Annotated in this window: 54 protein-coding genes, 4 tRNA genes, 1 pseudogene and 1 riboswitch; of the genes and pseudogenes, 30 read left to right on the top strand and 29 right to left on the bottom strand. The window is 63.3% G+C overall.

Translation table 11 applies throughout. From position 1 onward, the window contains the following. The coding region (locus VA602_RS13895; RefSeq protein ID WP_323453472.1) for an energy-coupling factor ABC transporter permease at positions 1–534 on the bottom strand (534 nt) is incomplete at its 3' end. 112 nt (positions 535–646) lie between these two features. On the opposite strand from VA602_RS13895, the gene VA602_RS13890 reads away from it, so the two are divergent. The 3 genes from VA602_RS13890 (at position 647) to VA602_RS13880 (ending at position 2,973) form a co-directional block, all read left to right on the top strand. Next, a complete protein-coding gene (locus VA602_RS13890) occupies positions 647–1,276 on the top strand; it encodes a DUF1780 domain-containing protein (RefSeq protein ID WP_054895238.1) in 630 nt (209 codons plus the stop codon). A 143-nt stretch (positions 1,277–1,419) separates the two neighbouring features. Then, positions 1,420–1,593: a DUF3094 family protein gene (locus VA602_RS13885; RefSeq protein ID WP_054895237.1), complete on the top strand. Its 174-nt coding sequence runs from the start codon at positions 1,420–1,422 to the stop codon at positions 1,591–1,593. 84 nt (positions 1,594–1,677) lie between these two features. Continuing rightward, positions 1,678–2,973, top strand: coding sequence for an NAD(P)/FAD-dependent oxidoreductase (locus tag VA602_RS13880; protein ID WP_054895236.1), 1,296 nt, complete (start codon positions 1,678–1,680; stop codon positions 2,971–2,973). 104 nt (positions 2,974–3,077) lie between these two features. On the opposite strand, the gene phnN is transcribed toward VA602_RS13880, so the two are convergent. Further along, a complete protein-coding gene (gene phnN, locus VA602_RS13875; protein WP_151925822.1) occupies positions 3,078–3,638 on the bottom strand; it encodes a phosphonate metabolism protein/1,5-bisphosphokinase (PRPP-forming) PhnN in 561 nt (186 codons plus the stop codon). Positions 3,639–3,772: 134 nt separating this feature from the next. Here phnN and VA602_RS13870 point away from each other — a divergent pair, with 134 nt between their 5' ends. Continuing rightward, complete coding sequence (locus tag VA602_RS13870) at positions 3,773–3,997, top strand: hypothetical protein (protein ID WP_323453471.1); 225 nt, start codon at positions 3,773–3,775, stop codon at positions 3,995–3,997. On the opposite strand, the gene VA602_RS13865 is transcribed toward VA602_RS13870, so the two are convergent. The 7 genes from VA602_RS13865 to VA602_RS13835 form a co-directional block, all read right to left on the bottom strand. Then, positions 3,983–4,058: transfer RNA gene (locus VA602_RS13865), tRNA-Lys, on the bottom strand. The genes VA602_RS13870 and VA602_RS13865 overlap by 15 nt on opposite strands. A 5-nt stretch (positions 4,059–4,063) precedes the next feature. Next, positions 4,064–4,140, bottom strand: a tRNA-Pro gene (locus VA602_RS13860). A gap of 4 nt (positions 4,141–4,144) precedes the next feature. Next, positions 4,145–4,220: transfer RNA gene (locus VA602_RS13855), tRNA-Asn, on the bottom strand. Between the two features lie 336 nt (positions 4,221–4,556). Then, positions 4,557–7,121, bottom strand: a complete 2,565-nt coding sequence (gene clpB, locus VA602_RS13850; RefSeq protein ID WP_054895234.1) for an ATP-dependent chaperone ClpB — start codon at positions 7,119–7,121, stop codon at positions 4,557–4,559. A 208-nt stretch (positions 7,122–7,329) separates the two neighbouring features. Next, positions 7,330–8,694: a DUF1329 domain-containing protein gene (locus VA602_RS13845; RefSeq protein ID WP_323453470.1), complete on the bottom strand. Its 1,365-nt coding sequence runs from the start codon at positions 8,692–8,694 to the stop codon at positions 7,330–7,332. Positions 8,695–8,718: 24 nt separating this feature from the next. Then, entirely contained in the window at positions 8,719–10,605 is a 1,887-nt protein-coding gene (locus VA602_RS13840) for a DUF1302 domain-containing protein (RefSeq protein ID WP_112897345.1), read from the bottom strand. 324 nt (positions 10,606–10,929) lie between these two features. Next, entirely contained in the window at positions 10,930–12,612 is a 1,683-nt protein-coding gene (locus tag VA602_RS13835; RefSeq protein ID WP_323453469.1) for a fatty acid--CoA ligase, read from the bottom strand. Positions 12,613–12,807: 195 nt separating this feature from the next. On the opposite strand from VA602_RS13835, the gene VA602_RS13830 reads away from it, so the two are divergent. The 3 genes from VA602_RS13830 (at position 12,808) to VA602_RS13820 (ending at position 15,909) form a co-directional block, all read left to right on the top strand. After that, positions 12,808–13,767: a 2-hydroxyacid dehydrogenase gene (locus VA602_RS13830; protein WP_323453468.1), complete on the top strand. Its 960-nt coding sequence runs from the start codon at positions 12,808–12,810 to the stop codon at positions 13,765–13,767. Between the two features lie 304 nt (positions 13,768–14,071). Beyond that, positions 14,072–15,070 carry a class I SAM-dependent methyltransferase gene (locus VA602_RS13825; protein ID WP_323453467.1) on the top strand — a complete coding sequence of 333 codons (999 nt, stop codon included), beginning with the start codon at positions 14,072–14,074 and terminating at the stop codon, positions 15,068–15,070. Between the two features lie 40 nt (positions 15,071–15,110). Next, a riboswitch (yybP-ykoY riboswitch) is annotated at positions 15,111–15,235 on the top strand. An 86-nt stretch (positions 15,236–15,321) separates the two neighbouring features. Next, positions 15,322–15,909 carry a TMEM165/GDT1 family protein gene (locus VA602_RS13820; RefSeq protein WP_323453466.1) on the top strand — a complete coding sequence of 196 codons (588 nt, stop codon included), beginning with the start codon at positions 15,322–15,324 and terminating at the stop codon, positions 15,907–15,909. A 154-nt stretch (positions 15,910–16,063) separates the two neighbouring features. Here VA602_RS13820 and VA602_RS13815 read toward each other — a convergent pair whose 3' ends face one another. Then, positions 16,064–16,879, bottom strand: coding sequence for a M48 family metallopeptidase (locus VA602_RS13815; RefSeq protein WP_054894582.1), 816 nt, complete (start codon positions 16,877–16,879; stop codon positions 16,064–16,066). Positions 16,880–17,034: 155 nt separating this feature from the next. On the opposite strand from VA602_RS13815, the pseudogene VA602_RS26800 reads away from it, so the two are divergent. Both VA602_RS26800 and VA602_RS26795 read left to right on the top strand, forming a co-directional pair. Then, positions 17,035–18,285: pseudogene (locus VA602_RS26800) on the top strand (HAMP domain-containing protein); the annotation flags it as partial. A gap of 12 nt (positions 18,286–18,297) precedes the next feature. Beyond that, positions 18,298–19,140: a methyl-accepting chemotaxis protein gene (locus VA602_RS26795; RefSeq protein WP_371105661.1), complete on the top strand. Its 843-nt coding sequence runs from the start codon at positions 18,298–18,300 to the stop codon at positions 19,138–19,140. A gap of 82 nt (positions 19,141–19,222) precedes the next feature. On the opposite strand, the gene VA602_RS13805 is transcribed toward VA602_RS26795, so the two are convergent. The 3 genes from VA602_RS13805 to VA602_RS13795 are packed head-to-tail and all read right to left on the bottom strand — an operon-like array spanning position 19,223 to position 20,301. Next, positions 19,223–19,843, bottom strand: coding sequence for an SOS response-associated peptidase (locus VA602_RS13805; RefSeq protein ID WP_054894584.1), 621 nt, complete (start codon positions 19,841–19,843; stop codon positions 19,223–19,225). Between the two features lie 12 nt (positions 19,844–19,855). Then, positions 19,856–20,116 carry a putative signal transducing protein gene (locus VA602_RS13800; protein WP_054894585.1) on the bottom strand — a complete coding sequence of 87 codons (261 nt, stop codon included), beginning with the start codon at positions 20,114–20,116 and terminating at the stop codon, positions 19,856–19,858. Then, positions 20,116–20,301, bottom strand: a complete 186-nt coding sequence (locus tag VA602_RS13795; protein ID WP_054894586.1) for a CPXCG motif-containing cysteine-rich protein — start codon at positions 20,299–20,301, stop codon at positions 20,116–20,118. The genes VA602_RS13800 and VA602_RS13795 overlap by 1 nt, the downstream gene beginning before the upstream one ends. Positions 20,302–20,428: 127 nt before the next feature. Here VA602_RS13795 and VA602_RS13790 point away from each other — a divergent pair, with 127 nt between their 5' ends. Next, positions 20,429–21,595, top strand: a complete 1,167-nt coding sequence (locus tag VA602_RS13790; RefSeq protein ID WP_054894587.1) for a 1-acyl-sn-glycerol-3-phosphate acyltransferase — start codon at positions 20,429–20,431, stop codon at positions 21,593–21,595. Between the two features lie 85 nt (positions 21,596–21,680). Here VA602_RS13790 and VA602_RS13785 read toward each other — a convergent pair whose 3' ends face one another. Beyond that, the gene (locus tag VA602_RS13785; RefSeq protein WP_054894588.1) at positions 21,681–21,941 is read right to left on the bottom strand and encodes a hypothetical protein; all 261 of its coding nucleotides are present in this window, start codon (positions 21,939–21,941) and stop codon (positions 21,681–21,683) included. Between the two features lie 157 nt (positions 21,942–22,098). Between VA602_RS13785 and VA602_RS13780 the strand changes: the two genes are divergently transcribed. Continuing rightward, positions 22,099–22,305: a hypothetical protein gene (locus VA602_RS13780; protein WP_323453465.1), complete on the top strand. Its 207-nt coding sequence runs from the start codon at positions 22,099–22,101 to the stop codon at positions 22,303–22,305. Positions 22,306–22,502: 197 nt separating this feature from the next. On the opposite strand, the gene VA602_RS13775 is transcribed toward VA602_RS13780, so the two are convergent. Then, complete coding sequence (locus VA602_RS13775) at positions 22,503–23,087, bottom strand: YajG family lipoprotein (protein WP_054894590.1); 585 nt, start codon at positions 23,085–23,087, stop codon at positions 22,503–22,505. A 144-nt stretch (positions 23,088–23,231) separates the two neighbouring features. Between VA602_RS13775 and VA602_RS13770 the strand changes: the two genes are divergently transcribed. Then, positions 23,232–23,465: a hypothetical protein gene (locus tag VA602_RS13770; protein ID WP_323453464.1), complete on the top strand. Its 234-nt coding sequence runs from the start codon at positions 23,232–23,234 to the stop codon at positions 23,463–23,465. Between the two features lie 605 nt (positions 23,466–24,070). Continuing rightward, the gene (mqo, locus tag VA602_RS13765; RefSeq protein WP_054894592.1) at positions 24,071–25,576 is read left to right on the top strand and encodes a malate dehydrogenase (quinone); all 1,506 of its coding nucleotides are present in this window, start codon (positions 24,071–24,073) and stop codon (positions 25,574–25,576) included. An 86-nt stretch (positions 25,577–25,662) separates the two neighbouring features. On the opposite strand, the gene VA602_RS13760 is transcribed toward mqo, so the two are convergent. The 4 genes from VA602_RS13760 to VA602_RS13745 form a co-directional block, all read right to left on the bottom strand. Next, on the bottom strand, positions 25,663–25,953 hold the full coding sequence (locus VA602_RS13760) for a PA4642 family protein (protein WP_054894593.1): 291 nt from the start codon (positions 25,951–25,953) through the stop codon (positions 25,663–25,665). 69 nt (positions 25,954–26,022) lie between these two features. Continuing rightward, positions 26,023–26,493, bottom strand: coding sequence for a hypothetical protein (locus VA602_RS13755; protein WP_063542933.1), 471 nt, complete (start codon positions 26,491–26,493; stop codon positions 26,023–26,025). Positions 26,494–26,558: 65 nt separating this feature from the next. Beyond that, positions 26,559–27,032 (bottom strand): WbuC family cupin fold metalloprotein, encoded by a 474-nt coding sequence (locus VA602_RS13750; RefSeq protein WP_323453463.1) that lies wholly within the window; start codon positions 27,030–27,032, stop codon positions 26,559–26,561. Positions 27,033–27,034: 2 nt separating this feature from the next. Then, complete coding sequence (locus VA602_RS13745) at positions 27,035–27,592, bottom strand: hypoxanthine-guanine phosphoribosyltransferase (protein WP_054894596.1); 558 nt, start codon at positions 27,590–27,592, stop codon at positions 27,035–27,037. Between the two features lie 165 nt (positions 27,593–27,757). Between VA602_RS13745 and upp the strand changes: the two genes are divergently transcribed. Together upp and VA602_RS13735 are read left to right on the top strand one after the other, a co-directional pair. Continuing rightward, a complete protein-coding gene (gene upp, locus VA602_RS13740) occupies positions 27,758–28,396 on the top strand; it encodes a uracil phosphoribosyltransferase (RefSeq protein WP_063542927.1) in 639 nt (212 codons plus the stop codon). A gap of 2 nt (positions 28,397–28,398) precedes the next feature. Continuing rightward, on the top strand, positions 28,399–29,673 hold the full coding sequence (locus VA602_RS13735) for a uracil-xanthine permease family protein (protein WP_054894598.1): 1,275 nt from the start codon (positions 28,399–28,401) through the stop codon (positions 29,671–29,673). Between the two features lie 60 nt (positions 29,674–29,733). Here VA602_RS13735 and hemH read toward each other — a convergent pair whose 3' ends face one another. Together hemH and VA602_RS13725 are read right to left on the bottom strand one after the other, a co-directional pair. Further along, positions 29,734–30,747, bottom strand: a complete 1,014-nt coding sequence (gene hemH, locus VA602_RS13730; RefSeq protein WP_323453462.1) for a ferrochelatase — start codon at positions 30,745–30,747, stop codon at positions 29,734–29,736. A gap of 13 nt (positions 30,748–30,760) precedes the next feature. Beyond that, positions 30,761–31,666 carry a TIGR01777 family oxidoreductase gene (locus VA602_RS13725; RefSeq protein ID WP_323453461.1) on the bottom strand — a complete coding sequence of 302 codons (906 nt, stop codon included), beginning with the start codon at positions 31,664–31,666 and terminating at the stop codon, positions 30,761–30,763. A 187-nt stretch (positions 31,667–31,853) separates the two neighbouring features. On the opposite strand from VA602_RS13725, the gene VA602_RS13720 reads away from it, so the two are divergent. The 5 genes from VA602_RS13720 to VA602_RS13700 all read left to right on the top strand — a co-directional run bounded on the left by VA602_RS13720 (position 31,854) and on the right by VA602_RS13700 (position 36,926). Beyond that, complete coding sequence (locus VA602_RS13720; protein ID WP_063542920.1) at positions 31,854–32,840, top strand: NAD(P)/FAD-dependent oxidoreductase; 987 nt, start codon at positions 31,854–31,856, stop codon at positions 32,838–32,840. 94 nt (positions 32,841–32,934) lie between these two features. Next, on the top strand, positions 32,935–33,900 hold the full coding sequence (locus VA602_RS13715; RefSeq protein WP_153772578.1) for a YbgA family protein: 966 nt from the start codon (positions 32,935–32,937) through the stop codon (positions 33,898–33,900). Beyond that, the gene (locus tag VA602_RS13710) at positions 33,890–34,759 is read left to right on the top strand and encodes a MerR family transcriptional regulator (RefSeq protein ID WP_323453460.1); all 870 of its coding nucleotides are present in this window, start codon (positions 33,890–33,892) and stop codon (positions 34,757–34,759) included. Before VA602_RS13715 ends, VA602_RS13710 begins: the two co-directional genes overlap by 11 nt. A 23-nt stretch (positions 34,760–34,782) precedes the next feature. Then, positions 34,783–36,210: a deoxyribodipyrimidine photo-lyase gene (phrB, locus tag VA602_RS13705; RefSeq protein ID WP_323453459.1), complete on the top strand. Its 1,428-nt coding sequence runs from the start codon at positions 34,783–34,785 to the stop codon at positions 36,208–36,210. 11 nt (positions 36,211–36,221) lie between these two features. Continuing rightward, positions 36,222–36,926, top strand: a complete 705-nt coding sequence (locus VA602_RS13700; protein WP_323453458.1) for an SDR family NAD(P)-dependent oxidoreductase — start codon at positions 36,222–36,224, stop codon at positions 36,924–36,926. Between the two features lie 37 nt (positions 36,927–36,963). On the opposite strand, the gene VA602_RS13695 is transcribed toward VA602_RS13700, so the two are convergent. The 6 genes from VA602_RS13695 to hemA form a co-directional block, all read right to left on the bottom strand. Next, positions 36,964–37,482, bottom strand: a complete 519-nt coding sequence (locus tag VA602_RS13695) for an acyloxyacyl hydrolase (RefSeq protein ID WP_054894606.1) — start codon at positions 37,480–37,482, stop codon at positions 36,964–36,966. A 117-nt stretch (positions 37,483–37,599) separates the two neighbouring features. Continuing rightward, positions 37,600–38,400: a glutamate racemase gene (gene murI / locus VA602_RS13690; RefSeq protein WP_200602684.1), complete on the bottom strand. Its 801-nt coding sequence runs from the start codon at positions 38,398–38,400 to the stop codon at positions 37,600–37,602. Beyond that, the gene (locus VA602_RS13685) at positions 38,393–39,148 is read right to left on the bottom strand and encodes a molybdopterin-synthase adenylyltransferase MoeB (RefSeq protein WP_323453457.1); all 756 of its coding nucleotides are present in this window, start codon (positions 39,146–39,148) and stop codon (positions 38,393–38,395) included. The genes murI and VA602_RS13685 overlap by 8 nt, the downstream gene beginning before the upstream one ends. After that, complete coding sequence (gene prmC, locus VA602_RS13680; RefSeq protein WP_323453456.1) at positions 39,142–39,972, bottom strand: peptide chain release factor N(5)-glutamine methyltransferase; 831 nt, start codon at positions 39,970–39,972, stop codon at positions 39,142–39,144. Before prmC ends, VA602_RS13685 begins: the two co-directional genes overlap by 7 nt. Beyond that, positions 39,972–41,054, bottom strand: coding sequence for a peptide chain release factor 1 (gene prfA, locus VA602_RS13675; RefSeq protein ID WP_054894610.1), 1,083 nt, complete (start codon positions 41,052–41,054; stop codon positions 39,972–39,974). Before prfA ends, prmC begins: the two co-directional genes overlap by 1 nt. Beyond that, positions 41,051–42,328 (bottom strand): glutamyl-tRNA reductase, encoded by a 1,278-nt coding sequence (hemA, locus tag VA602_RS13670; RefSeq protein WP_063542909.1) that lies wholly within the window; start codon positions 42,326–42,328, stop codon positions 41,051–41,053. The genes prfA and hemA overlap by 4 nt, the downstream gene beginning before the upstream one ends. 271 nt (positions 42,329–42,599) lie before the next feature. Between hemA and VA602_RS13665 the strand changes: the two genes are divergently transcribed. The 9 genes from VA602_RS13665 (at position 42,600) to VA602_RS13625 (ending at position 50,128) form a co-directional block, all read left to right on the top strand. Then, positions 42,600–44,327 (top strand): tetratricopeptide repeat protein, encoded by a 1,728-nt coding sequence (locus tag VA602_RS13665; protein WP_151926537.1) that lies wholly within the window; start codon positions 42,600–42,602, stop codon positions 44,325–44,327. 3 nt (positions 44,328–44,330) lie between these two features. After that, positions 44,331–44,948, top strand: a complete 618-nt coding sequence (lolB, locus tag VA602_RS13660) for a lipoprotein insertase outer membrane protein LolB (protein WP_323453455.1) — start codon at positions 44,331–44,333, stop codon at positions 44,946–44,948. Between the two features lie 4 nt (positions 44,949–44,952). Next, positions 44,953–45,813, top strand: coding sequence for a 4-(cytidine 5'-diphospho)-2-C-methyl-D-erythritol kinase (gene ispE, locus VA602_RS13655; RefSeq protein WP_323453454.1), 861 nt, complete (start codon positions 44,953–44,955; stop codon positions 45,811–45,813). 20 nt (positions 45,814–45,833) lie between these two features. Continuing rightward, a tRNA-Gln gene (locus VA602_RS13650) sits at positions 45,834–45,908 on the top strand. 47 nt (positions 45,909–45,955) lie between these two features. Further along, positions 45,956–46,897: a ribose-phosphate pyrophosphokinase gene (locus VA602_RS13645; protein WP_029614333.1), complete on the top strand. Its 942-nt coding sequence runs from the start codon at positions 45,956–45,958 to the stop codon at positions 46,895–46,897. A gap of 121 nt (positions 46,898–47,018) precedes the next feature. Then, positions 47,019–47,618, top strand: a complete 600-nt coding sequence (locus tag VA602_RS13640; protein ID WP_054894615.1) for a 50S ribosomal protein L25/general stress protein Ctc — start codon at positions 47,019–47,021, stop codon at positions 47,616–47,618. An 80-nt stretch (positions 47,619–47,698) separates the two neighbouring features. Beyond that, positions 47,699–48,283 (top strand): aminoacyl-tRNA hydrolase, encoded by a 585-nt coding sequence (pth, locus tag VA602_RS13635; RefSeq protein ID WP_054894616.1) that lies wholly within the window; start codon positions 47,699–47,701, stop codon positions 48,281–48,283. Between the two features lie 22 nt (positions 48,284–48,305). After that, positions 48,306–49,406 carry a redox-regulated ATPase YchF gene (gene ychF, locus VA602_RS13630; protein ID WP_054894617.1) on the top strand — a complete coding sequence of 367 codons (1,101 nt, stop codon included), beginning with the start codon at positions 48,306–48,308 and terminating at the stop codon, positions 49,404–49,406. Between the two features lie 254 nt (positions 49,407–49,660). Continuing rightward, entirely contained in the window at positions 49,661–50,128 is a 468-nt protein-coding gene (locus VA602_RS13625) for a DoxX family protein (protein ID WP_323453453.1), read from the top strand. A gap of 31 nt (positions 50,129–50,159) precedes the next feature. Here VA602_RS13625 and VA602_RS13620 read toward each other — a convergent pair whose 3' ends face one another. Continuing rightward, positions 50,160–51,176 (bottom strand): 1-aminocyclopropane-1-carboxylate deaminase, encoded by a 1,017-nt coding sequence (locus VA602_RS13620; RefSeq protein WP_323453452.1) that lies wholly within the window; start codon positions 51,174–51,176, stop codon positions 50,160–50,162. 157 nt (positions 51,177–51,333) lie between these two features. Here VA602_RS13620 and VA602_RS13615 point away from each other — a divergent pair, with 157 nt between their 5' ends. Beyond that, positions 51,334–51,843 carry an Lrp/AsnC family transcriptional regulator gene (locus tag VA602_RS13615; RefSeq protein WP_153772589.1) on the top strand — a complete coding sequence of 170 codons (510 nt, stop codon included), beginning with the start codon at positions 51,334–51,336 and terminating at the stop codon, positions 51,841–51,843. A gap of 61 nt (positions 51,844–51,904) precedes the next feature. On the opposite strand, the gene aceE is transcribed toward VA602_RS13615, so the two are convergent. Beyond that, on the bottom strand, positions 51,905–54,181 hold a 2,277-nt coding region (aceE, locus tag VA602_RS13610; protein WP_323453451.1), incomplete at its 5' end, for a pyruvate dehydrogenase (acetyl-transferring), homodimeric type.

The raw sequence follows: 54,181 nt of genomic DNA, 5'->3' as shown, positions 1-54,181 counted from the left end.
ATCGCTGAGCCACTCGGGCATGGCGAACAGCCCGTCCAGCCATAGCACACCCAGCGCGGCCATCAGGCACAACAAGGTCGCCAGGGCGGCAGCGAAGAATCCCGAACAGAAGATATAGACGAACAGGTTACGCGGCTGGGCGCGTTCGACCAGGATCGCGCACACCTCGGTGACCAGCACCGGCAAGCCGATGATCAACAGGCCGTTCACGCCCAGCGCTGCCAGGTCCTGGCGGCCGAGGGCGAGCAGGCCGAGCTGGGCGAGAAAGCCGCCGAGTATGGCCAGCGGCCAATCCAGCAGGAGGGTCACGGCGGTCATGCCGATGAAGTGGTAGGACACGCCGGTGTCGAAATCGCGCCGCACCAGCCACAGCGCGAACAGGCCGAACACGGTGCCGAACAGCAGGTGCTGGCGGCGCGGGTCGCTGAACAGCTCGACCCAGCGGGTGCGGCTGGCCGCCCAGATCAACAGGGGAACGTAGGCCAGCCAGCCAAGTGTGAGGCTGGTGGAGGACAGGACCTGTGCGCTGATCACCGCGACCTCACGTGCATGTCGGATGCTTTCGAGTCTACACCCATTCCCTGATGACGATTCCCACGAACAAACAAGCCCTTATCCTTCACAATTGCAGGCTAAGCTTGTTCCCATGGATGACTCAGACTACCTGCGCCTGCTTACCATCCAGGCCGAACAAGCCAACGCGTTCCTGTCCAATGCCCGCAAATGGGAGCGTGAGCGTTGGGTCTGCCAGCGCCTGCTGCAAGGGTTGAACATTCCCTACCGCAGCGAGGACTTCACCCCGGCCGGGCAGGAGCCGCCCGACGTGCTGTTTCGCGATGCGGCGTTCGAGGTGTTCTTCGTACTCGACGAAGGGCGTCGGCTCAACGACGAATGGCGCGAGGAGCTGCAGCGTCGGCGCAGTGCCTTCTCCCTGGCCCAACTGGTGCGCCGCGAGGCGCGCCCCCGGCGAATCAGCGCGCAGGAGCTGCTCGCGCGCCTGGCCCCGACCCTGCGCAAGAAGGCGCACAACTACCGCGAGCGCGGGCTGGACTTGGGCGAGCTGGACATCATCGCCTTCGCCAGCCTCAAGCGCGAGGTGCTCGACCTCAACAGCCATTTCCCACCGCCCACCGAATACCTGCGCCAGGGCTGGCGCTCGTTGTCGCTGGTGGGGCCGACCTTCGCCCGGGTGCTGTTCGCCCACCCGGACGCGCCGGATTTCCTGCGTGGCAACCTGGGGCGCAGCATTCTGTTCGATGTCGGTATCAGTCTTTGATCGCGTGCCGGGTGTCTTTGCGATGGCGTACACTCGGCGGCGGAGATGAAAGGTATTATCATTTGTTTCACGTGCTTGCGATAACGCTGCAGGAAAGGTTGTAGCGTTCTCGTCATCCCAAGCGTCTACCCACGAGGCCCACCATGACCAGCCGCCTGAATCCGGAAGATCAGCGTCGCGTCGATGAGTATCTGCGAGCCCCCCAGCATCAAGTCGAGCGCAAGCCTTTCAGGCCCTGGCTGCTCCTTGCCCTGGTGGTGATCGTGACCATTGGTCTGGGCCTGTTGAGCCGCTTGCTGAGTGGACTGGTGCTATGAGCTGCCTCGCGCTCGCCCTCCTCTCTCGCACGCAGCGGCCGGACCTTGTGTCCAGGAATTCCGTAAAACTTGTGAGATATCCCCATGACTCATCGCATCGTGATTGTCGGCGGCGGCGCCGGCGGCGTGGAACTGGCGACCCGCCTGGGTAAGAGCCTCGGCAAGCGCAAGCGCGCCGAGATCACTCTGGTCGACGCCAACCTGACGCACATCTGGAAACCGCTGCTGCACGAAGTGGCTGCCGGTTCGCTGAACTCCTCGGAAGACGAGCTGAACTACGTGGCCCAGGCCAAGTGGAACCACTTCAACTTCCAGCTGGGGCGCATGAGCGGCCTGGACCGTGAAGGCAAGCAGATCCAGCTGGCCGCGACCCTCGACGAAGAAGGCCGCGAGCTGCTGCCGGCGCGCACCCTGGGCTACGACACGCTGGTGATCGCCGTAGGCAGCAACACCAACGACTTCGGCACCCTGGGCGCGGCGCAGCACTGCCTGTTCCTCGACAGCCGCAAGCAGGCCGAGCGCTTCCACCAGCAACTGCTCAACCACTACCTGCGCGCCCACGCGGGCGATCAGGCCAGCGAGCAGATCAGCGTGGCCATCGTCGGCGCCGGTGCGACCGGTGTGGAACTGGCGGCGGAGCTGCACAACGCAGCCCACGAGCTGGCGGCCTACGGCCTGGACCGCATCCAGCCCAAGGACATGCACATCACCCTGATCGAGGCTGGCCCGCGCGTGCTGCCAGCGCTGCCGGAGCGCATCAGCGTGCCGGTGCACAAGACCCTGGAGAAACTCGGGGTGACGGTGATGACCAACGCTGCGGTCAGCGAAGTGACCGAGGAAGGCCTGAAAACCGCGACTGGCGAAGTGATCCAGGCGAGCCTGAAGGTGTGGGCGGCAGGTATTCGTGCGCCAGGCTTCCTCAAGGATATCGACGGCCTGGAGACCAACCGGATCAACCAGTTGGTGGTACGTCCTACGCTGCAGACCACGCGGGATGACGACATCTTCGCCTTCGGCGACTGCGCCGCCTGCCCTCAACCAGGCAGCGACCGCAATGTGCCGCCACGGGCGCAGGCGGCGCACCAGCAGGCTTCGATGCTGGCCAAAAGCCTGAAGGCGCGGCTGGAGAACAAGCCGTTGCCAACCTACGCGTACAAGGACTACGGCTCGCTGGTGTCGCTGTCGCGCTTCTCGGCGGTGGGCAACCTGATGGGCAACCTGACCGGCAGCGTGATGCTGGAGGGTTGGCTGGCGCGGATGTTCTATGTGTCGCTGTACCGCATGCACCAGATGGCGCTGTATGGGGTGTTCCGCACGGCGATGTTGATGATCGGCAGCAAGATCGGCCGCGGCACCGAGCCGCGCCTGAAGCTGCACTGATCAGCTGAGATCACGAGGGCCGCTTTGCGGCCCTTTTTGCGAGCACGTCGCCGCGCAGGTGCCGCAAGCTCTGGCGTGATCGGCAGGGCAGAGGCCAGGCAGGGTCAGTTGCATGGCCGCTCAAGGTGCGCGAGCAGACGCGAGACGGTGTCGGCCAGTGGCCCGGAGTTGTCGAGCACCAGCAAGCCGGGGTCGGCCTCGCGCGCTTCGCTGGCAAAGCGGGCATTACGCGCCAGGCGCGCCTCCACTTCCTCCTGCGACTCACGTCCCCGCGCCAGCAGGCGCTGGCGCAGGATGTCCTGTTCGACACTGAGCAGTACCACCTGCAAATTCGGATAACGCTGCCGCGCCGTGTTCAGGTAGCCACGCGAGCCGTTCACCAGCACGTCGTGCCCTTCCCCCAGCCACTGGTCGATGACCCGTGGAATGCCGTAATGCAGGCCATTGGCCTGCCAGTGCAGGGCAAAGGCGCCGTCCCCGCGCATCTGCTCGAACTGTGCGGCGCTCACCGCCAGGGCGGCTTCGCCCATCGCTTCGGCAGACCGGGTGATGACCCGCCGGGCAATGCGACAGCCACGCGCTGTCAGTTGTTCGCGGGCGGCGTCCAGCAGGCTGTCCTTGCCGGATCCGGACGGCCCGATCAGGTAAATCAACCTGCCTGCCATCAGTACACCCTCTTCGCTTCTCGCCATACCTGCCGCACCGACGTGGATATCGCCACGGTCATGCAACCCTCGCAGCACTGACCCTTTGCACGGCACGGGGCAAACCGATGCCGCTGTGCTCGATGGTGCCGAGAATGAACGCGGCAGCAGGCTGGTCGAATGATAATCGCTGGGAGGATATCCAGCAGCCCCTCGCGCGCCAAGTCGGCGCTGCCACAGAGATTGTGGCTGGCCTTCAGCTTTTGCACAGGACAGTTGCTACCCAGGAAAACAGCCGCGAGTTACGAAATGATTTTCTCGAGACAAAAGAAAAAGGGCATCTCATTCGAGATGCCCTTTTTACATGGTGGGTCGTGTAGGATTCGAACCTACGACCAATTGGTTAAAAGCCAACTGCTCTACCAACTGAGCTAACGACCCGGAAATGGTCGGGGTGAGGGGATTCGAACTCCTGACATCCTGCTCCCAAAGCAGGCGCGCTACCGGACTGCGCTACACCCCGAAATTGGCTCCGCGACCTGGACTCGAACCAGGGACCCAATGATTAACAGTCATTTGCTCTACCGACTGAGCTATCGCGGAACTGAACTTCGTACAACTCTTACAGCTTCGAAGCTTGTGTTAGCTTCAATCTCTTTAGCGTTGTCGCTGCTGAGGTCGGCTATTCTACATTCTTCGTTTTGCTTGTCAACCACTTTTTTTTACCCAACTTACTGATTTGTAAGTTGTTTTCAGATCATCTTTACCGCCGGTGATCTGCGTAGTGCCTGACAGCGGGGCGAATATTAGGGGCACTCGTTTTTTTGTGCAAGCATTTTTTTCAAAATTTTCAGCGAGTTAGATCCAACGCCGAAAAATCAGGGGTTTGCGGGATCTGGGCAGGTGCCATCGCGGGGCAAGCCCGCGATGGCAACCCCCTCAGGCAAAGACGATCTCGTCGCCTTCCACCTTCGCCGTGATCGCCGCACCCGGCACGAACTGGCCACCGAGGATAAGTTGCGCCAGCGGGTTCTCGATCCAGCGCTGGATCGCACGCTTGAGCGGCCGTGCGCCATACACCGGGTCGTAGCCAACGGCAATCAGCTTGTCGAGGGCTTCCGGGCTCAGGCTCAGCGACAGCTCGCGCTCGGCCAGACGACCACGCAAGCGGCCCAGCTGGATCTCGGTGATACCGGCGATCTGCTCGCGGCCCAGCGGCTCGAACACCACCACTTCGTCGATCCGGTTGATGAACTCCGGACGGAAGTGCGAACCCACCGCATCCATCACCGCCGCACGTTGCGCCTCACGGTCGCCGACCAGTTCCTGAATCTGCGCCGAACCCAGGTTGGAGGTCATGACGATGACCGTGTTGCGGAAATCAACGGTACGCCCGTGGCTGTCGGTCAGGCGGCCATCCTCCAGTACCTGCAGGAGCACGTTGAACACATCCGGGTGCGCCTTCTCCACCTCGTCGAGCAATACCACCGAGTAGGGCTTGCGACGCACCGCCTCGGTCAGGTAGCCGCCCTCCTCATAACCCACATAGCCTGGCGGTGCACCGATCAGGCGAGCGACGGAGTGCTTCTCCATGAACTCGGACATGTCGATGCGCACCATGGCCTCCTCGGTGTCGAAGAGGAATTCGGCGAGCGCCTTGCACAGCTCGGTCTTGCCCACGCCGGTCGGGCCGAGGAACAGGAACGAGCCGCTCGGGCGATTCGGGTCGGACAACCCGGCACGCGACCGGCGCACGGCGTTGGCCACGGCAGTGACCGCCTCGTCCTGACCGATCACCCGCTCGTGCAGCAGGCCTTCCATCTTCAGCAGCTTCTCGCGCTCGCCTTCGAGCATCTTCGACACCGGGATGCCGGTCCACTTGGAGACGACCTCGGCGATCTCTTCCTCGGTGACCTTGTTGCGCAGCAACTGGTTCTCGGTCTTGCCGTGCTGATCGACCATCTGCAGGCTGCGCTCCAGGTCGGGGATCACCCCGTACTGCAACTCGGCCATGCGACTCAGGTCGCCTTTGCGGCGGGCGGCCTCGAGTTCCTGGCGAGCCTGTTCGATCTTTTGCTGGATCTGCGCCGAGCCCTGTACCTCGGCCTTTTCCGATGCCCAGATTTCCTCGAGATCGGAATATTCGCGCTCAAGGCGCTCGATTTCCTCGGTGAGTTTTTCCAGGCGCTTCTTCGCCGCTTCGTCCTCTTCCTTCTTCAGAGCCTGGGACTCCACCTTCAGTTGGATCAGGCGACGGTCAAGACGGTCGAGCACCTCTGGCTTGGAGTCGATTTCCATGCGGATGCGGCTGGCGGCCTCGTCGATCAGGTCGATGGCCTTGTCCGGCAACTGGCGGTCGGTGATGTAGCGGTGGCTGAGCTTGGCCGCAGCGATGATCGCACCGTCGGTGATGGCCACCTTGTGGTGCACTTCATAACGCTCTTTCAGGCCGCGAAGGATGGCAATGGTGTCTTCCTCGCTCGGCTCCTCGACCAGCACCTTCTGGAAACGCCGCTCGAGCGCTGCGTCCTTCTCGATGAACTGGCGGTACTCGTTGAGCGTGGTGGCGCCAACGCAGTGCAGCTCGCCACGGGCCAGGGCCGGCTTGAGCATGTTGCCGGCGTCCATCGCGCCCTCGCCCTTGCCGGCGCCGACCATGGTGTGCAGCTCGTCGATGAACAGGATGATCTGGCCTTCCTGCTTGGACAGCTCGTTGAGCAGGCCTTTGAGGCGCTCTTCGAACTCGCCGCGATACTTGGCGCCAGCGATCAGCGCACCCATGTCCAGGGCGAGCAGGCGCTTGCCCTTGAGGCCATCGGGCACTTCACCATTGATGATGCGCTGGGCCAGGCCTTCGGCGATGGCGGTCTTGCCGACGCCGGGCTCGCCGATCAGCACGGGGTTGTTCTTGGTGCGGCGCTGCAGTACCTGCACGGTGCGGCGAATTTCGTCGTCACGGCCGATCACCGGGTCGAGCTTGCCTTCTTCGGCACGCTTGGTCAGGTCGACGGTGTACTTGTCCAGCGCCTGGCGCGATTCCTCGGCGTTGGCATCATTGACCGCCTCGCCGCCGCGCAGGTTGTTGATGGCGTTTTCCAGAGCCTTCTTGCTCACGCCCTGGCCAAGCAGCAGCTTGCCAACCTTGCTGTTCTCGTCCATGGCGGCGAGCAGCACCAGCTCGCTGGAAATGAACTGGTCGCCCTTCTGCTGGGCCAGGCGGTCAGCCTGGTTGAGCAGGCGCGCCAGATCCTGGGACATGTTCACATCGCCCGTGGGGTTCTGGATTTTCGGCAGCTGGTCGAGCTCTTTGGTCAGCGCCTTGCGCAGGCTGCTGATGTCGAAGCCTACCTGCATCAGCAGGGGCTTGATCGAACCGCCCTGCTGCTCGATCAGTGCCTGCAGCAGATGCACTGGCTCGATGGCCGGATGGTCCATGCCAACGGCCAGGGATTGGGAATCGGATAATGCCAGTTGCAGCTTGCTTGTCAGTCGGTCTATTCGCATGGGGATACCTTCCTTTAAAGGGCAGGCGGAGCGATGGACAGCACCTGTAATGAAGAACCTGCCTGAGATGACCAATAGATAAGGCTGATTCTGGAAGATTCAAGCTTAGCGGGGTTGACCGAGGTCAGCCTGATGAACCGACCGAAACAGAAACGCCCCGGCAAGCCGGGGCGTTCTGGGAGATGACACGGAGTTGGTTTTTGAACGCTTAACGCACGCCACTCTGACGCAGGGCCGCAGGCTGGAAGTCAGCCTTGTTGGCGCTGAAGCTGAAGTCGTAGGATTTTTTCTCCTCGTTCTTCATGCCCAGTGCCAGGTAACGGCCCGACTGCAGGTCATAGATCGCTTCGAGGGTGTACCAAGGCACCTGGTTGTTGTAGTACGGCTGGGCATGCGCCTCGGACACGCGCCACAGCTGGTTGCGCCCGTCGTACTGGTCGATCACCGCAGCCTGCCAGGTATCTTCGTCGATGTAGAAGTCACGCTTGGCGTAGATGTGGCGCTGGCCTGGCTTCAGGGTCGCGACCACATGCCACACTCGGCGCAGCTCGTAGCGGGCCAGGTCCTGGTTGATGTGGCCGGCCTTGATGATGTCGGCGTACTTGAGCTTCGGATCGTCGAGCTTGTAGGCGTTGGAGGCGATATACATCTCCTTCTTGCCTTCGAGCTTCCAGTCGTAGCGGTCCGGCGCGCCGTTGTACATGTCCAGGTTGTCGGAGGTGCGCAGGCCGTCTGCGGCGGTACCCGGGCCGTCGTAGGAAACCTGCGGCGCCTGGCGCACACGGCGCTGGCCGGCATTGTAGATCCAGGCCTTGCGCGGTTCCTTGACCTGATCGAGGGTCTCGTGCACCAGCAGCACGGTCCCGGCCAGACGCGCCGGCGCAGTCACTTCCTGCTTGAAGTAGAACAGCACGTTGCCCGGGTTGTTCGGGTCGTAGTCCTTCATCTTGTCGCGGAACACGAACTGGTCGTTGAAATACACCAGGCTATAGGAACCGTTCTGCTGCGGCGTGGCCTGGGTGACCAGACGCGACACACTGCCACCGCGATAACGGGTGATGTGGTTCCAGATCACCTCGACACCGCTCTTGGGAATCGGGAACGGGATCGCGCCGCGGAAGTTGTTCAGACCGTTGCCGCCTTCGACCAGGGTGGTCTGGGTGGCGTTGGACTTGATGTCGGCGTACACGGCATCCGGCACGGTGGCGCCGCGGTGGGTCTTGTACACCGGCAGCTTGTAGGTATCCGGATAGCGCTTGAGCATCGCCAGTTGGCCAGGGGCCAGCTTGTCCTTGTACTGGTCGGCGTTCGCGGCGGTGATGGTGAACAGTGGCTTTTCGCTGCCGTACGGGTCGGACAGGAAGCCCCTGGCATCGACACTGCCGGCGGTCTTGGACAGCGGCTCCCAAGGGCCAATCGAGCCATCGGCGTTACCGGCCTTCTCCGCGCCCATCGGCGTGAGCGTGGTACCGAGCTTGGCCGCCTCATCGGCGGAAACCGCAGCCATGACGCTGGTCGCCAGCAGGGATATGCCCAGCACACCGGCTTTCAGCAGACTTGAGGTCATCTTCATCGTTGTCGTCCTGGATCAGAGTTCTTAGAAGTTCACGCCGAAGCTGAGGGCGACGAAGTCGCGGTCATCCACGGTGCTGTACTTGCCATCGAAGAAGTTGGTGTACGACAGGCTCGCCGTGTAGGTGTTCTGGTACTCGGCGTCCAGGCCCAGGCTGATCGCCTTGCGGCCTTCCTCGAAGTTGCCACCAGGGCCTGGCGAGTAGCCGGACACGTCGTGGGACCAGGCCACGTTGGGCTTGAGGTTGACCCCGGCGAAGACGTCGTTGTAGTCCCAGATCACCCGGGCGCGATAACCCCAGGAGGTGCTGGTGGTATAGCCGTCGTTCTCGCACTTGCGGTTGAGGTTGGTGGTCGAGGCGCCTGCACCGGCACCGGCGATGGTGCTGGCATTGAGTGCCTGGCAGGTGTTGGCGCCGCCGGTGGCCGGCAGCGGGCCTGGGCCGAATACCGGGTCACGGCCGTAACGGGTGTCGTGTGCGCTCTCCAGGCCGCCCACATGGGTGACGCCCAGTTCGCCCACCACGGTCATGCGGCTGGCGCCCATCACCTGGTCGAAGAAGTGCGTCAGGGTGGTCTGGAACTGGGTGATTTCCTTGCGGCGATAGCCGTGCAGGTCCTGACCCGGGGTACCGTTGAGCAGCGAAGCGTTGGCCAGGGCGCCGCCCAGTGGACGCACACCGGCGAACAGGATGTCGGTGGTATTCAACTGCACAGGAGCGTTGGGACGGTAGCTGATTTCACCGCTCCACGCCGTGCCGGTGGGCAGGGTGGTGGAGAAGCTCAGGCCGTACAGGCGGATGTCTTCAGGGTACTCGACGAAGTACTGCGAGTTGCCCGCGACGATCAGCGGCGCCAGCGGACGCAGGTTGGCTGGCAGCGACGGAATGCCGGCGAACACCGCAGGCGAGGCGCCGGTGGCGCTGAAGATCGGCGCACGGCTGTGGTAGTTCATGAAGTAGGCACCGAACTCGGTGTCCAGCGGTTCGAACATGTAGCGCAGCGCCACGCCGAACTGGCCGCTGTCACGCGCGTCGCGGTCCGGACCACGGCGCACCATCACGCCCTCTTCGTTGATGTTCACGCCACGGGTGGCGAGGAACTGCTGCGCTGCGCCTGGCACCGTGCGGCTGCTGTTGAGCACGCGCAGGTTGTCGGTGCAGCCGTCGGAGATAATGTCGGGCTGGGAGAAGAAGGTGCCGCAGTTGTCGGTGACGGTCTGGTCCCATTCGAGCTGATAGAAGGCTTCGGCCGACAGGTTGTCGGTCAGGCTCTGGGAGATGTAGAACATGTTGACCGGGATCAGGCCTTCCTTGATCTCGGCGCCTGGGCGGCGGAAGGCAGCGACGTCGATCGGGTTGATCGAGTTGATGCCGCCCCCGATGAAGGTACTTTCACCCCAGCTCACCACCTGCTTGCCGAAGCGCACCGAACCCGGCATGTCGGCGATGGCGTAGTTGTGGTAGATGAACGCGTCGAGCAATTGCGCGCCCGAGGACTTGGCCCCCGACTTGCGCCCCGAGTCGCTGATATCCTTGAACTCGCGGCCTTCGTCCTTGAGCTCGAAGTCGTACCAGTACTTGCCACGGACGAAGACGCCGGTGTCGCCGTACTTGAGTTCGAGATCGTGGATACCCTTGAAGATCTTGGAGAAGGTCTCGCCTTTCTTGAAGTTCAGGTGGCCATCGTCGGAGGTCTGGGACAGGCCCTTGCCACCGTTGTTGACGCCGATCAGGTTCTTGTTGGGATTGGCAGTCGACCAGCTGGCCCCGATGGAGAGCGATGAGTCGAACTGACCTTCGATTTCCCCGATGTTGAAACTCACACCGAATGCGGGACTTGCGAGCGTGGAAGCGAGGCTGACGGCCAAGGGCAGCTTGGCCCGGCGCCAGAACGGGTTTGCAGATGTCATCGACGCTACTCCATGTACTTTTTTGTTATGGCAGTGAGTCCTTTCAGAAACGGCCCCGAGCGCTGCGAGCAGGCTCCTGCCAGAGGCAGCACGGCATGCGCGTGCGCCCTCCCCCATTTCTGAAAATCCCCTGACCCGACTATAGCCAGCGGCCACACGCGCTTGATCCCTCTAAAGTGTGATTTGCGTCTCGCAAGCAGAGGCATCGCAAATGGCCACTTCGATCGCTGGCAGTGCAGAAGCATGGCTCAATTTCGTCGTTTGACAAGGCGCGATACCTCTAACACGCGGGTCACGCCAGGACAGGCGTGACCCGGGCAAGTGTTACAGGGTCGAGAGGAAGGTACTGTTACTGGCCTGCCACTGGGTGACGTCCACGCGGATACGCTTCTTGTCGAGCTTGCCCACGCTGGTCTTGGGAATTTCAGTAACAACGGCGATCTGGCTCGGAATCGCCCACTTGTTGATGTGCCCCAACTCGACGAACGGCTTGAGATGCTCCTTGAGCATCTTGGCGTCCAGCTGCTGGCCTTCGTGCACGACCAGCAGCGCGAATGGCCGCTCGCCCCACTGCGGATCGGGCACGCCGACCACCGCCACCTCGCGCACGGCCCCGTGACGGCTGATCAGGTCTTCAAGATCGAGGGAGGAGATCCATTCGCCGCCGGTCTTGATCACATCCTTGATGCGGTCGCGGATATCGATGTAGCCCATGCCATCGAGGGTGGCGACATCGCCGGTGTGCAACCAGCCGCCAGCCCACAGCTCGTTGCTCTTTTCCGGTTCGTTGAAATAGCCCATGGTCAGCCAGGGGGCGCGCAGCACCAGTTCGCCCTGGGCCTCGCCGTCGGCGGGCAGGAAGTTGCCCTGGTCGTCGACGATGGCCGCCTCCACCAAGGGTACGGGTACGCCGGCCTTGATGCGGTAGCTGACGCGCTCGTCTTCACCACCGGCCAGCAGTTCTTCGTTCAGGTGCGCGCAGGAGATCAGCGGGCAGGTTTCCGACATGCCATAGGCCGCAGTGAGCTGGATGCCCCGCGCCAGGGCAGCCTCGTACAGCGCCCGGTTGAGCGCGCTGCCGCCGATGATCACCTTCCAGCCACCGAAGTCCTGGCCCTTGGCTGAAGGGCAGTTGAGCAGCATCTGCAGGATGGTCGGCACGCAGTGGGAGAAGGTGACCTTTTCCTCGCGCCACAGCTTGATCAGCATGTCCGGCTCATAGCGCCCCGGATACACCTGCTTGACGCCCATCATGGTCGCCGCGTAGGGGATGCCCCAGGCATGAACGTGGAACATCGGCGTGATCGGCATGTAGACGTCGTTGGTGCTCAGCAGGCGCACGCTGTCGAGACTGCCGAGCACCGAGGTTTCGGCCAGGGTGTGCAGCACCAGTTGACGGTGGGTGAAGTACACGCCCTTGGGGTTGCCGGTGGTACCGGTGGTGTAGAAGGTGGTGGCCACCGAGTTCTCGTCGAAGTCGGGGAAGTCGTAATGCGGGCTGGCGGCGGCGAGCAGTTGCTCGTACTCACCGACCAGGTTCGGCAGCTCGGCGGTCTTGTCCGGGCCATCGGTGATCAGCAGGGTATTGTCGACCGTGGTCAGTTGCTCGGCGATGGCCTGGTAGAGGCCGACGAAATCGCTGTTGACCAGCACGAAGCGGTCTTCGGCGTGGTTCATGGTGTAGAGGATCTGCTCGGGAGACAGGCGCACGTTGATGGTGTGCACCACCGCGCCGATCATCGGGATGGCGAACATGCACTCCAGGTAACGATGGCTGTCCCAGTCCATCACCGCCACCGTGTCACCGGCCTTGACCCCAGCTTCGGTGAGCACGTTAGCCAGCCTGGCGATGCGCTCGCCGAGTTCGGGATAGGTCAGCCGCACCTTGTCGCGGTAGACGATTTCACGGGTCTTTTCGTAGCGGCTGCCAGACATCAGCAGGCGTTTGATCAGCAGCGGGTAGGTGTAGGCGCCGTCGGCGGGCTTGAGGAGGCGGGTCTGCAGCATGGGTATCCCTTTTCTGAAAAGCGTGCCGGATATTCAAGGATTTACTGTAGATCGGTGACGCGACGGTCAAATCAGCCGAAGGAATGATTTGGCGTCGCAAAGTATGAGTGGCAATGTGCGAACAGGGCGTTACAGCGCCGCAGAATCCGGAGCCGATGCGCTCCCCACCTCTGGCCTTTGCCGACGGAGCCGCCAATGTCGCGTCATGCAGTTTTTCTCGACCATCACTCCCTTGACCTGGGAGATCTCGACCTTTCTGCGCTCGAACAGCAGTTCGACAGCCTGCAACTGCATGCCGCCAGCGCAGCGGAACAGGTCAGCGAACGCCTGCAGGGCGCCAGCGTGGTGATCAGCAACAAAGTGATGCTCGATGCTGCGGCGCTTGCGGCCAATCCACAAGTGAAACTGATCCTGGTGGCCGCCACCGGCACCAACAACGTCGACCTCGCCGCCGCCCGCGCCCAAGGCATCACCGTGTGCAACTGCCAGGGCTACGGCACACCTTCGGTGGCGCAGCACACCCTGGCGCTGCTGCTGGCCCTGGCCACCCGGCTATGCGACTACCAGCAAGCGGTAAGGGACGGCGCATGGGCCAAGGCTAGCCAGTTCTGCCTGCTGGACTTCCCCATCGTCGAGCTGGAAGGCAAGACCCTGGGCCTGTTGGGGCACGGCGAGCTGGGCGGCGCGGTGGCGCGCCTGGCCGAGGCGTTCGGCATGCGTGTGCTGAGCGGGCAGATCCCTGGACGACCGGCGCGCGCCGATCGCCTGGCGCTGGATGAACTGCTGCCGCAAGTCGATGCCATGACACTGCACTGCCCGCTGAACGAGCAGACCCGCCACATGATCGGCGCCCGTGAACTGGCCTTGCTCAAGCCAGGTGCCCTGGTGGTGAATACCGCCCGCGGCGGCCTGATCGATGAACAGGCGCTGGCCGATGCCTTGCGCAGCGGTCACCTGGGCGGTGCGGCGACCGATGTGCTGAGCGTCGAGCCGCCGGTAAACGGCAACCCGCTGCTGGCGGCAGACATCCCGCGCCTGATCATCACCCCGCACAGCGCCTGGGGTGCGGTGGAGTCGCGCCAGCGTATCGTCGGGCAACTGGCCGAAAACGCCCAGGCGTTCTTCGCCGGTCAGCCACGGCGGGTGGTGGCCTGAAGCGCAAACCCGCTCGGTCGCGCCTAACAACCCGTGCACGGCCCTCAGCGCGGGTGCGGTACCTGTAGGAGCGGGCTTGCCCGCGAAAAAGGCACCGCGTTGCCTGGCACGGGCTACGCCCGTGTTCGCGGGCAAGTCGCAGCGGCGAACCGCCGCTCCCACAGATTTTGAGCAAGACAGTGGCTCCCACGCGGGATTGGGCTGGCCTTTAGATCTTGAACAATGCAGTTGCTCCTGCAGCGACCACGCCGCGTCCCGGTACGCCAAGTGATACACTTCGCGCTTTTTCAGGAGGCGTCCGCCGATGGACCCGCGCAGTGAAGTGTTGCTCCGCCAGGCGGACCTGTTCCAGGGCCCGCTGCTGATCGCCGGCGCCGCCGCCGATGGCCTGCTCGGGCAACTGCCGCACGCGCACGCCTGGACCTGGCACGCCGGTGATCAGGCGCTGCTGGAGCAGCGTTTCACCGGCCGCAGCCACTACGGCGTGGAGGTGCCACAGGTTCCGTTCGACGCGGCGGTACTGTTCCTGCCCAAATCCCGCGACCTTGCCGCCTACCTACTCAACGCCCTGGCCTCGCGCCTGGGCGGGCGCGAGCTGTATCTGGTCGGCGAGAAACGTGGCGGAATCGAAGGCGCGGCCAAGCAACTGCAGGCCTTCGGCAAACCGCGCAAGCTCGACAGCGCCCGCCACTGCCAGCTGTGGCAGGTGACCGTGGACAATGCGCTCGAGGCCAAGCCCCTGGAGAGCCTGGCGGAGCGCTTCGAGCTGGCGCTCGAGGATGGCCCGCTGCAGGTGGTCAGCCTCCCGGGCGTGTTCAGCCACGGCCGCCTGGATCGCGGCACCGCGCTGCTGCTGCAGCATCTGGAGCAACTGCCGGTCGGCCATGTGCTGGACTTTGGCTGTGGCGCGGGCGTACTCGGCGCGACCATCAAGCGACGTTATCCACAAAGCAACGTCACCCTGCTCGATGTCGATGCCTTCGCCGTGGCCGCCAGTCGACTGACCCTGGCTGCAAATGGTCTGCAAGGCGAGGTGATCAGCGGTGATGGCATTGATGCAGCACCCGATAATCTCACCGTTATCCTGAGCAATCCCCCGTTCCATACCGGGGTGCACACCGACTATCAGGCGGCGGAAAACCTGCTGAGAAAAAGCAGCAAAATTCTGCAAAAAGGCGGCGAAATACGCTTGGTTGCCAATAGCTTCCTGCGCTATCAACCCCTGCTCCACGAGGCCTTGGGCAACTGCGAAATCCGCGCCGAAGCAGACGGCTTCCGGATCTACAGGGCAACACGCGGTTAAAAAATTAACGCTTGCCCAAACCGTTTCGGCTAGGCAGAATCCGCTCCGTCCTAGGGGAGTAGTCTCCCGCAAGCACCCTCTGCTTGCCCGGTACGCGTCAACACACTTGGCCCACAGGCCATGGCGCGTGCGACCTCACGGCTCACACAGATGAGCCCGGGGTTTGACAAGACCTATGACACGCACACCTTACCCGGGGCGGGGAGGCTGTACGTGTCATAGCCGTGTCGACCCGCCCCGTAGGAAGCCTGATGCTCGAATCCCTGCTCGTTCCCACCGCCATCGTTGCGCTCGCTGAAATCGGCGACAAGACGCAATTGCTCGCGCTCATTCTCGCAGCGCGCTTTCGCAAGCCGTGGCCTATCATCGCCGGTATCGTCGCCGCCACCCTCGCCAACCATGCGGCCGCCGGCGCCGTGGGGGCCTGGGTCAGCGGGTTCTTCACCGAAAGCGTGCTGCACTGGATCCTGGCTGCAAGCTTCACCGCCACCGCCCTGTGGACCCTGGTCCCGGACAAGATGGACGATGACGAAACCAGCAATGCACGCCGCTTCGGCCCGTTCCTGACCACGTTGATCGCGTTCTTCCTGGCGGAGATCGGTGACAAGACCCAGGTCGCCACGGTGATGCTGGCCGCGCAGTACCCGCACCTGATCATGGTCATCATCGGCACTACGCTGGGCATGTTGATTGCCAACGTACCAGTGGTCCTGGCGGGCAACTTCGCGGCCGACAAACTGCCGCTGACGTTGATCCGTCGACTGGCGGCGGCAGCGTTCTTCGTGCTGGCAGCGGTCGCGGTGTATTCGGCGATGAAGACCAGTGGGTGGATTGGCTAAGGCCTTCAGGACAGGAACCGTGGAAGCCGACCGGCCTTTGGAAGCAAACCGGTTCCTGGGAACAAACCGGCCTGTGGGAGCGGGCTGGTCCCACAGGAATTGCTCCAGCCGCGGGATAGTTGAACCAGACAACTACCCCACAGCGCAGAGCGGGTTACTTCTTCGCCGCCTGGTACAGCGGCATCACCTTCGGAATCGCGGCCTGCAGCGACGCGATGCGGCTGGCCGAAGCCGGGTGAGTGCTCATGAACTCAGGCGGAGCGCCTTCGGACGCCTTGCTCATCTTGTTCCACAGGGTAATCGCCGCATTCGGGTCATAACCGGCACGCGCCGACAGCTCCAGACCGATCAGGTCGGCCTCGTTCTCATTGGCCCGACTGTTGGGCAGGGTCATGGAGTAGTTCACCACGGTGTCGGCCAGCGCCATGCTGTCCTGGCCAAGGCCGAAGATCGCACCGGCGCCCTGGCGCGCCATCTCGATACCGTAGGCCTTGGACATCGCCTCGCGACCATGCTCACGCAGGGCGTGGGCGATTTCATGGCCCATGACCGCAGCCAGCTCAGCGTCGGTGAGCTTGAGCTGATCGATCAGCCCGGTGTAGACGATGATCTTGCCGCCCGGGCCGCAGTTGGCGTTGAGCTCATCGCTCTTGATCACGTTGACCTCCCACTTCCATTGCGCGGCATCCGGCCGGAATTGCGGGGCCTGGGCAATCAGGCGGTCGGCAATGACCTGCACACGCTTGGCATCGGCACTGCTCTTGTCCAGCACGCCCTTGCTCGACGCTTCACCGAGCGTCTGCTGGTACGACTGCGCATACATCTGGTTGACCTCATCGGTCGACAGCATGCTGAACATGTACTGCTTGCGCTCGACGCCAACCGCTCCGCCGCTGGTGGTATTGACCGCCTGGCAACCACCCAGCAGAACGCTGGCGCTCAACAGGCTGATCACGAAAGACTTACGCATGAAAACACTCCCTTTTTACATGCCGCGTATCCTAGGCCCACTCGCCTGACCCTGCCAGAGCCGCAGGGAAGATTTCTCTCATCTTCCCCTCATGCTTTCCCTCGACCACGCCGATAACAAAAGAAAACGACCTCCTTGCGTGGAGCTTTCCAGTAATGAAGTTCAAGTCGATCCAGTTTTCCGTGGCGGCCCTGGCCGGTGCCATTGTATTGAGCATTGTCGCGGCGCTGGTGCTGTACGCCGTGTACTCCGGGGCCCGCACCCAGGACCTGGTACAGCAGCGCACCCAGCAGCAGTTCGAAAGCGTGATCGAACAGCGCCTGTCGGCCCTGGCCCGCACCCAGGTGAGCGAGATCCAGCGCGGCCTGGAAGCGCCGCTGCTGATCAGCCGCAGCCTGGCCACGGTCAACGCCATGCTCGGCATGCAGGACGCCGACGGCAAACCGCTGATGCAGATCGACCGCGCCTACCTGAACAACCTGCTCAAGCGCACCGTGGAGGTCAACCCGACCGTGCTCGGGGCGTACCTGGGCTGGGAACCGAACGCACTGGATCACGCCGACATCAATGGCGAACGCTACCTGCCCTGGTGGTTCCGCAACGCCGACGGCAGTCTCGGCCAGGACCGCCTGGTGGACGTGAACGACCACACCGTGCTGTCGACCGGGGTACGCGCCAGTGAGTATTACCTTTGCCCGAAGGAAACCAAGAAGGCCTGCGTGATCGACCCGGCACCCTACAAGGTTGGCGACAAGATGGTGATGCTCGCGTCGTTCGTCGAGCCGATCATGGTCAACGGTCAGTTCCAGGGCATCGCCGGGGCCGACCTGTCGGTGAACTTCATCCAAGACCTGCTCAACGCCGCCGACCGCCAGCTGTACAACGGCGCCGGCGAACTGGCACTGGTGTCGAGCAACGGTCGTCTGGTCGCCTATACCAAGGACGCCTCCAAGTTCGGCGAAAAAGCCAGCGACGTGCTGGACCCCGCCGAAGCCGCGACCCTGGCCAGTATCAGCGGCGAAGACCTGCACTATAAAGTCGACACCGCCAAGGACCGTATCGAGCTGTTCCTGCCGTTCAAGGTCGCCAGCACCGACGCGCGCTGGGTCCTGCTGCTGGAAATGCCGCTGAGCACGGTCATGGCCGACGTCAACCAGCTACAGAAAGACCTCGGCGAGCAGCGCCGTACCGACATCGCCGGCATGACCCTGGTCGGCCTGGGCATCGCCGCCCTCGGCCTGCTGGTGATCTGGCTGCTGGCCCATGGCATTGCCCGTCCGCTGAAACAGATGGTGGCGATGCTCGACGACATCGCCCAGGGCGAAGGCGACCTCACCCGCCGCCTGCAGAGTGATCGCGCCGACGAGCTGGGCGCCATCGCCAAAGGCTTCAACACCTTCCTGGCCAAGCTGCAGGCGATGATCAGCCAGGTGGTGACCTCGGTGCAGAAAGTCAGCGACTCCTCGGAGCACACTGCCGACATCGCCATCCGCACCAACCAGGGCGTGCACAAGCAGATGGCCGAGATCGACCAGGTAGCCACCGCCGTGCAGGAGATGACCGCCACCGCCCAGGACGTGGCACGCAATGCCACCCACGCCGCGCACGCCGCCAGCAATGCCGACCAGGCTGCCAACCAGGGCATGCAGATCGTGCGCGACACCTCGCAGTCGATCAGCATCCTGGCCAGCGAGATCGGCCGTGCAGTGACCGTGGTGCAGACCCTGGCCCGCGACAGCGAGAACATCAATGCCATCCTGGTGACCATCCGCGCCATCGCCGAACAGACCAACCTGCTGGCGCTCAACGCTGCCATCGAGGCGGCCCGCGCCGGAGAGCAAGGCCGCGGCTTCGCCGTGGTCGCCGACGAGGTGCGCAACCTGGCGCAGAAGACCCAGCAGGCGACCCAGGAAATCCAGCAGATGATCCAGCAGTTGCAGCAGGGCACCCGCGATGTGGTCAAGGTAATGGAAGACAGCCAGGGCAAGACCGACGACAGCGTGCAGCAGGCCAGCCGCGCTGCCGAAGCGCTGGAGAGCATCACCGAGGCCGTGTCGGTGATCAACGACATGAACACCCAGATCGCCAGCGCCGCCGAACAGCAGAGCGCGGTGGCCGAGGACATCAACCGCAACGTCATCAACATCGGCCAGGTGGCCGGCGAAGTGGCCGGCGGGGCTGACGAATCGAGCCAGGCCAGTGCCGAGCTGACCAAGCTGGCCGAGCAGCAGCGGCGGTTGATCAATCAGTTCAGGGTTTGATTCAAATACCGAGTCGCTCTTTTCGCGGGCAAGCCCATCTCTGTGAGGAGTGGGCTTGCCCGCGAAATGCTCGCCATAAATCTCAAGCCGGAGTCAGGCACTCCGGTCCATCGAGCTTCGGATCATTGACCAGATGCGCCAGCGCCCGCTCGCGCAACGCCGCGGGAGGGCTGGCCAGCAACTCGTGCAGGCGCGCCAGCGGTGTGTCGGGATCCAGCCAGGCGGCCTGCCCGGCCTCATCGAGAATCAATGGCCGACGCTGGTTCATCGCCGCCTGAGTGACCACCGCACAACTGAGCCAGACCTGCTCCTGCACCGGATACGCCTCCCACACCGCGGCATAGAATAGCGATGCGCCCTCCCCCGGCGTGACCCAGTACGGGCGCTTGCGCGCCGTGCCGCGCCACTCGTAGAAGCCGTTGGCCGGCATCAGGCAACGGCGCTGGCGAAATGCTTCGCGAAACATCGGCTGCTCGGCGAGGGTCTCGGCGCGGGCATGGGCGGGGGTGCGGGACAGGTCGGTGAGCCAGGCCGGGGTCAGGCCCCAGCGAGCCCTGGCCAGTTGCAACTGGCCGTCGAGCCGGCGTTGAATCAGCACCGACGCCCCAGGCGAGATGTTCCATTGGGCCTGCTGGTCGGCGGGAAATCCGGGCAGGGCGGCAAAAGCCTGGGACCAGCGAAAGAGGGCGTAACGTCCGCACATAAGACAGCAAACCTAGCAGATCAGGGTACCGGGGATACTCTCCGGCTCGTCCCCGGCAAGGGGCTGGGCGGCATTGTACTCATCGATCAGCTGCCGTGCGTACCCGGCCTGTTCATCGGCAACCGCCAGGGCCAGCAAGCCCTGCATCGGCAGATCGCCCATGGCGCCGACCAGATCGCCGCCGATCAGGTGCACCTGGACGCCTTCGCTGGCCAGCATGCCTACCAGCATCTGCGCCTCCATCAGGCTCTCCGGTTCGTAGATGCGGCGCATCAGGCATCGTCCTCGCGGCGGACTTCGAGCATCCATTCGTCACCATGCACCTGCAGGATGAACACGATGGGCTGGCAGCACACCTGGCAGTCCTCGGTGTAGTGCTGGTCGCCACCGGAAATATCGACCGTGGTTTCCACACGCTCACCGCAATAAGGGCAGTCATAAAAGTCGATTTCGAGCATCGGGGGCCTGCGCAGTGACTTATGCGTATAATTGCCGGTCTGTTTACGGGGTCCGTGTGTGTCCGAGCCGTTTTTTTCGGCCCCGCCCCTACTTTATTACTCTAGCCGTTTCCAACAAGAGAGCATGATGGGCGAATTCGATGCCATCCGACCTTACGACGACGCTGAAGTGCCTGCCGTGCTGGCACGCCTGCTCAGCGACCCGGCATTCCTCGATATCCTCACCCACTTCCGTTTCCCGCGTATCGCGGGCGCCTTCGGCTGGCTGCTCAAGCCGCTGATCGCCCGGCGCCTGCGCAAGGAGTTCGCTGGCGTGACCAGCGTCTCGACCCTGCAGGACAAGGTCGAATACTACGTCGACCGCACCATCGACCGAGCCACCGACGGGGTCACCTACACTGGCGTCGAGCAGCTCAAGTCGGGCAGTGCCTACCTGTTCCTGGCCAATCACCGCGACATCGTCATGGACCCGGCGTTCGTCAACTATGCGGTCTATCACGCCGGCCTGCCGACGCCACGCATCGCCATCGGCGACAACCTGCTGCAAAAGCCGTTCGTCAGCGACATGATGCGTCTGAACAAGAGCTTCATCGTGCACCGCTCGATCAGTGGCCGACGCGAGAAGCTCGCGGCTTACCAACTGCTGTCGGCCTACATCAACCATTCGATCCGCAACGACAGCGCCTCGATCTGGATTGCCCAGGCCGAAGGCCGTGCCAAGGATGGTGACGATCGCACCGATTCGGCGATCCTCAAGATGTTCCACATGAGCCGCAAGGACGAGCCGTTCGGCGCAGTGATCCAGAGCCTGAACCTGATCCCGGTGTCGATCAGCTACGAATACGACCCCTGCGACCAGGCCAAGGCGCGCGAACTGTATATCCGCGCCACCACCGGCACCTACAAGAAAGTGCCCGGCGAAGACGACAACAGCATCGCCCAGGGCATCACCGGCTACAAAGGCCGGGTGCACATCAACTTCGCCCCGCCGGTGACCGAGTACCACGAGGACACCAAGCAACTGGCCCTGGCCATCGACCGGCAGATTCTCGGCGGCTACCGGCTGTTCCCGGTCCACTACCTGGCCTATGCGATGTGGGACGGGCAGGACGCGGCGCTGGAAGTACCCGCCGCAGAGAAAGTGTTTGCGGCCGAGGAGCTGGCACGCGCCAAGGAGGAGTGGCAGCGTCGCCTGGAGGCCTGCCCTGCGGAGCACCGGCCATACCTGGTGCAGCAGTATGCGACGCCGGTGCGCAATCAGTACCAGGTCAAGCGCCAGGCCGAGGTGGTTTGAGACGAAGCCGCTCCCGCAGGAACACCGCCGCGTTCATGAACGGCGCCATCCCTGCAGGAGCGGCCTTGTGCCGCAGAAAAGCGGTTCAGATCCAGGTGCTGAACCACGACAACAGCAGCGCCATCGCCAAGCACGAGAAGCCCAGGATGTAGTAGTAGCGCGGTACACGCAGGTCGAACGCATCGACCAGCCCTTCCTCGGCAGCCAGGCTTTCACGCACATCGCTCTGGCGACGCCGCGCACTGTGCAGCAGCAGGCCGCCGGGGCAGGTGATGAACAGCGCCAGGACATTGATCAGCTTGGCGGGATGGGCGGCCAGGAACCCCCAGAGGACTTGCAGGGACATCGCGCAACCTCGAAACGACGATAAGCAAAGCCCGGCATTCTACCCAAGCTCCACCCAACCTCCCGTTTTTTGCGACCAAGTGTCACTAAATTTCATCTGTCACACGCTCGTCATCCAGACAGGCCACCCTGTCGGCCTTTCCAGACCGGAGCTTGTCATGCTGCACGCCGAAAACCAGGACCGTCTCTACCTCGTCTCGCAGAGCGAGGAGCAGCAGGCACTGATCGACGGATTCGCGATCAATGTCCACGACCAGCGCTGGCTGGTGTATTGCGCCCTGGGCGGACACGCGCACCAGGACCTGCCGGAGGTCGATATGGACACCGGGCTGAGTATGCTGGATTTCGGCATCGAGGCGGCCTGACCGCCCACTCGCGACCCAGTGGGAGCGGGCTTGCCCGCGAAAAGTACACCGCGGTGCATGGCACCGGCGAAGCCGGTGTTCGCGGGCAAGCCCGCTCCCACAGGGACCACGTCTACCAAGGGTTGGGCATCGTCCGACCAAAGAAAAACCCGCTGCCTGTCGCCAGGCAGCGGGTTTTGTTCATTCAGGCTACGTGCTTATTCAGCCAGGACCTGACCGATGGTCGGGTCCTTGAACAGCCGGGTCAGCGCATCGCTGAGTACGTCACTGACCAGCTTGGTGTTGGTTTCCTGATTCGGCGCCATGCCGAAGCGCTGGTCAAGCGAGGCGCCGTAACGGCCGCTGTAGCGACGGTTGGCGTTGGACACGTCGGCACGGAAGGTGGCACCGATGGTGGCCTCGGTCACGTACATCTTGTCCTTGGGCGACTGGTACTTCAGCTCGGCCAGGGTCACGGTCAGCTGTGGCGCGCTGCCGGCCCCCGAGGTGGGGGTGAAGCCGAGCAGGCGTACTGCCGCTTCGGCCTGCGCCTGCAGCTTGGGCACGACGTCATTGCCGTTGACGGTAATGGTGCTGGTCTCGGGGTACATGCCACCCCGCGTGCCCAGCGACTGCGAAGCACGGCCGTCGACCACCCGCACGACCACCGGCTGGCCACGACCTACCGGATTGAGCTGAGCGGTGAGCTTGGGTTGCGGGCTGAGTTGCTGCGGGCTGTGTGCACAGCCGACCAGGCTCAGGGTGGCCACCGCCATCAAACCGAACAACAGACGTTGCAGCATGCGCATTTCTCCAGAAAAAGCGGCAAAGGCACACAGTATACCCAGCCTGGAGCAAGCCAGTCATCGGCCCGCAGCTGCTGTCACAATGGTTTCATGGCCCCGGCGTTATCCTTGCCCCAGCCCGATCAAACAGGACTCGCCGCCATGGCCTCGCTCTGGACCTTGCTCTTCCAACGCCCGCGCCACAACACCTACGCCCGCCTGGATGCCGATGGCAAATGCCTGGCCTTCAAGCAGTGCCACCAGGCACCACGCGGCAGTGGCTGGGTCCAGGTCAGCGAAGCGCACCTGGGCTGGCTGGGCCATCCGCTGCCCAACAGTGCCCGGATTTGCGTACCTGCAAGCCGCCGTTGGCAGCAACGCATCCTCCCCGCCTGACAAACGCTGCAATAAAAACCCAAGAAGAACGACCTTTCTGCCCGCGACCTCGTTATAATCTCCCCCCGATTATAAGGACGTCTCCTGATCGGGCCCCGCACTCGCCGCTTGACCCCGGCACCTTCACCGCTTCGCCCACAGAGAGCCTTCCACTCAGGTCTTGCATTGGCTGTCGTGCCTGCTGTCTCTGGCCGTCTGCTGCGCATGAACCTGCGGGTTGCCACCGCGCAGTCCACTTTTGAGGTTCACGACTCCAAAAGAGCGTGAAAAAACGGTTTTTCACAACTTCACGAGAGTGTGGCGAGCAAATGAACAGTCTGGCATGTGCAAAAGCGGCAGATACGTCTCGAACAGCCCTGAACAGACGGCAAAAGCGCTCATCCTGGATGGGAGCCTGAGGCCGGTCCATAACGCACGACGGAACACTTGACCATAAGTCGAATTGCCGCACCCGTGGCAAATGGCGTTCAATTATCGAACACCCAAGACTGATTGGCGGTGTCCGCGGAAGTTGCAAGAACTGCGAAGAGTCGGACATGGCGATCCTGGCCAACCCAGGGGTCCTATGCTGTCAATTAGGTGCTGTAGATTGTGGAGACGCGTTAATGGCGCAGAACGAATCGGTTGATGTGGTACTGGTAGGCGCGGGCATCATGAGTGCCACCCTGGCCGTACTGCTCAAGGAGCTGGACCCTGCGATCAAGCTGGAAGTCGTCGAGGCGATGGACTCCGGGGCCGCGGAAAGCTCCAACCCCTGGAACAACGCCGGGACCGGCCACGCCGGCCTGTGCGAGCTGAACTATACGCCCCAGGCCGCCGATGGCAGCATCGACATCAAGAAGGCCGTGCACATCAATACCCAGTTCGAGGTGTCCCGCCAGTTCTGGGCCTACCTGAGCAAGAAGGGCGGCTTCGGCTCGCCGCGCGACTTCATCAATCCCGTGCCGCACCTGAGCTATGTCGAAGGTGACAAGGGCGTGCAATTCCTCAAGAAGCGCTTCGAGCTGCTCAAGCAGCACCACGCGTTCTCCGAGATGGAATACACCGAAGACAAGGCGCTGATGAACGAGTGGATGCCGCTGATGATGCCTGGCCGCCCGGCCGACCAGCACATCGCGGCCACCCGCGTGCTCAAGGGTACCGACGTCAACTTCGGCGCCCTGACCAACAAGCTGCTCAAGCTGCTGGGCGACAGCCCCAATGCCCAGGTCAAGTACAGCAAGAAGGTCACCGGCCTGCGCCGTAAAGGCGACGGCTGGACCGTGAGCATCAAGGACGTCAACAGCGGCAACAGCCGTGAAGTCGACGCCCGCTTCGTCTTCCTCGGCGCTGGTGGCGCGGCGCTGCCGCTGCTGCAAGCGTCGGGCATCCCGGAGAGCAAGGGGTTCGGCGGTTTCCCGGTCAGCGGCCAGTGGCTGCGCTGCGACAATCCGGAGATCGTCAAGCAGCACCAGGCCAAGGTCTACAGCCAGGCCGCGGTCGGTGCCCCGCCAATGTCGGTGCCACACCTCGACACGCGCGTGGTCGACGGCAAGAAATCCCTGCTGTTCGGGCCTTACGCCGGCTTCACCACCAAGTTCCTCAAGCATGGCTCGTTCATGGACCTGCCGCTGTCGGTGCGCATGGGCAACATCGGCCCGATGCTGGCGGTGGCCCGCGACAACATGGACCTGACCAAGTACCTGGTCAGCGAAGTGATGCAGTCGATGGAGCAGCGCCTGGAATCGCTTCGCCGCTTCTACCCCGAAGCGAAAGCCGAGGACTGGCGCCTGGAAGTGGCCGGTCAGCGCGTGCAGATCATCAAGAAGGATCCGAAGAAAGGCGGCATCCTGCAGTTCGGCACCGAGCTGGTCTCGGCCGCCGACGGCAGCCTGGCTGCGCTGCTTGGCGCCTCGCCGGGCGCGTCGGTGACGGTCTCGATCATGCTCGAGCTGATCGAACGCTGCTTCCCCGAGCAGGCCAAGGGCGCCTGGGCTGCCAAGCTCAAGGAGATCTTCCCGGCTCGCGAGAAGACCCTGGCCACCGATGCCGCGCTGTACCACAAGATCAGCGCCGACAATGACGTGGCCCTGGACCTGGCACAAAACAGCCCGGCCAAGCACTACGCCTGAAACGGCTGAAACGAAAAAACGCCCCGTGGGGCGTTTTTTTGTGCCTGGAATTCCTGCCCACAAAAAGGGCAGGACCGGCTTGAGGATCAGCCGCGGGCGTTAGCGATGATCTCGATGTACTCGGGCGCGTTGCGCTGGTCGGCGATCACCTCGGCGAAGGTCTTGCCGTGCTCGTCCTTGCCATCGACATCGTATCCAGCTTCAACGAAGAAGCCGACGAAACGCTCGAAGTCATCGATGCGCAGGCCACGGTAGGCCTTGATCAGCTTGTGGTGCGACGGCGAGGTCAGGCCATCGGCCGGCTCGAACTGAAGGAACGTCTTGATGTAGTCGTCGCTGATCTCGTCACCGATAACCTGCTTCTTGTCTTTACGCATTGCCGACTCCAACTGGGCCATCACGGGCATTTCAAAGGCGGGCAGTGTACCGCTGGCTGCCCATGCGCCTCAACGCGTACGTACGGTTCCAGTGTGCAGGTCGGCCCAGACATGGCCGTTGGCATAACTGAGGAACTGCACGTACAGCGTCTCGTTGCGCAGCAGGTCCATGATCACCCGGTAATCGGCCTGTGGATAATTCAGCGTCAGGGTGCGGGTCTTGTCATCGTAGGTCGGCCGCTTGAGGCTCTTGCCGCCCTCGCCGTCGAAGGTGACCAGCACCTGCCCGATGGTTGCCCCCTTGCTCATGGGCTTGCCCTTCAGGCGCAAGGTAAGGGACGAGGTGATGGGGATCGGCTGCTGGCTGGACTGACGCTGGGCACCGACCACCACCGCGTAATCGGTGACCTGCAGCAGTTGTTGCGACTCGGGTTCTTCCTGGCGCAGCGAGAGGTCATCAGGCGGGAGGAACTGGCTGTGCAAAGGCGCTGCCGACAGCGGCAGGCTCAGCGCCAGCAGAAGGGGAAAGATCGCGCGCATGAAGGGCTCCTTGGCATAGGGGAGCACTCTAGCACGCCTGATCGATCGCTACTGGCAGCGTACGCTCAATCGAACTGCGCGCGCATCCAGGCCTGGTACTGTGCCACCCCGTCCTCGCCCTCGCGCGGTGCCCAGTAGGCATGCTCGCCCTCGCCTACCGGGCGGTAGGGGCCGGTCTTGCATTCGAACAGGATGCTGTCATCTTCGAGCACCACCAACCCGTGATAGGTGCCAGGCGCCAGGTCGACCCCCAGGCAATCGCCGCCGGCTTCGAGCACGCGCTTGTCGCACACCGCGCCCTGCTCGTCGAAGATCAGCAGCCCCAGACGCCCCTTGAGCACCACCAGCGCCTCGGCCTTGTCATCCTTCAGATGACGGTGCGGCGGAATGTAGGTACTGGTCTGCAAGCCGACTGCCATGCGGTGGCAAGGCTCTTCCATCTCGTGAAAGTTGTGGTGCTGACGACCGCGCGGGTTGACAGCGGCCTTCTCAGCCAACGCCCCGAACAAGGCCTGATCCATGAAAGCCGGCTTGCGCATGATCACATTCCTTTTACGGCGAAGATGCCATTGGCGTTGCGCCAGTAACCCTTGTAGTCCATGCCATAACCGAAGATATAGCGATCGACGCACGGCAGGCCGACGTAGTCAGCCTTCAAGTCCGGGCTGGCCTTGCGGTCGTGGTCCTTGTCGATCAGCACCGCGGTGTACACCGAGCGCGCGCCGGCATGCTTGCAGAAGTCGATGATGGCGCTGAGGGTGTGGCCTTCGTCGAGGATGTCGTCGACGATCAGCACGTCACGGTCGATGAAGGAGATTTCCGGCTTGGCCTTCCAGAACAGCTCACCGCCGCTGGTCTGGTTGCGGTAGCGGGTCGCGTGCAGGTATGAGGCCTCCAGCGGGAACTGCAGGTGGGTCAGCAGTTTGCCGGCGAAGATCAGGCCGCCGTTCATCACGCAGAAGACCACCGGGTTCTTGTCGTGCAGGTCTTTGCAGATCTGCTCGCCGACCTGGGCGATGGCCGCTTCGACCTGGGCTTCGTTGTACAGGCAATCGGCCTCGTTCATCACTTGGCGGATATGCTCGAGATCGGCGGACATGGCGCTCTCCAGGAGGTGCATTTTGGAAAAGCGGGCAAAGGTACGCATCCGCTCGTCCCAGATCAAGCATTTATGGACTAACGTGCTCAATGACTGCACGACAGCAAGGACTGAATAGATTAACCTAGCGCGGTTTTTTTGCCCGCCTCCCGGAGCCCTCCCCCTATGCCCATTCGTGAGATCCGCCATCCGCTGATCCGCCACAAGCTCGGCTTGATGCGCCGCGCCGATATCAGCACCAAGAACTTTCGCGAACTCGCCCAGGAAGTCGGTGCACTCCTGACCTACGAAGCCACCCAGGACCTGCCGCTGGAAACCTACGAGATCGACGGCTGGTGCGGCAAGGTCCAGGTCGAGAAAATCGCCGGCAAGAAGATCACCGTAGTGCCGATCCTGCGGGCCGGCATCGGTATGCTCGATGGCGTGCTCAGCCTGGTCCCGGGCGCCAAGGTCAGCGCCGTGGGCGTGGCGCGCAACGAGGAAACCCTCGAAGCGCACACGTACCTGGAAAAACTCGCGCCGGACATCAACCAGCGCCTGGCACTGATCATCGACCCGATGCTCGCCACTGGCGCCTCGATGGTCGCCACCATCGACCTGCTGAAGAAGGCCGGTTGCCGGGAAATCCGCGCCATGGTCCTGGTCGCGGCGCCCGAAGGTATCGAGGTGGTCGAGAAAGCCCATCCGGACGTACAGATCTACACCGCGTCCATCGATCAGCGCCTGAACGAGCACGGTTACATCGTTCCGGGCCTCGGCGATGCCGGCGACAAGATCTTCGGCACCAAGCAGAAGGACGCCTGACCATGCAGGACGGCTTCAACGACCCGCTGTGGCGCCAGGTCGTCTCGGGCGCGCAGATGCTCTTCGTGGCATTCGGCGCGCTGGTGCTCATGCCGCTTATCACGGGCCTGGACCCTAACGTGGCACTGTTCACCGCCGGTATCGGCACCTTGCTGTTCCAGCTGGTCACGGGCCGTCAGGTGCCGGTGTTCCTGGCATCGAGCTTTGCCTTCATCACCCCGATCATCCTCGCCAAGGGCCAGTTCGGCCTGGCCGCGACCATGGGCGGCGTGATGGCAGCAGGCTTCGTCTACACCTTCATGGGCTTGATGGTGAAGATCAAGGGCACGGGGTTCATCGACCGCATGCTGCCTCCGGTGGTCATTGGCCCGGTGATCATCTCCATCGGCCTGGCCATGGCGCCGATCGCCGCCAACATGGCCATGGGCAAGGGTGGCGACGGCGCCGCGCTGATGCCCTACAAGACCGCCATGCTGATCTCCATGCCAGCGTTGCTGACCACCTTGATCGTCGCCGTGTTCGGCAAGGGCATCTTCCGCCTGGTACCGATCATTGCAGGCGTGCTGGTGGGCTTTGCCCTGTCGTTCGCCTTCGGCGTGGTCGACACCGCGAAAATCGCCGCTGCCCCCTGGCTGGAACTGCCCAACTTCACGGCGCCAGAGTTCAACTGGCAGGCGATCCTGTTCATCGTTCCGGTGGCCCTGGCGCCTGCGATCGAGCATATCGGTGGGGTAATCGCGGTCGGCAGCGTGACCGGCCGCGACTACTTGAAGAAGCCAGGCCTGCACCGCACCCTGTTCGGTGACGGCCTGGCCACCACGGCTGCCGGCCTGTTCGGCGGCCCGCCCAACACCACCTACGCCGAAGTGACGGGTGCGGTGATGCTGACCAAGAACTACAACCCGAAGATCATGACCTGGGCTGCGGTGTTCGCAATCACCCTGGCGTTCATCGGCAAGTTCGGCGCGCTGCTGCAGAGCATTCCGGTGCCGGTGATGGGCGGCATCCTCTGTCTGCTGTTCGGTTCGATCGCGGCAGTGGGCATGAACACCATGATCCGCCACAAGATCGACCTCTCCGAGGCGCGCAACCTGGTGATCGTTTCGGTGACGCTGGTGTTCGGTATCGGTGGCGTGCTGATCGGCAGCGGCGACGGCCCGGACGACTGGGGCCTGAAGGGCATCGCCCTGTGCGCCGTGGTCGCTATTGCCCTGAACCTGATCCTGCCGGGCAACGACGGTTGGAAGAACAAGAAGCTGGATGACCAGTTGCCTTGACCAGGCGTTGAACCGAATCGGCCTCTTCGCGGGTTTACCCGCGAAGAGGCCATCACCCACTCAAGCCCTCTCGCACATCTCTGCCAATACCTGCGCCCACTGCGGGTGATCGTTCAGGCACGGCACCAGCACCAGTTCCTCGCCCCCCGCTTCGATGAACTGCTCCTTGCCACGATCGCCGATCTCCTCCAGCGTCTCGATGCAATCGGCAACGAAGGCCGGGCACATCACCAGCAGTTTCTTCACCCCCGCCTTGGCCAGCTCATCAAGCCGCGTTTCGGTATAGGGCTCGATCCACTTGGCCCGTCCCAGCCGCGACTGGAACGAAGCTGACCACTTGCCATCGGGAATTCCTGCCGCCCTGGCGAACGCAGCAGCACTGGCCAGACACTGCGAGCGGTAGCAGACCTTGCGCACCTGGGCACAGGCCTTTTCGCAGCAGTTCGCGCTCTGGAAACAATGGGAGCCGGTCGGGTCAAGCTTCTTCAGATGGCGCTCGGGCAGGCCGTGGAAGCTCAACAGGATGTGATCGTATTCCTGCTCCAGGTATGGGCGCGCGCTGGTGACCAGGGCATCGATGTAATCGGGCTCGTCGTAGAAAGGCTGCAGCACCCGCATGTCGAACGGCAGTTGGCGGTCGGCGACGGTCTGGCGAGCCAACTCCACCACCGTGGTCACGGTGCTGTCGGCGAACTGCGGGTACAACGGCGCCAGGGTCACCTTGCGCACACCCTGCGCAGCAAGACGCTCCAGCACCTCTGGCAGCGCCGGTTGACCATAGCGCATGGCGATTTCCACCGGACCATGCGGCCAATGCGGGGTGATGGCCGCCTGCAGGCGGCGGGTCAGCACCACCAGTGGCGAACCCTCGTCCCACCAGATCGACGCATAGGCGTGGGCGGACTGCTCCGGGCGCTTGATCAGGATCAGCGACACCAGCAAGCGCCGCACCGGCCAAGGCAGGTCGATCACATACGGGTCCATGAGGAACTGGTTGAGGTAGCGGCGCACATCGGCGACCGAGGTGGATGCCGGTGAACCCAGGTTGACCAGCAGCAGGGCATGATCGGTCATGCAGCGTCCTATATCAGAGGCGGTCGGACAGGTCGTCCAACGCCGATTGCAGATCGTTGAAGCGGAACGTGAAACCTTCGGCCAGCAGGCGCACCGGGCGCGCACGCTGGCCACCCAGCAGCAGGGTCGACAACTCGCCCAGGCCGGCCTTGAGCACCAGCGCCGGCAGCGGCAGCAACGCCGGGCGATGCAGTGCCCGCCCCAGACGCCTGGCGAACTCGCGGTTGCGTACCGGCTCCGGCGCGCAGGCATTATAGGGACCGCTGGCTTGGTTGTGCTGCAAGAGAAAATCAATCAGGCCGATCTGGTCCTCTATATGGACCCACGGCATCCATTGCCGACCGTTGCCGATCGGCCCACCAAGACCCAGCTTGAATGGCAGGCGCAGGCGCGAAAGAAAGCCTCCATCGCTGGCCAGTACCAACCCGGTACGCACCAGCACTACGCGCATGCCGAGGGTTTGCGCACGTTGTGCGGTCTCTTCCCAGGCGATGCACAGCTGGCTGGCGAAATCTTCTTTCACCGGCTGCGAGGCCTCGGTCAACTCACGCTCGCCACCATCGCCATACCAACCCACAGCCGAGCCGGAGATCAGCAGCCCCGGACGCTGCTCGCGGCGCTCCAGCCAGCTCAGCAACTGCTCGGTGAGGGTGACACGACTGGCCCACAACAGTTGCCGGCGTGCCGCCGTCCAGGGGCGATCGGCGATGGGCGCGCCGGCCAGGTTGACCACCGCGTCCAGCGGATCGTCCGCCTCCAGCTCCTCCAGCCGAGCGATGCCGCGTACGCCGCTGCCGCAACGCTTGGACACCTGGCCAGGGTCGCGGCTCCACACCGTCAGGCGATGACCTTGGCTGAGCCAGAGCTGGCACAAGTGTCGGCCGATCAACCCAGTACCGCCTGTCAGCAATATATGCATGGCTGTGTCCTCACAAGCTGCGGCCATGGTCTATTTTTAAGATCAAGGCACTTTTTAAACCGATAGCTCTCGGATAAACATAGGCCAACCTGTCCTATCGAGCGGAATAACCTTATACAAAACTTCTGTATTGTACAGGTTTGTCTGACAGCGTAGTCTGCTTAAAGCAAGGTTCGAAGAGGCCATCATGACAGTACCTATTGCCATTATCGGTGCCGGTATCGCCGGTCTGTCCGCCGCCCAGGCCCTGCAGAAGGCCGGACAGAGCGTTCACTTGTTCGACAAGGGCCACGGCAGTGGCGGGCGCATGGCCAGCAAGCGCAGCGACGCCGGCGCGCTCGACCTCGGTGCCCAGTACTTCACCGCTCGCGACCGACGTTTCGTCGAGCAAGTCCAGCAATGGGTTGCGGCCGGGTGGGTCGCGCAGTGGAAGCCGCGGCTCTACAACTACCGCGACGGTGAACTGACCCCCTCTCCCGACGAACAAACCCGCTGGGTCGGCGTGCCACGCATGAGCGCCATCACCCGCGGCCTGCTCAAGGATGTCACGGTCAACTTCGGGTGCCGTATCGCCGAGGTCTTCCGCGGCAAGCAGTACTGGCATCTGCAGGACACCGAGGGCTGCAGCCATGGCCCGTTCAGCCGGGTGGTGATCGCTGTGCCAGCACCGCAGGCCACGCCCCTGTTGGCGGCCACGCCCAAGCTCGCCGCGGTCGCCGCCGGGGTGCAGATGGAACCCACTTGGGCCATCGCTCTGGGCTTCCAGACACCACTCGACACCCCGATGCAAGGCTGCTTCGTGCAGGACAATCCACTCGACTGGCTGGCACGCAACCGCAGCAAACCCGGCCGCGATGAGCAGCTGGACACTTGGGTGCTGCATGCGACCTCCAGCTGGAGTAGCGAACACCTGGACCTCCCCAGGGAGAAAGTGATCGAGCAGTTGTGGGGCGAGTTCGCCGAACTGGTCGGCTGCGTGGTGCCAGCCCCCACCTTCGCCCTCGCCCACCGCTGGCTCTATGCCCGCCCCGCCGGTAACCATGAATGGGGCACCCTGGCCGACGCCGACCAGGGCCTGTATGCCTGCGGTGACTGGTGCCTTTCGGGACGCGTGGAAGGTGCCTGGCTCAGCGGCCAGGAGGCAGCGCGGCGCTTGCTCGAACACCTCGAGTGAAGTTGTACAAGAAATTTGTCTTGCATAAGTTTTTCGATGTGCTGGAATAGGCCTGTACAACATTTCTGCCTTGTACAGGTCTACGGAGGCCACGATGAACTTTCCCCACTCGACAGGCAAACCCCGCATCGCCATCAGCGCCTGCCTGGCCGGGCAGGACGTGCGCTACAACGGCGGACACAAAGCCTCGGACCTGTGCCAGTCCCTCGATGAGCATTTCGACTGGCTGCCGCTGTGTCCGGAAGTTGCCATCGGCCTGGGCATTCCTCGCGACGCCATTCGCCTGGTCGGCGATCCACAGGCCCCGGAAGTGATCAACCCGCGCGATCCCGGTACCGATCTCGCACCACCCCTGCGTGCCTACGGCCAGCAGATGGCCGATGCACTCGACGACATTTGCGGCTATGTGTTCATGCAGAAGTCGCCGTCCTGCGGGCTCGAGCGGGTCAAGGTCTATCAGGACAATGGCCGTCCCTCCGTGCTGGGCGGGCGCGGCGCCTATGCCCAGGCGTTCTGCGAGCGCCGCCCGGACCTGCCGGTGGAAGAGGAAGGCCGCCTGCACGACCCGGTGCTGCGCGAAAACTTCATCAGCCGCGTCTACGCCTATGCCGACTGGCAGCACCTGCTGGCACAAGGCTTGAGCCGCGGAGCCCTGATTCGTTTCCACTCACGCTATAAATACCTGCTGATGGCCCACAACCCGCAGGCCTACCGCGAACTCGGCCGCCTGCTGGGCAGCATGAGCCGCGACGACGACCCGCTGCAAATTGGCCCGCGCTACTTCAGCCAACTGATGCAGGCGCTGCGTCGCTGCGCCAGCCGCGGCACCCACAGCAACGTTCTGCAGCACCTGTGCGGCTATCTGCGCGATGCCCTGGACAGCAGCGACAAAGCCGAACTGCAGCGCCTGATCAACCAGTACCAGCAGGGTTGCGTGCCGCTGGTGGTCCCGCTGACCCTGCTCAAGCACCACCTGCGCATTCATCCCGACCCTTACTTGATGCAGCAGGCCTACCTGCAACCGCACCCGGAAAACCTGGGCCTGCGCAATGCACTCTGAAGACAGCTTGCCGATCGGCGAACTGGCCCGACGCACCGGCGTCAACCCTGTCACCTTGCGAGCCTGGGAACGGCGCTACGGCCTGCTGGTGCCGGAGCGCACGCCCAAAGGCCATCGCCTTTACAGCACACTGCATATCGAGAGAGTTCAGGCCATCCTGCAGTGGTTGGAGCGCGGCGCCTCGGTGAGCCAGGTGCGTGATCTGCTCGAAAACCGCGACGAAACCTCGCCAAGGCTGGAGGGTGACTGGCAAGCTCGCTGCCAGCAACTGATCGAGGCCATTGCCGACCTAGCCCAGCGCTCGCTGGACCAGCAACTTAACCAGGCCATGGCGCTCTATCCCGCCTCGACCCTGTGCGAGCAATTGCTGCTGCCGCTGCTCGAGCGCCTGGAGCAACGCTGGCGCAAGCACTTCGACGCCAGCCTCGAGCAGGCCTTCTTCCACACTTGGCTGCGCAGCAAGCTGGGCGCGCGGGTCTACCACGACAACCATTCGCTCGAGGGGCCGCCCGTGCTGTTGGCCACGACCCTCGACGCCCCCTTCGATGCTCAACTGTGGCTCTGCGCCTGGCTGCTCAGCAGCAGCGGCTTTGCCGTGGAAGTGCTCGAACAACCGGTCGGCTGCAAACAACTGCTGCACGCAATCGCCCGACTTGCCCCCCGCGCCCTGGTGCTGCACCTGGGGCCGCGTATCGACCTCCAAGCACTGGCCCCGCTGCGGGATGTAACGCTGATGAAACTCCTGGGAGGCGCCAGCGTCTTCATTAATGAGGAGCGACTGCGGAGGCTGGAACTTCCGGCGCTGCAGCTCTTCGAGACTCCGCAGGGGGCATTGCGCCTGCTTCAGCAATCACGCTGAACCCGACTGTCAGAGACCCTGAGATGCAATTGATCTGGCTGCGCAGCGACCTGCGCATAAGCGACAACACCGCCCTCTCCACCGCCACCGCACAGGGGCCGACCATTGCCCTGTGGATCGCCAGCCCCGAGCAATGGCAGGCGCACGACGATGCGCCGAGCAAGGTCGACTTCTGGATACGCAACCTGCACGACCTGCGTCAGGCTCTCGAACGCCTGAATATCCCGCTGCTGATCCGCCATACCGACACCTGGCAACAGGTGCCCGAAACCGTGCTGGAGGTTTGCCGCATGCACAAGGTGCAGACGGTGCACTGGAACGATGAGTACGGCGTCAACGAAAGCCAGCGTGACCAGCGTACCCAGTCTTTGCTGGAGCGCTCCGGCGTGGCCACCCGCACGCACCTGGACCAGCTGTTCTTCCATCCCGGCACCCTGCTGACCAAGGCGGGCAACTACTTCCAGGTCTTCGGCCAGTTTCGCAAGGCTTGCCTGGAACATCTGCATCGCAGCCTGCCAACCCTTGCCCATCCCGTGAAACCACAGGCCCCGCTGGGCATCGCCAGCGACTCGATCCCCAGGCATATCGAAGGCTTCGACACGCCCGCTAAGGCCTTGCGCGACCACTGGCCTGCCGGTGAAGACGAGGCTCAGGGCAGGCTGTCGCGCTTCGTCGACGAAACCATCGACGACTACCAGACCCTGCGTGACCTGCCGGCCAGGCCCGGCACCAGCCAACTCTCGCCCTATCTTGCCGCCGGCGTGATCTCGCCGCGCCAATGCCTGCACGCCGCACTGTCGAGCAACCGAGGCGAATTCGACAGCGGCAGCCAAGGTGTACGGACCTGGATCGACGAGCTGCTCTGGCGCGAGTTCTACAAGCACATCCTGGTGGGTTATCCACAGGTCTCGCGCCACCGCCCCTTCCGCGCCCCTACCGAGGCTCTGCCCTGGCGTGATGCGCCCGAGGATCTAGAGGCGTGGGAACAAGGCCGCACCGGTTTCCCGTTGATCGACGCGGCCATGCGCCAGCTGCTGCATACAGGTTGGATGCACAACAGGCTGCGCATGGTGGTAGCCATGTTCCTGAGCAAGAATCTGCTCATCGACTGGCGCAAGGGCGAGCGGCATTTCATGCGACACCTGATCGACGGCGACCTGGCGGCGAACAACGGCGGCTGGCAGTGGAGCGCCTCCACCGGCACCGATTCGGTGCCCTATTTCCGGATCTTCAACCCAGTGACCCAGTCGCAGCGTTTCGATCCAAAAGGACGCTTTATCCGCCATTGGTTACCAGAACTCACCCATCTGGATGACAAACACATTCATTTGCCTGTGAAATCTTCCGGACTATTTGATACAAATGGATACATCAGCCCGATCGTCGATCTGGACAGCAGTCGCCATAGGGCACTGGCGGCATTCAAGGCGCTACCCGCCTCCACCAACTGAAGGACACGGTATTGAGTAGTACGCGCAGGTTCTGGGTAACAGGGGCCAGCAATGGCGTAGGCCTCGCCCTGGTCGAACGGTTGCTCGAAGAGGGTCATCGAGTCGCCGCCAGCGGCAAGGATTGCCAGGAACTCGACACGTTGGCCGAGCTGCACGAGGCACGCTTGCTGCGCCTGCCCGTGCACGTGCACGAGCTGGCCGAGGCGCAGGCGGCGGCCGAGCAGGTGCAGTCGCATTGGGGCGCATTGGACGTCTTGATCGTCAATGCCGGCACGTGCGACTACCTGCCAGACAGCCTACCTGCCAACGCGATAATGGAAGCCATCGTCAGCAGCAACCGGCGCGCCAGCGAGCATGTCTTGGCCAACGCACTGTCTTTGTTGGCCAGAGGCGACAGGCCACAGGTGATGGCACTGTTCAGCCGCTATTCGACGCTGCAGCTGTTTGCGCCAGCGCAAAACCCGGCAGGGCACAACAGCCTGCCACAGTGGTTCCGCGAGCAACGCAAGGTCCTCGACGATCTGACGGTACAGCTTACGGTGGTTGCGCCGCAGTCGCTCAAGGCACCGGTTAGCAGCAGCATGGCGATACCTGAATCCTGGACGGCGCAGAGCGCAGCAGAGGAGTTGGTGCGCAGGCTCGAACAACCCCAGGCCGAATTGGTGCTCGAAGTGATGGATCCGACCTTGCTGTGGCCACTGCCCAGGGAAGCCTGAGGTAAATCCGGGGCGCTACACGCCCCGGTGATCCGGGTCAGAGCGCCATTCGATAATGCAGCGAATAGCTCTCGACGCCATCATTGGGCTGCTTGATCCCGGCGTTGGAGTAGTGAATCGCGCGAACCCCGATCTCGTGCCCACCTGCAAAGCGCAGGCCGAAACCGATGCGGTCCTCGAACTGGAACGACGAGCCCAGGTCATTGCTTTCCAGCTTGGTCCGCGAGAATGCCGCCACACCGATCCCCGCCTCGATGTAGGGCTTGACCGAGTCCCCGGCGAACTCATACACGAACACAGGGGCGAACGACAGGCTGTGATTGCTTGCCCGCTCATCGCCATCCCAGAACGTGTAGGCGCCGTCCCAGTATCCAGTAATACGGCCTACGCTGGTCTGCCACCAACTGGCATCCCAGTTCGACTGCAGCCCCAGTCGGTAGACCATGGTGCTGTCGCCGGTCTGCCCCACCGACAACGAGACATCGGCCGCCTGCGCCGATACCGTCTGCCCCAACGCCAACGCGGCAACCACTGCCACTCCAAGCAAATGCCTCATGAGCCCGTCCTTCTTCCTGGTGTTGTTATCAAGTGTCTGCCTGTAAGTCAGGCTCAATGATAGAAATCAGCACTGGGACGATAGTTCAGCTTTGCCGGGGGAAATTTCACATTTTTTTTACAAGTGGAACGCACTGACCTGTTCGACCGAGGCGCCCCACAGAAGCGGGAGGATCTTGTGCAAGTGCTGCGTGTCGCCACTGCTGCAGAATTCGGCCTCACGCGCAGGCCCGTCGGCCAGCAGGTCGCGGGCCAGCAACAGGCGTTGCAACTGACGCGCCACGGCAGCACCGGTATCGATGATCGCCACCTCGGCCGGCACCATGTCAGCCAGCAGCGGGCGCAGGAAGGGATAGTGCGTGCAGCCGAGGATCAGCGTGTCGCAGCCGGCAGCCAGCAGCGGCTGCACGTAGCCGAGCAACATCTGGCGTAGCAGTGGACTGTTCAGGTCACCGGCCTCGATCAGCTCGACTAGGCCAGGGCATGGCTGGGTGACCACCTGCACATCGTTGGCGAAGCGGTCGAGCAAGGCGGCAAATTTTGCACTCTGCAAAGTGCCGGTGGTAGCCAGGACGCCGACCACGCCGGAGCGTGTCGCCGCAGCGGCCGGCTTGACCGCAGGCTCCATGCCCACCAGCGGCCAATCGGGGTAGCGCTCCCTCAAGTCGGCCACGGCCGCCACGGTCGCGGTATTGCACGCCAGGACCATGGCCTTGGCACCGCGTGCGTGGAAGAACTCGGCGATGCGCCGGCAGCGCTCACGGATGTAGTCGGGGGATTTCTCGCCATAGGGTACGTGGCCGCAATCGGCGACGTAGAGCAACGACTCGTGGGGCAGCAAGCGCCGAATCTCGGCAAGCACCGACAAGCCACCGACGCCCGAATCCATCACGCCCACCGGCGCCGAGCGATCAGCCATGGCGATCGCCGCACACCGTGCAGGCCGGGTCTCGCTTGACCCGCAGCTCGCGCATGCGCGTGCCGAGGGCATCGATCAGCAACAAGCGGCCCACCAGGGGCTCGCCGAACCCGGCCAGCAGCTTCAGTGCTTCCAAGGCCTGCAAGCTGCCCACCAGCCCCACCAGCGGACCGATCACGCCGGCTTCGCTGCAGGTCAGCTCGGCCTCGCTGCCATGGCCATAGAGGCAGTGATAGCAAGGGCTGTAGTCGCGCCGGGGGTCGAACACCGACAACTGCCCCTCCAGGCGAATGGCCGCGCCGCTCACCAACGGTTTGCCAGCAGCCACGCATGCGGCGTTGACCGACTCGCGAGTGGCGAAGTTGTCGGAGCAGTCCAGCACCAGGTCCACCGCCGTTACCGCCGCAGCCAGCGAGTCGTCGTCCAGGGCATGGCGATGGGCGACCAGGGTGACCTCCGGATTGATCGCCTGCAGACGCTGCAACGCCGAGTCGACCTTGGTCATGCCGACACTGTCGCTGTCATGGAGGACCTGGCGTTGCAGGTTGGTCAGGTCGACCGTGTCGAAGTCGGCCAGATGCAACTCGCCCACGCCGGCAGCCGCCAGGTAGAGCGCGACGGGCGACCCCAGGCCACCGAGCCCGACCACCAAGGCCTTGCTCTGCTTGAGCCGCAACTGGCCGTCGATATCCACCTGCGACAGCAGGATCTGCCGGCTGTAGCGCAACAGTTCCTGGTCACTCAGCATGGCAGGCGCGCCAGGGAAATACGCTCATGCCCACCCAGGTCGCGGCGGCTGTCCACCTCGATGAAACCGCTACCAACCAACAGGTCACGCACGGCGGCTGCCTGGTCATAGCCATGCTCGAGCAACAACCAGCCGCCGGGCAACAGGTGCTGCGGCGCCTGGGCGATGATCAGACGCAGATCGTCAAGGCCATCTGGGCCGGCCACCAGCGCACTGCTGGGCTCGAAACGCACATCGCCCTCGCTCAAGTGCGGATCTTCGGCGGCAATGTAGGGCGGGTTGCTGAGGATCAGGTCGAAACGCTCGTCGGCCAGGGCGTCGAACCAGTGACTACTGCGCACCTGAACATTCATCAGGTGCAGGCGCGCGCGGTTGCGCTCGGCCAGAGCCACGGCCTCATCGATGCGATCGACTGCCGTCACCTGCCAGGCCGGGCACTCGCTCGCCAGGGCCAGGGCGATGGCGCCGCTGCCGGTGCCAAGGTCAAGCACCCGGGCAGGTTTGGCAGGCACCCGTTCGAGCGCGGTTTCCACCAGCAACTCGGTGTCTGGTCGAGGGATCAGGGTGTGCGGCGCGACTTCAAGGTCGAGCTTCCAGAAGCCCTGCTGACCGAGAATGTACGCCACCGGCTCACCTGCGCGACGCCGTTCGAGAAAGGCCGCGAAGGCCTGCGCTGCCTCGCTGCTGACGATACGCTCGGGCCAGGTGTGCAGGTAGCTGCGCGACTTGCCCAAGGCAGCGGACAGCAACAACTCGGCGTCCAGACGCTCGGTGGGCGAATCGGGCAATTGCGCGTTGCGCAGCAGGCTGGCGATGATGGTCATCAGTCCCCCAGGGCGGCCAGTTGATCGGCCTGGTATTCGGCCAGCAAGGGTTCGATCACCGCATCGACACCACCGGCGAGCACATCGTCGAGGGAGTAGAGCGTCAGGTTGATGCGATGGTCGGTGACCCGACCCTGCGGGTAGTTGTAGGTGCGGATGCGCTCGGAGCGGTCGCCCGAGCCCACCAACAGCTTGCGCTCGCTGGCAATCGCATTCTGCGCGGCGCTGGTCTGCATGTCGTTGAGCTTGGCCGACAGCCACGACATGGCGCGGGCGCGGTTCTTGTGCTGGGAACGTTCTTCCTGGCACTCGACGACGATGCCGGTCGGCAAGTGGGTGATGCGGATCGCCGAATCGGTCTTGTTCACATGCTGACCACCCGCACCCGAGGCGCGATAAGTGTCGACGCGCAGGTCGGCCGGATTGATCTCGATCGCGGCCTGCTCGTCAGGCTCGGCCAGCACCGCCACCGTGCAGGCGGACGTGTGGATGCGGCCTTGCGATTCGGTTTCCGGCACGCGCTGCACCCGGTGCGCCCCGGACTCGAACTTGAGCTTGCCGTATACGCTGTCGCCCTCGACGCGGGCGATGATTTCCTTGTAGCCGCCGTGTTCACCCTCGTTCTCGGAGAGAATCTCCAGGCGCCAGCCACGTTTCTCGGCGTAGCGCGAGTACATGCGGAACAGATCGCCGGAAAAGATCGCAGCCTCGTCGCCGCCGGTGCCGGCACGGATCTCGAGAAACACGTTGCGCCCGTCGTTGGGGTCCTTGGGCAGCAGCATGCGCTGAAGCTGCGACTCCAGGACGACGAGTTGCTCCTTGGCTTCGCGCACTTCCTCCACGGCCATCTCGCGCAGGTCCGGATCGCTGTCCTTGAGCAGCGCCTGGGCGCCCTCCAGATCCTCCTGGACCTTGCACCACTCCTTATAGGCGACGAACACCGGCTCGACTTCGGCATATTCACGGGAATAGGCGCGGAAACGGGTCTGGTCGGAAATGACTTCGGCATCACCCAGCAGGGCGGTGAGTTCTTCGAAGCGGTCCTGGAGGATGTCCAGTTTTTTCAGCAGCGACGCTTTCATTGCGTGGGTTTGTCCGTCGAGCCCTCGTGGAGGGCAAAGAGTTCCTGGGCCATGGCCAGCGCATCGACGCGGCCTTCGGCAGAGAGCTTTTTAAGTTGCACGCTGGGCGCGTGCAACAGCTTGTTGGTCAGGCCGCGGGCCAGCTGGGCGAGTACTTCTTCGGGGTTACCGCCGTTGGCCAGCAGGCGCTGGGCTTTTTGCAGTTCCTCATCGCGCAACCGCTCGCTCTGCTGGCGGTAGGCCTTGAGCACGTCCACCGCAGCCAGCTCGCGCAGGCGCGCCATGAAATCATCGGCACCGAGATTGACCAGTTCTTCGGCGGCCTGTGCTGCACCCTGGCGGCTCTTGAGGTTTTCGGCGACGACTTCATGCAGGTCGTCGACCGTATAAAGATAGACGTCGTCCAGCTCGCCCACCTGCGGCTCGATGTCCCGCGGCACAGCGATGTCGACCATGAAGATCGGCTTGTGCCGGCGCTGCTTCAGCGCGCTCTCGACCGCGCCCTTGCCGAGAATCGGCAACTGGCTGGCGGTGGAACTGATGACGATGTCACTGTTGGCCAGTTCCTGCGGGATGTCCGCCAACAGCACGGCATGGGCACCGAACTGCTCGGCGAGGATGCTGGCGCGCTCGAGCGTGCGGTTGGCGACGACGATCCGCTTGACCCCCTGCTCATGCAAGTGGCGGGCGACCAGGGTGATGGTTTCTCCGGCACCGATCAGCAGGGCCTGGCTGCGGCCCAGGTCGGCGAAGATCTGCTTGGCCAGGCTGACGGCGGCGAAGGCGACCGAGACCGGGTTCTCACCGATGGCGGTGTCAGTGCGCACCTGCTTGGCGGCACTGAAGGTGGCCTGGAACAGACGCCCGAGCAACGGGCCGATGGTGCCGGCCTCACGGGCCACTGCGTAGGCCGATTTCATCTGGCCGAGGATCTGGGGCTCGCCCAGCACCAGCGAGTCGAGCCCGGAGGCGACACGCATCATGTGTTTGACCGCATCGTGCTCTTCGTGAACGTAGGCACTGGCACGCAGCTCGTCGAGGCTCAGGCGGTGGTAGGCGGCCAGCCATTGCAGCACGGCGTCGGCGCTGAGCTGGTCCTGCTCTATATAGAGCTCACTGCGGTTGCAGGTCGACAGGATCGCCGCCTCGCGGCTGGCGGTCAGTCGGCAGAGCTGCTGCAGGGCATCGACCAGCTGCTCGGGCGTAAACGCCACGCGCTCGCGTACGTCTACCGAGGCAGTCTTGTGGTTGATACCGAGGGCGAGAAAGGCCATGCAAGGTCGCTGGTTGGGACGGGAAGCCGATAATTGTCCTACTTCGCAGGATTCAGGACAACCACCGTTCGCTATTGTCGTGATGAGCCTGGGCTATCGTGAGGCCTGCAGGCATGGCCCGAACCCGGCCAGGCATCTGCCGCAAACACGTGTGACAGTCGGCCTGGCCCCGAACATCACGCGCTCAGCGCGGTCACACACTTCGCGGGTGGGTTTGCCCCCGCGCTTGTGTCATCATGCTCCGACCGCCGGTTAGTCCACCAAAGCCTCTATGAACAGACCCTACGCATTGCTGCTTGCCTTCGCCCTGCTCCAGGGCTGCCAGAGCCTGATCCCGCACAAGAGCGAGGATCAGCAAGCTGTTGCCGAAGCCGACAAGCCCGAGGCGAAAACCCCTGTGGTGTATGGATCGTTCAAACAGGACACGCTCTACAGCCTGCTGGTGGCTGAACTTGCCGGCCAGCGCAACCGCTTCGACATTGCCCTGGCCAACTATGTCGACCAGGCACAGAAAACCCAGGACCCGGCCGTCTCCGAGCGTGCCTACCGCATCGCCGAGTACCTCGGGGCCGATGAACCGGCCCTCGACACCGCGCTGATCTGGGCCCGCAACGACCCGCAGAACCTCGACGCCCAGCGCGCCGCGGCGATCCAGCTGGCCCGCTCCGGCCGCTACGACGACGCCATGGCCTACATGGAGAAAGTGCTCCAGGGCCAGGGCGATACCCACTTCGACTTCCTCGCCCTGTCTGCCGCCGAAACCGACCAGAGCACCCGCGACGGGCTGATGCAAAGCTTCGACCGCCTGCTGGTCAAGTACCCGGACAACAGCCAACTGGTCTTCGGCAAGGCCCTGCTGCTCAACCAGGACGGCAAGACCGAACAGGCACTCGAACTGCTCGAAAGCCATCCGCCACGCAATGGCGAAATCGCGCCGATCCTGCTGCGCGCGCGCCTGCTCCAGGCCCTGGACCGTGGCGGCGAAGCCCTGCCACTGCTGCGCGGGGCGATTCGCGACAATCCGGACGACAAGCGCCTGCGCCTCACGTATGCCCGCACGCTGGTCGAACAGGACCGCATCACCGACGCCAAGGCCGAGTTCGAAAGCCTGCTGCAACAGTACCCGGATGATGACGAACTGCGTTATTCGCTGGCGCTGGTGAGCATGGAGAACAAGAACTGGGACGAGGCCGAAGGCTACCTGCAGGAGATGGTCGAGCGCGACAGCAACGTCGACGCCGCGCACCTGAACCTCGGGCGCATTCGCGAAGAACGCGGCCTCCCGGCAGCGGCCCTGCGCGAATACGCGCTGGTCGGCCCAGGCCCCGACTACCTGGCCGCGCAATTGCGCCAAGCCGATATCCTGATCGCCAACGGCCGCAGCGCCGAGGCCTCGCGCCACCTGGCCGAAGCCCGCGAAGCTCAGCCCGACTATGCGATCCAGCTCTACCTCATCGAGGCCGAAACCCTGGGCAACAATGGCAAGGAAGCCCAAGCCGACCAAGTACTGCAGCAGGCCATCAAGCGTTACCCCGACGATCTCAACCTGCTCTACACCCGCGCCATGCTGGCTGAAAAGCGCGACGACCTGCCGCAGATGGAAAAAGACCTTCGCGCCATCATCGCCCGCGAACCGGAGAACGCCATGGCCCTCAACGCCCTGGGCTACACCCTGGCCGACCGCACCACACGCTATGGCGAAGCAAAAGCACTGATCGACAAAGCCCACCAGCTCACCCCGGACGATCCAGCAGTGCTCGACAGCCTGGGCTGGGTCAATTATCGCCTGGGCAACCTGGACGAGGCCGAGCGCCTGTTGCGCCAGGCGCTGGAGCGCTTCCCCGACCATGAAGTCGCCGCCCACCTCGGCGAGGTGCTGTGGGCCAACGGCAAGCGCCGCGAAGCGCGCCAGGTCTGGGCCAAGGCCTTCGCCGAACAACCCGACAGCCCTATCCTGCGCAAGACCGTCCTGCGCCTGACCGGATCCGAGAACCTTTAAATCATGCGTTTGCGTCATCTCATCACCTTCGCCCTGATCGCCCTGCTCACCGGCTGCGCCGGTTTCGGCACTCGTGAAGCCGTCCAAGGCAAGGGCAGCCCGCAACAGTGGCGCGAGCACAAGCAACAGTTGAGCACCCTCGACGGCTGGCAGATCAACGGCAAGGTCGGCATCCGCGCCCCGCGTGACTCAGGCAGCGGCACGCTGTTCTGGCTGCAGCGCCAGGACTACTACGACATTCGCCTGGCTGGGCCCCTGGGTCGCGGCGCCGCACGCCTGACCGGCCGCCCCGGCGGCGTGGTGCTGGAAGTGGCCAATCAGGGCCGTTACGAGGCAGAGACCCCCGAAGCCCTGCTCGAAGAGCAGCTCGGTTGGCGCCTGCCGGTATCGCACCTGGTCTGGTGGGTGCGCGGTCTTCCGGCCCCGGACAGCAAGAGCCAACTGACCCTCGACGGCGACAGCCGCCTGGCCCGCCTCACCCAGGACGGCTGGGAAGTCGAATACCTGAGCTACATCGAACAGAACGGCTACTGGCTGCCCGAGCGCCTGAAGCTGCACGGCGAAAACCTCGACGTCACCCTGGTGGTCAAGGACTGGCAACCCCGCCAGCTGGGACACTGATCCGATGCAAAGGCTCACCCTGCCCGCCCCGGCCAAGCTCAACCTGTGGCTGCACATTACCGGCCGACGCGACGACGGCTATCACGAGCTGGAAACCGTGTTTCAGTTCCTCGACCACGCCGACCAGCTGAGCTTCGAGCTGCGTGACGATGGCCTGATCCGCCTGAACACCGAGATCGCCGATGTCCCCCACGACAGCAACCTGATCGTGCGCGCAGCGCGCAAGCTGCAGGAACAGTCCGGCGCACAGCTGGGTGTCGACATCTGGCTCGACAAGGTCCTGCCCATGGGCGGCGGTATCGGTGGCGGCAGTTCCGATGCGGCCACTACCCTGCTCGCCCTGGATCATCTGTGGCAGCTCGACTGGCCGGGCGACCGCCTGGCTGCGCTGGGGCTGACACTGGGGGCCGATGTGCCGGTGTTCGTACGTGGTCATGCCGCCTTCGCCCAAGGCGTGGGCGAACAACTGACCCCGGTCGATCCGGAAGAACCCTGGTATGTCGTGCTGGTGCCGCAAGTGTCTGTCAGCACAGCGGAAATTTTTTCGCATCCAGAGTTGACACGTGATTCCCTCCCCCTTAAGATGCGCCCCGTTCCCGAGGGAAACAGTCGAAATGACTGCCAACCGGTGGTAGAGCAACGTTATCCAGAAGTTCGCAATGCGCTGAATTCGCTGGGTAAATTTACGGAAGCTCGAATGACCGGCACTGGAAGTTGCGTGTTTGGGGCCTTCCCAAGCAAAGCCGAAGCTGATAGAGTTCTGGCCCTTCTTTCAGAGACCCAAGCAGGGTTTGTGGCAAAAGGAAGCAATGTTTCGATGTTGCATCGCAAGCTGCAAAGTCTGATCAAGAAGTCGAGCGCATAAGCGTTCGCAGCAACAGATACAGGGGCGTCGCCAAGCGGTAAGGCAGCAGGTTTTGATCCTGCCATGCGTTGGTTCGAATCCAGCCGCCCCTGCCATTTTCCTTATACTCATCCAGGTTACCCTCAGCCTTCAGGTACTGCGCGTGTCCAAGATGATGGTCTTCACGGGGAATGCCAACCCCGATCTGGCTCGGCGTGTCGTACGTCAGCTGCATATCCCACTGGGTGATGTTTCTGTCGGTAAATTCTCCGACGGCGAAATCAGCACTGAGATTAATGAAAACGTCCGCGGTAAAGACGTCTTTATCATTCAGCCGACCTGCGCTCCGACCAACGATAATCTGATGGAACTGGTAGTGATGGCCGACGCCTTCCGCCGCTCCTCAGCTTCCCGAATCACCGCCGTGATTCCTTACTTCGGATACGCCCGCCAGGACCGCCGTCCGCGTTCGGCACGTGTAGCCATCAGCGCCAAAGTCGTCGCTGACATGCTCACTGTCGTGGGTATCGACCGTGTTCTCACCGTCGACCTGCACGCTGACCAGATCCAGGGTTTCTTCGATATTCCTGTCGACAACATCTACGGTTCGCCCGTACTGGTCGACGATATCGAAGACCAGCGTTTCGATAATCTCATGATCGTCTCCCCCGACATCGGTGGTGTGGTGCGTGCACGCGCCGTCGCCAAGTCGCTGGGTGTCGACCTGGGTATCATCGACAAACGCCGCGAGAAAGCGAACCACTCCGAGGTGATGCATATCATCGGCGACGTCGAAGGGCGCACCTGCATCCTGGTAGACGACATGGTCGACACCGCCGGCACCCTGTGCCACGCGGCCAAGGCCCTGAAAGACCACGGCGCTGCCAAGGTCTACGCCTATTGCACTCACCCGGTTCTGTCGGGTCGTGCGATCGAGAACATCGAGAAGTCGGTGCTCGACGAGCTGGTGGTGACCAACACCATCCCGCTGTCCGCCGCTGCTCAAGCCTGTGACCGTATCCGCCAACTGGATATCGCACCGGTAGTCGCTGAAGCGGTCCGCCGCATCAGCAACGAAGAATCGATCAGCGCGATGTTCCGCTAAGCGGAACGCACGCTGACGAAAAGCGCCCCGCCCCGGCATCGATGTCGGGGCGGGGCTTTTTTGCCATCCCCGTCCGGCGCTGGTCGCAAACGCCCTCGGGGGGCTATTTTGGAGAAACAAAATGACTGATTTCACCCTGAACGCCCAAGCGCGTACTGACCTGGGGAAAGGTGCGAGCCGCCGCCTGCGTCACTCGCTGAACATCCCTGCCGTTGTCTACGGTGGTAACAAGGACGCCGAGTCCCTGACCATCCTGGCCAAGGAAATCACCAAGCTGTTCGAAAACGAAGCTGCCTTCAGCCACGTTCTGGAACTGAACGTCGACGGCAAGAAGCAGAACGTCATCGTCAAGGCCCTGCAGCGCCACCCGGCCAAAGGCTTCATCATGCACGCCGACTTCGTTCGCGTCGTTGCTGGCCAGAAGCTGACCGCCAAGGTTCCGGTTCACTTCGTTGGTGAAGAAGCCCCGGTCAAGAAAGGCGGCGAGATCTCCCACGTAGAATCCGAGATCGAAGTTTCCTGCGAAGCCAAGGACCTGCCTGAGTTCATCGAAGTCGACCTGTCCAAGGCCGAAATCGGCACCATCATCCACCTGTCGGACCTGAAAGCTCCGAAAGGCGTAGAGTTCGTCGCTCTGGCCCACGGTGATGACAAAGCCGTTGCCAACGTTCACGCTCCACGCGTGTCCGCTGAAGCTGCTGAAGAAGGCGCTGCCGAGTAATCCACTCGCACGCCGGCGTTGATCGGGTTACAGTGCCGCGCGCACCGTAACCCACCAACTCCAAGGAAAGAGCCCCTGAAGTGACCGCCATCCAGTTGATCGTCGGCCTGGGTAACCCCGGCCCCGAATACGAACAGACCCGGCATAACGCAGGGGCTCTTTTCGTTGAACGCATTGCCAGCGCCCAGCGCGTTTCGCTGTCCGCTGACAAAAAGTATTTTGGCCTGACGGCTAAGTTCAGCCATCAGGGCAACGATGTTCGCCTGCTGATTCCCACCACCTACATGAACCGCAGCGGCCAGTCCGTGGCGGCATTGGCCAATTTCTTCCGTATCAAGCCGGAAGCGATCCTGGTGGCACATGACGAACTCGACCTGCCTCCCGGCGTCGCCAAGCTCAAGCGTGGCGGCGGGCATGGCGGGCATAACGGCCTGCGCGACATCATCGCGCAGCTCGGTAACCAGAACGACTTCCACCGCCTGCGGCTTGGCATTGGCCACCCGGGCGACGCCAAACTGGTCTCCAACTTCGTCCTGGGCCGCGCGCCGCGCGCCGAGCAGGAGAAGCTCGACGCCAGCATCGATTTTGCCCTCGGCGTGCTGCCGGACGTGCTGGCCGGCGACTTCGCCAAGGCCATGCGCGAACTGCACAGCCAGAAGGCCTGACTTTCTAGAAAGGGGAATTCCCATGGGTTTCAATTGCGGCATCGTCGGCCTGCCCAACGTCGGCAAGTCCACCCTGTTCAACGCCCTGACCAAATCCGGTATCGCGGCGGAGAACTTCCCCTTCTGCACCATCGAGCCGAACAGCGGCATCGTGCCAATGCCCGACGCACGCCTGGCGGCGCTGGCCGAGATCGTCAAGCCGAACCGCATCCTGCCGACCACCATGGAATTCGTCGACATCGCGGGCCTGGTCGCCGGCGCCTCCAAGGGTGAAGGCCTGGGCAACAAGTTCCTCGCCAACATCCGCGAGACCGACGCCATCGCCCACGTGGTGCGCTGCTTCGAAGACGAGAACGTGATCCACGTCTCCAACAGCGTCGACCCCAAGCGCGACATCGAGATCATCGACCTCGAACTGATCTTCGCCGACCTCGACAGCTGCGAAAAGCAACTGCAGAAGGTCGCTCGCAACGCCAAGGGCGGCGACAAGGAGGCCCTGGCACAGAAGGCCTTGCTGGAAAAGCTGATCCCGCACTTCACCGAAGGCAAGCCTGCGCGCAGCCTGATGAAGCACATGGCTGACGATGAAAAGGCCGCGATCCGTGGCTTCCACCTGCTGACCAGCAAGCCGGTCATGTACATCGCCAACGTTGCCGAGGACGGCTTCGACAACAACCCGCACCTGGACGTGGTGAAAGCCATCGCCGAGGAAGAAGGCGCGGTCGTGGTGCCGGTGTGCAACAAGATCGAAGCGGAGATCGCCGAGCTGGAAGACGGTGAGGAGAAGGACATGTTCCTCGAGGCCCTCGGCCTTGAAGAACCCGGCCTGAACCGCGTGATTCGCGCCGGCTACGAGCTGCTCAACCTGCAGACCTACTTCACCGCCGGTGTGCAGGAAGTCCGCGCCTGGACCGTCCGCGTTGGCGCCACCGCCCCGCAAGCGGCCGGTGTCATCCACACCGACTTCGAGAAGGGCTTCATCCGCGCCGAAGTGGTCGCCTATGACGACTTCATCCAGTTCAAGGGTGAAAGCGGAGCCAAGGAAGCCGGCAAGTGGCGCCTGGAAGGCAAGGACTACATCGTCAAGGACGGCGATGTGATGCACTTCCGCTTCAACGTCTGATCGCGCTGCAGGAGCATTCGGTACGCCGTCTCACTCCGAACCAATAAAAAACCGCGCCTTTGCGCGGTTTTTTATTGGCTATTGGAAGCCTCGATGGGCGAGGGGCCGCTAGGCGAACATCACGGCCACTGTTAATGCAGCTGGAATTGACAAGTCCAATCCCCCCGCTTTATCCCGCCGGCATCAACCACCATCATTGAATCAACCGCTCCACTGTCGACCATTGACGCAAGCAACACTGCGAGGGCTCGCACATGACCAGCATTCCCCGCGACACCCCGTCATTCGCCCGCAATCTTCAGGGACGCCTGGAGCCGGTGTTCTACGCCCTGCTGCGCGGTGTACTGGGCATCGTCATGTTCACCCACGGGCTGCCCAAGCTGCTGGGTGACTCACATGGCTCGATGGCCGATCCGATGGCCAGCTCGACCCACCTCATCGGCAACGTGATGGGCCTGCCGTTCGCTGCCGAACTGGCGTTTCTGGTGATGCTGCTGGAAACCGTCGGCGCGCTGATGCTCGTCGTCGGCGTGCTGACCCGGCCCGTTGCCCTGGCCATGGCCGCGGAGATGGTCGGGATCAGCTACGCGCTCGGTCCGACCTGGCCGTGGGTGGACCGGGGCATCGAATATCCGGTGATCCTCGGCAGCCTGGCGTTGTACGTGGCCATCCGGGGCGGCGGACGCTTTGCCTTGGACCACACGTTGTGGTACGGCCGCTAAGTGCAACGCGGCCCGTTCAGGCGACGCTCGATCAGCCGTTGCGGAACAGGAAGCTGTAGGCGTTGAGCGCCGGCACGCCGCCCAAGTGCGCATACAGTACTCGCGAACCCTCGGGGAACTCCCCATCACGCACCCTACCGATCATCCCCGCCATCGACTTGCCTTCGTACACAGGGTCGGTCAGCACACCCTCCAGTCGGCCACACAGGCGGATCGCCTCCAGCGTGCCCTCGTTCGGCAGCCCATATTCGGGATAGGCATAGCGGGTATCGAGCACTACATCGTCCTCGGTGATCTCGCGGCCCAGGTCCACCAGCTCGGCGGTGTGACGAGCGATGCGCAGGATCTGTGCCTTGGTCTGCTCCGGCTTGGCTGACGCGTCGATGCCGATCACCCGCTGCGAGCGGCCATCGGCGGCAAAACCGACCACCATGCCCGCCTGGGTGCTGCCGGTGACTGAACAGACCACGATGTAGTCGAACGTGAAGCCCAGCTCCGCCTCCTGCTGGCGCACCTCTTCGGCAAAGCCGACAAAGCCCAGCCCGCCGTAGGGATGCTCGGAGCACCCTGCCGGACTCGGGAACGGCTTGCCGCCCTTGGCGCGAACATCAGCCATTGCCTGCTCCCAACTGGGGCGGATACCGATGTCGAAGCCCGCGCTGTCGAGCCGCACATCGGCGCCCATGATGCGCGACATCTCGATATTGCCAACGCGGTCATACACAGCATCGGAGTAGTTCACCCAGTTTTCCTGCACCAACACGCACTTCATGCCCAAGTGCGCTGCCACCGCGGCGACCTGGCGCGTTTGGTTCGACTGGATGCCGCCGATCGACACCAAGGTGTCACAGCCTTGTTCCAGCGCTTCGGGGATCAGGTATTCGAGCTTGCGTGTCTTGTTGCCACCAAAGGCCAGGCCGCTATTGCAGTCCTCGCGTTTGGCATAGAGCTCGACCTTGCCGCCCAGGTGGGCACTCAAGCGCTTGAACGGGGTGATCGGGGAGGGACCGAAGGTCAGCGGATAACGCGTATAGCGACTCAGATTCATGGCTGTGCTCCCAATTGCGAAACGCGCGGATCGCGGGCTCCGATAGCGTCAATGCTAGGGAGGTTGGCAAAAAAACGGGTTGCAAGTTTTCCCTGAATTTCGAGCTATTGTTTTATTGAAAAATGATTTCACATCACTTTGTTGTGAGGCTCAAGCATTGAAAGCAACAAATGAACGCGAGCAAAAAAAGCCGTCACTGTCCGGCCCGCCACAGCTAGACCGTATCGACCGCGCGATCCTGCGCGCCCTGCAGCAGGACGCCTCGATCGCCAACGTGGCCTTGGCCGACAAGGTCAAGCTCAGCGCCCCAGCCTGCCTGCGACGGGTCGAACGCTTGAAGCAGGCGGGGTTGATCAAGGGCATCGTCGCCCTACTGGACAGCGAACGTCTCGATGCTGGGATGGTGGTACTGATCGGCGTGGTGCTCGACCGCTCCACCCCGGAATCCTTCGCCGCGTTCGAAGCGGCCGCGCAGAAGGTCTCCGGGTGCATGGAGTGCCATGTGGTGACGGGGGAGTTCGACTACTTCATGTTGCTGCGCACACGCGACAGCCAAAGCTTCAACCGCCTGCACGCCGAACAGTTGCTGTACCTGCCAGGAGTACGCCAGATCCGTTCGTTCATGGGCTTGCGCCAGGTGCTTTCGACGACACGAATCGTGTTGTAGAGGGGAAATTGCGCTGTTCTTTTCGCCAGCAAGCCCGCGAAGAGAACAGCGCAATCGGTGATCAACACGCCCAAGGCACTGGCGCCTCAGCCTCGATGCCATAGCGCGCGATGGCCTCGGCACACCGCTGGCGTTGCAACACACCGTCATCGGCCAGGCTCGAAAGCGCCGCCAGCACGATCTGGCGGCTGTCGACTTCGAAGAAGCCACGCAGTTGCTCACGACTGTCGCTGCGCCCGAAACCATCGGTGCCCAAGGCAACGAAACGATCCTGCACATACGGCGCAACCAGGTGCGGCCAGGCGCAGACATAATCGGTCGCGGCGATCACCGGCGCGCCCTTGGGCAGGCACTGCACCAAGTGACTGGCCCGCGCTGGTTCCTGCGGATGCAGCCGGTTCCAGCGCTCCACCTCCCGTGCCTCGCGCGCCAGCTCGCTGAAACTGGTGGCGCTGAACACTTCGCAGGCCACGCCCCAGTCCTGCGCCAACAGGCGTGCCGCCGCCTGCACCTCGCGCAGGATCGTACCTGAACCCAGCAACCGCACCTTGCCAACTGCCCCCGCCGGCATGTGCTGCTCCAGCCGGTAGAGGCCCCGGATGATGTCGCCCTCGACCCCGTCCGGCAGGCTGGGCTGTGGATAGTTTTCGTTCATCAGGGTGACGTAGTAGAACGCATCTTCCTGCGCCTCGAGCATGCGCCGCATGCCGTGGTCGAGGATCACCGCGAACTCACCGGCAAACGCCGGATCGTAGGCGCGGCAGTTGGGCACGGTCGAGGCGATCAGCAGGCTGTGGCCGTCCTGGTGCTGCAGCCCTTCGCCACCCAGGGTGGTGCGCCCAGCGGTAGCGCCCAGCAGGAAACCACGGGCGCGCTGGTCGGCGGCAGCCCAGATCAGGTCGCCGATGCGCTGGAAGCCGAACATCGAGTAGTAGATGTAGAACGGCAGCATCGGCAGGCCATGGGCGGAATAACTGGTGGCCGCCGCCACCCACGAGCTGATCGCCCCCGCCTCGCTGATGCCTTCTTCAAGGATCTGCCCGTCCAGCGCCTCGCGGTAGCAGAGGATCGAACCGATGTCTTCGGGCTCGTAGCGCTGGCCGACGCTGGAATAGATACCGATCTGCTTGAACAGGTTGGCCATGCCGAAGGTACGCGCCTCGTCGGCGACGATAGGCACTACCCGCGGCCCGAGCTGGCGGTCCTTGAGCAGCCCGCTGAGCATGCGCACGAAGGCCATGGTAGTGGACATTTCCTTGCCATCGGCCTGGGTGGCGAACGCCGCGTAGCTGGAAAGCGCCGGCACCGGCAGCCCCTCGGCCTGGCGTGGCCGCGACGGCAGGTAACCGCCCAGTGCCTGGCGACGTGCATGCAGGTAGCGCATCTCGTGGCTGTCGTCGGCGGGCTTGTAGAAGGCCAGGGCCTCGGTCTGCTCATCGCTCAATGGCAGGTTGAAGCGATCGCGGAAGGCCATGAGTGCCTCGCGGTCGAGCTTCTTCTGCTGGTGCGTGGTCATCTTGCCCTGCCCCGCCTCACCCATGCCGTAGCCTTTCTTGGTCTGCGCCAATACCACGGTCGGGCGACCATCGCCTTGCTGGGCGGCATGGTAGGCGGCGTGGATCTTCACCATGTCGTGCCCCCCGCGCTTGAGCCGGTCGATCTGCTCGTCGCTCATGCCCTGGGCCATCCGGGCCAGCGCCTCGCTCTGGCCGAAGAAATGTTCGCGGTTGTAGCGCCCATCCTTGGCGGCGAAGGTCTGAAACTGCCCATCGACGGTGGCCGACAGCGTACGCTCCAGCTCGCCGCTTGCGTCGCGGGCGAACAGGCCATCCCAATCCGATCCCCAGACCAGCTTGATCACCCGCCAGCCAGCACCGCTGAACAATGCCTCCAGTTCATCGATGATGCGCCCGTTGCCACGTACCGGGCCGTCCAGGCGTTGCAGGTTGCAGTTGACCACCCACACCAGGTTGTCCAGGCGCTCGCGCGCCGCAAGAGTGAGCGCCGACATGCTTTCCGGTTCATCCATCTCGCCGTCGCCGAATACCCCCCACACGCGCCGCCCAGCGCCCTGACGCAGGCCCCGGTGTTCCAGGTAGCGCATGAAGCGCGCCTGGTAGATCGAACTGATCGGCCCGATGCCCATGGAGCCGGTGGGAAACTGCCAGAAATCAGGCATCAGCCAGGGATGTGGATAACTCGACAGGCCCTGCACATCGCGGCGCCGTGCAGTGATTTCCTGTCGATAGTGCTCCAGCTGCTCAACCTGCATGCGGCCCTCGAGGAAGGCCCGGGCGTAGACACCCGGCGCCGAGTGCGGCTGGAAGAACACCAGGTC

This window comes from Pseudomonas machongensis (assembly GCF_034961125.1).
Lineage (GTDB): Bacteria > Pseudomonadota > Gammaproteobacteria > Pseudomonadales > Pseudomonadaceae > Aquipseudomonas > Aquipseudomonas machongensis.
This window is presented reverse-complemented; position numbering and strand designations above follow the sequence as displayed.

What these genes read in the sequence shown, in the direction of transcription:
- VA602_RS13890 (WP_054895238.1), top strand. Translation starts at nt 647, where the DNA reads ATGGATGACTCAGACTACCTGCGCCTGCTTACCATCCAGGCCGAACAA.
- VA602_RS13885 (WP_054895237.1), top strand. Translation starts at nt 1,420, where the DNA reads ATGACCAGCCGCCTGAATCCGGAAGATCAGCGTCGCGTCGATGAGTAT.
- VA602_RS13880 (WP_054895236.1), top strand. Translation starts at nt 1,678, where the DNA reads ATGACTCATCGCATCGTGATTGTCGGCGGCGGCGCCGGCGGCGTGGAA.
- phnN (WP_151925822.1), bottom strand. Translation starts at nt 3,638, where the DNA reads ATGGCAGGCAGGTTGATTTACCTGATCGGGCCGTCCGGATCCGGCAAG.
- VA602_RS13870 (WP_323453471.1), top strand. Translation starts at nt 3,773, where the DNA reads ATGAACGCGGCAGCAGGCTGGTCGAATGATAATCGCTGGGAGGATATC.
- clpB (WP_054895234.1), bottom strand. Translation starts at nt 7,121, where the DNA reads ATGCGAATAGACCGACTGACAAGCAAGCTGCAACTGGCATTATCCGAT.
- VA602_RS13845 (WP_323453470.1), bottom strand. Translation starts at nt 8,694, where the DNA reads ATGAAGATGACCTCAAGTCTGCTGAAAGCCGGTGTGCTGGGCATATCC.
- VA602_RS13840 (WP_112897345.1), bottom strand. Translation starts at nt 10,605, where the DNA reads ATGACATCTGCAAACCCGTTCTGGCGCCGGGCCAAGCTGCCCTTGGCC.
- VA602_RS13835 (WP_323453469.1), bottom strand. Translation starts at nt 12,612, where the DNA reads ATGCTGCAGACCCGCCTCCTCAAGCCCGCCGACGGCGCCTACACCTAC.
- VA602_RS13830 (WP_323453468.1), top strand. Translation starts at nt 12,808, where the DNA reads ATGTCGCGTCATGCAGTTTTTCTCGACCATCACTCCCTTGACCTGGGA.
- VA602_RS13825 (WP_323453467.1), top strand. Translation starts at nt 14,072, where the DNA reads ATGGACCCGCGCAGTGAAGTGTTGCTCCGCCAGGCGGACCTGTTCCAG.
- VA602_RS13820 (WP_323453466.1), top strand. Translation starts at nt 15,322, where the DNA reads ATGCTCGAATCCCTGCTCGTTCCCACCGCCATCGTTGCGCTCGCTGAA.
- VA602_RS13815 (WP_054894582.1), bottom strand. Translation starts at nt 16,879, where the DNA reads ATGCGTAAGTCTTTCGTGATCAGCCTGTTGAGCGCCAGCGTTCTGCTG.
- VA602_RS26795 (WP_371105661.1), top strand. Translation starts at nt 18,298, where the DNA reads ATGATCAGCCAGGTGGTGACCTCGGTGCAGAAAGTCAGCGACTCCTCG.
- VA602_RS13805 (WP_054894584.1), bottom strand. Translation starts at nt 19,843, where the DNA reads ATGTGCGGACGTTACGCCCTCTTTCGCTGGTCCCAGGCTTTTGCCGCC.
- VA602_RS13800 (WP_054894585.1), bottom strand. Translation starts at nt 20,116, where the DNA reads ATGCGCCGCATCTACGAACCGGAGAGCCTGATGGAGGCGCAGATGCTG.
- VA602_RS13795 (WP_054894586.1), bottom strand. Translation starts at nt 20,301, where the DNA reads ATGCTCGAAATCGACTTTTATGACTGCCCTTATTGCGGTGAGCGTGTG.
- VA602_RS13790 (WP_054894587.1), top strand. Translation starts at nt 20,429, where the DNA reads ATGGGCGAATTCGATGCCATCCGACCTTACGACGACGCTGAAGTGCCT.
- VA602_RS13785 (WP_054894588.1), bottom strand. Translation starts at nt 21,941, where the DNA reads ATGTCCCTGCAAGTCCTCTGGGGGTTCCTGGCCGCCCATCCCGCCAAG.
- VA602_RS13780 (WP_323453465.1), top strand. Translation starts at nt 22,099, where the DNA reads ATGCTGCACGCCGAAAACCAGGACCGTCTCTACCTCGTCTCGCAGAGC.
- VA602_RS13775 (WP_054894590.1), bottom strand. Translation starts at nt 23,087, where the DNA reads ATGCTGCAACGTCTGTTGTTCGGTTTGATGGCGGTGGCCACCCTGAGC.
- VA602_RS13770 (WP_323453464.1), top strand. Translation starts at nt 23,232, where the DNA reads ATGGCCTCGCTCTGGACCTTGCTCTTCCAACGCCCGCGCCACAACACC.
- mqo (WP_054894592.1), top strand. Translation starts at nt 24,071, where the DNA reads ATGGCGCAGAACGAATCGGTTGATGTGGTACTGGTAGGCGCGGGCATC.
- VA602_RS13760 (WP_054894593.1), bottom strand. Translation starts at nt 25,953, where the DNA reads ATGCGTAAAGACAAGAAGCAGGTTATCGGTGACGAGATCAGCGACGAC.
- VA602_RS13755 (WP_063542933.1), bottom strand. Translation starts at nt 26,493, where the DNA reads ATGCGCGCGATCTTTCCCCTTCTGCTGGCGCTGAGCCTGCCGCTGTCG.
- VA602_RS13750 (WP_323453463.1), bottom strand. Translation starts at nt 27,032, where the DNA reads ATGCGCAAGCCGGCTTTCATGGATCAGGCCTTGTTCGGGGCGTTGGCT.
- VA602_RS13745 (WP_054894596.1), bottom strand. Translation starts at nt 27,592, where the DNA reads ATGTCCGCCGATCTCGAGCATATCCGCCAAGTGATGAACGAGGCCGAT.
- upp (WP_063542927.1), top strand. Translation starts at nt 27,758, where the DNA reads ATGCCCATTCGTGAGATCCGCCATCCGCTGATCCGCCACAAGCTCGGC.
- VA602_RS13735 (WP_054894598.1), top strand. Translation starts at nt 28,399, where the DNA reads ATGCAGGACGGCTTCAACGACCCGCTGTGGCGCCAGGTCGTCTCGGGC.
- hemH (WP_323453462.1), bottom strand. Translation starts at nt 30,747, where the DNA reads ATGACCGATCATGCCCTGCTGCTGGTCAACCTGGGTTCACCGGCATCC.
- VA602_RS13725 (WP_323453461.1), bottom strand. Translation starts at nt 31,666, where the DNA reads ATGCATATATTGCTGACAGGCGGTACTGGGTTGATCGGCCGACACTTG.
- VA602_RS13720 (WP_063542920.1), top strand. Translation starts at nt 31,854, where the DNA reads ATGACAGTACCTATTGCCATTATCGGTGCCGGTATCGCCGGTCTGTCC.
- VA602_RS13715 (WP_153772578.1), top strand. Translation starts at nt 32,935, where the DNA reads ATGAACTTTCCCCACTCGACAGGCAAACCCCGCATCGCCATCAGCGCC.
- VA602_RS13710 (WP_323453460.1), top strand. Translation starts at nt 33,890, where the DNA reads ATGCACTCTGAAGACAGCTTGCCGATCGGCGAACTGGCCCGACGCACC.
- phrB (WP_323453459.1), top strand. Translation starts at nt 34,783, where the DNA reads ATGCAATTGATCTGGCTGCGCAGCGACCTGCGCATAAGCGACAACACC.
- VA602_RS13695 (WP_054894606.1), bottom strand. Translation starts at nt 37,482, where the DNA reads ATGAGGCATTTGCTTGGAGTGGCAGTGGTTGCCGCGTTGGCGTTGGGG.
- murI (WP_200602684.1), bottom strand. Translation starts at nt 38,400, where the DNA reads ATGGCTGATCGCTCGGCGCCGGTGGGCGTGATGGATTCGGGCGTCGGT.
- VA602_RS13685 (WP_323453457.1), bottom strand. Translation starts at nt 39,148, where the DNA reads ATGCTGAGTGACCAGGAACTGTTGCGCTACAGCCGGCAGATCCTGCTG.
- prmC (WP_323453456.1), bottom strand. Translation starts at nt 39,972, where the DNA reads ATGACCATCATCGCCAGCCTGCTGCGCAACGCGCAATTGCCCGATTCG.
- prfA (WP_054894610.1), bottom strand. Translation starts at nt 41,054, where the DNA reads ATGAAAGCGTCGCTGCTGAAAAAACTGGACATCCTCCAGGACCGCTTC.
- hemA (WP_063542909.1), bottom strand. Translation starts at nt 42,328, where the DNA reads ATGGCCTTTCTCGCCCTCGGTATCAACCACAAGACTGCCTCGGTAGAC.
- VA602_RS13665 (WP_151926537.1), top strand. Translation starts at nt 42,600, where the DNA reads ATGAACAGACCCTACGCATTGCTGCTTGCCTTCGCCCTGCTCCAGGGC.
- lolB (WP_323453455.1), top strand. Translation starts at nt 44,331, where the DNA reads ATGCGTTTGCGTCATCTCATCACCTTCGCCCTGATCGCCCTGCTCACC.
- ispE (WP_323453454.1), top strand. Translation starts at nt 44,953, where the DNA reads ATGCAAAGGCTCACCCTGCCCGCCCCGGCCAAGCTCAACCTGTGGCTG.
- VA602_RS13640 (WP_054894615.1), top strand. Translation starts at nt 47,019, where the DNA reads ATGACTGATTTCACCCTGAACGCCCAAGCGCGTACTGACCTGGGGAAA.
- ychF (WP_054894617.1), top strand. Translation starts at nt 48,306, where the DNA reads ATGGGTTTCAATTGCGGCATCGTCGGCCTGCCCAACGTCGGCAAGTCC.
- VA602_RS13625 (WP_323453453.1), top strand. Translation starts at nt 49,661, where the DNA reads ATGACCAGCATTCCCCGCGACACCCCGTCATTCGCCCGCAATCTTCAG.
- VA602_RS13620 (WP_323453452.1), bottom strand. Translation starts at nt 51,176, where the DNA reads ATGAATCTGAGTCGCTATACGCGTTATCCGCTGACCTTCGGTCCCTCC.